56 protein-coding genes (2 of these 56 cut by a window edge) are annotated in these 57,671 nt (G+C 37.7%); 55 read left to right on the top strand and 1 reads right to left on the bottom strand.

The window, feature by feature from the left end:
* The 11 genes from priA to spoVM all read left to right on the top strand — a co-directional run.
* On the top strand, positions 1–1,519 hold the 3' portion of the coding sequence (gene priA, locus ACX9YW_RS09810) for a primosomal protein N' (protein ID WP_460345573.1). Its footprint begins 896 nt before the window's first position; 1,519 of the gene's 2,415 nt are visible here — the last part of the coding sequence; its start codon lies off the left edge, out of view; it ends in the stop codon at positions 1,517–1,519.
* Between the two features lie 66 nt (positions 1,520–1,585).
* Positions 1,586–2,068, top strand: coding sequence for a peptide deformylase (def, locus tag ACX9YW_RS09805; protein ID WP_460345570.1), 483 nt, complete (start codon positions 1,586–1,588; stop codon positions 2,066–2,068).
* Positions 2,068–3,006: a methionyl-tRNA formyltransferase gene (gene fmt / locus ACX9YW_RS09800; protein ID WP_460345567.1), complete on the top strand. Its 939-nt coding sequence runs from the start codon at positions 2,068–2,070 to the stop codon at positions 3,004–3,006. Before def ends, fmt begins: the two co-directional genes overlap by 1 nt.
* Positions 3,007–3,010: 4 nt before the next feature.
* Positions 3,011–4,360: a 16S rRNA (cytosine(967)-C(5))-methyltransferase RsmB gene (gene rsmB, locus ACX9YW_RS09795; protein WP_460345564.1), complete on the top strand. Its 1,350-nt coding sequence runs from the start codon at positions 3,011–3,013 to the stop codon at positions 4,358–4,360.
* 2 nt (positions 4,361–4,362) lie between these two features.
* Complete coding sequence (gene rlmN / locus ACX9YW_RS09790; RefSeq protein WP_460345561.1) at positions 4,363–5,448, top strand: dual-specificity RNA methyltransferase RlmN; 1,086 nt, start codon at positions 4,363–4,365, stop codon at positions 5,446–5,448.
* Positions 5,449–5,452: 4 nt separating this feature from the next.
* Complete coding sequence (locus tag ACX9YW_RS09785; RefSeq protein WP_460345558.1) at positions 5,453–6,214, top strand: Stp1/IreP family PP2C-type Ser/Thr phosphatase; 762 nt, start codon at positions 5,453–5,455, stop codon at positions 6,212–6,214.
* Positions 6,211–8,160 carry a Stk1 family PASTA domain-containing Ser/Thr kinase gene (gene pknB, locus ACX9YW_RS09780; RefSeq protein ID WP_460345555.1) on the top strand — a complete coding sequence of 650 codons (1,950 nt, stop codon included), beginning with the start codon at positions 6,211–6,213 and terminating at the stop codon, positions 8,158–8,160. Before ACX9YW_RS09785 ends, pknB begins: the two co-directional genes overlap by 4 nt.
* 18 nt (positions 8,161–8,178) lie before the next feature.
* The gene (rsgA, locus tag ACX9YW_RS09775; protein ID WP_460345552.1) at positions 8,179–9,060 is read left to right on the top strand and encodes a ribosome small subunit-dependent GTPase A; all 882 of its coding nucleotides are present in this window, start codon (positions 8,179–8,181) and stop codon (positions 9,058–9,060) included.
* Between the two features lie 3 nt (positions 9,061–9,063).
* Positions 9,064–9,708: a ribulose-phosphate 3-epimerase gene (rpe, locus tag ACX9YW_RS09770; RefSeq protein ID WP_460345549.1), complete on the top strand. Its 645-nt coding sequence runs from the start codon at positions 9,064–9,066 to the stop codon at positions 9,706–9,708.
* Positions 9,709–9,823: 115 nt separating this feature from the next.
* Entirely contained in the window at positions 9,824–10,471 is a 648-nt protein-coding gene (locus ACX9YW_RS09765; protein ID WP_460345546.1) for a thiamine diphosphokinase, read from the top strand.
* A 77-nt stretch (positions 10,472–10,548) separates the two neighbouring features.
* Complete coding sequence (spoVM, locus tag ACX9YW_RS09760) at positions 10,549–10,629, top strand: stage V sporulation protein SpoVM (RefSeq protein WP_230495796.1); 81 nt, start codon at positions 10,549–10,551, stop codon at positions 10,627–10,629.
* Between the two features lie 119 nt (positions 10,630–10,748).
* Here spoVM and rpmB read toward each other — a convergent pair whose 3' ends face one another.
* Positions 10,749–10,937, bottom strand: a complete 189-nt coding sequence (rpmB, locus tag ACX9YW_RS09755) for a 50S ribosomal protein L28 (protein ID WP_230495715.1) — start codon at positions 10,935–10,937, stop codon at positions 10,749–10,751.
* 269 nt (positions 10,938–11,206) lie between these two features.
* Here rpmB and ACX9YW_RS09750 point away from each other — a divergent pair, with 269 nt between their 5' ends.
* From ACX9YW_RS09750 to nusA, 44 genes are all read left to right on the top strand, one after another.
* Positions 11,207–11,569 carry an Asp23/Gls24 family envelope stress response protein gene (locus ACX9YW_RS09750; RefSeq protein WP_460345894.1) on the top strand — a complete coding sequence of 121 codons (363 nt, stop codon included), beginning with the start codon at positions 11,207–11,209 and terminating at the stop codon, positions 11,567–11,569.
* An 82-nt stretch (positions 11,570–11,651) separates the two neighbouring features.
* The gene (locus ACX9YW_RS09745) at positions 11,652–13,331 is read left to right on the top strand and encodes a DAK2 domain-containing protein (RefSeq protein ID WP_460345542.1); all 1,680 of its coding nucleotides are present in this window, start codon (positions 11,652–11,654) and stop codon (positions 13,329–13,331) included.
* 149 nt (positions 13,332–13,480) lie between these two features.
* A complete protein-coding gene (sdaAB, locus tag ACX9YW_RS09740) occupies positions 13,481–14,143 on the top strand; it encodes an L-serine ammonia-lyase, iron-sulfur-dependent subunit beta (protein WP_460345539.1) in 663 nt (220 codons plus the stop codon).
* Between the two features lie 41 nt (positions 14,144–14,184).
* Complete coding sequence (sdaAA, locus tag ACX9YW_RS09735; protein WP_460345536.1) at positions 14,185–15,069, top strand: L-serine ammonia-lyase, iron-sulfur-dependent, subunit alpha; 885 nt, start codon at positions 14,185–14,187, stop codon at positions 15,067–15,069.
* Positions 15,066–17,114 (top strand): ATP-dependent DNA helicase RecG, encoded by a 2,049-nt coding sequence (gene recG / locus ACX9YW_RS09730; RefSeq protein WP_460345533.1) that lies wholly within the window; start codon positions 15,066–15,068, stop codon positions 17,112–17,114. The genes sdaAA and recG overlap by 4 nt, the downstream gene beginning before the upstream one ends.
* A 106-nt stretch (positions 17,115–17,220) precedes the next feature.
* Positions 17,221–17,787: a transcription factor FapR gene (gene fapR / locus ACX9YW_RS09725; protein ID WP_460345530.1), complete on the top strand. Its 567-nt coding sequence runs from the start codon at positions 17,221–17,223 to the stop codon at positions 17,785–17,787.
* 20 nt (positions 17,788–17,807) lie between these two features.
* The gene (gene plsX / locus ACX9YW_RS09720; protein ID WP_460345527.1) at positions 17,808–18,803 is read left to right on the top strand and encodes a phosphate acyltransferase PlsX; all 996 of its coding nucleotides are present in this window, start codon (positions 17,808–17,810) and stop codon (positions 18,801–18,803) included.
* 16 nt (positions 18,804–18,819) lie between these two features.
* The gene (gene fabD, locus ACX9YW_RS09715) at positions 18,820–19,764 is read left to right on the top strand and encodes an ACP S-malonyltransferase (protein WP_460345524.1); all 945 of its coding nucleotides are present in this window, start codon (positions 18,820–18,822) and stop codon (positions 19,762–19,764) included.
* Positions 19,764–20,507: a 3-oxoacyl-[acyl-carrier-protein] reductase gene (fabG, locus tag ACX9YW_RS09710; RefSeq protein ID WP_460345521.1), complete on the top strand. Its 744-nt coding sequence runs from the start codon at positions 19,764–19,766 to the stop codon at positions 20,505–20,507. Before fabD ends, fabG begins: the two co-directional genes overlap by 1 nt.
* 81 nt (positions 20,508–20,588) lie before the next feature.
* Complete coding sequence (gene acpP, locus ACX9YW_RS09705; protein ID WP_460345518.1) at positions 20,589–20,822, top strand: acyl carrier protein; 234 nt, start codon at positions 20,589–20,591, stop codon at positions 20,820–20,822.
* Positions 20,823–20,958: 136 nt separating this feature from the next.
* Complete coding sequence (gene rnc, locus ACX9YW_RS09700; RefSeq protein ID WP_460345515.1) at positions 20,959–21,693, top strand: ribonuclease III; 735 nt, start codon at positions 20,959–20,961, stop codon at positions 21,691–21,693.
* Positions 21,694–21,724: 31 nt separating this feature from the next.
* The gene (gene smc, locus ACX9YW_RS09695) at positions 21,725–25,288 is read left to right on the top strand and encodes a chromosome segregation protein SMC (protein ID WP_460345512.1); all 3,564 of its coding nucleotides are present in this window, start codon (positions 21,725–21,727) and stop codon (positions 25,286–25,288) included.
* 20 nt (positions 25,289–25,308) lie between these two features.
* Positions 25,309–26,295, top strand: a complete 987-nt coding sequence (gene ftsY, locus ACX9YW_RS09690; RefSeq protein ID WP_460345509.1) for a signal recognition particle-docking protein FtsY — start codon at positions 25,309–25,311, stop codon at positions 26,293–26,295.
* Between the two features lie 86 nt (positions 26,296–26,381).
* Positions 26,382–26,714, top strand: a complete 333-nt coding sequence (locus ACX9YW_RS09685) for a putative DNA-binding protein (RefSeq protein ID WP_460345507.1) — start codon at positions 26,382–26,384, stop codon at positions 26,712–26,714.
* Positions 26,715–26,727: 13 nt separating this feature from the next.
* A complete protein-coding gene (gene ffh, locus ACX9YW_RS09680) occupies positions 26,728–28,080 on the top strand; it encodes a signal recognition particle protein (protein WP_460345504.1) in 1,353 nt (450 codons plus the stop codon).
* 99 nt (positions 28,081–28,179) lie between these two features.
* Positions 28,180–28,452, top strand: a complete 273-nt coding sequence (gene rpsP / locus ACX9YW_RS09675; protein ID WP_460345501.1) for a 30S ribosomal protein S16 — start codon at positions 28,180–28,182, stop codon at positions 28,450–28,452.
* Between the two features lie 21 nt (positions 28,453–28,473).
* The gene (locus ACX9YW_RS09670; RefSeq protein WP_460345498.1) at positions 28,474–28,704 is read left to right on the top strand and encodes a KH domain-containing protein; all 231 of its coding nucleotides are present in this window, start codon (positions 28,474–28,476) and stop codon (positions 28,702–28,704) included.
* A 67-nt stretch (positions 28,705–28,771) separates the two neighbouring features.
* The gene (locus ACX9YW_RS09665; RefSeq protein ID WP_460345495.1) at positions 28,772–29,158 is read left to right on the top strand and encodes a YlqD family protein; all 387 of its coding nucleotides are present in this window, start codon (positions 28,772–28,774) and stop codon (positions 29,156–29,158) included.
* Positions 29,159–29,170: 12 nt separating this feature from the next.
* Positions 29,171–29,689, top strand: a complete 519-nt coding sequence (gene rimM / locus ACX9YW_RS09660) for a ribosome maturation factor RimM (protein WP_460345492.1) — start codon at positions 29,171–29,173, stop codon at positions 29,687–29,689.
* A complete protein-coding gene (gene trmD, locus ACX9YW_RS09655; protein ID WP_460345892.1) occupies positions 29,689–30,417 on the top strand; it encodes a tRNA (guanosine(37)-N1)-methyltransferase TrmD in 729 nt (242 codons plus the stop codon). The genes rimM and trmD overlap by 1 nt, the downstream gene beginning before the upstream one ends.
* 138 nt (positions 30,418–30,555) lie before the next feature.
* A complete protein-coding gene (gene rplS / locus ACX9YW_RS09650) occupies positions 30,556–30,900 on the top strand; it encodes a 50S ribosomal protein L19 (protein WP_460345889.1) in 345 nt (114 codons plus the stop codon).
* 124 nt (positions 30,901–31,024) lie between these two features.
* Positions 31,025–31,576, top strand: a complete 552-nt coding sequence (gene lepB, locus ACX9YW_RS09645) for a signal peptidase I (protein ID WP_460345489.1) — start codon at positions 31,025–31,027, stop codon at positions 31,574–31,576.
* Between the two features lie 21 nt (positions 31,577–31,597).
* A complete protein-coding gene (gene ylqF / locus ACX9YW_RS09640; protein ID WP_460345487.1) occupies positions 31,598–32,467 on the top strand; it encodes a ribosome biogenesis GTPase YlqF in 870 nt (289 codons plus the stop codon).
* Positions 32,468–32,514: 47 nt separating this feature from the next.
* Positions 32,515–33,312: a ribonuclease HII gene (gene rnhB, locus ACX9YW_RS09635; protein ID WP_460345484.1), complete on the top strand. Its 798-nt coding sequence runs from the start codon at positions 32,515–32,517 to the stop codon at positions 33,310–33,312.
* Between the two features lie 87 nt (positions 33,313–33,399).
* Complete coding sequence (gene sucC, locus ACX9YW_RS09630) at positions 33,400–34,560, top strand: ADP-forming succinate--CoA ligase subunit beta (protein WP_460345481.1); 1,161 nt, start codon at positions 33,400–33,402, stop codon at positions 34,558–34,560.
* A 21-nt stretch (positions 34,561–34,581) separates the two neighbouring features.
* Positions 34,582–35,484 (top strand): succinate--CoA ligase subunit alpha, encoded by a 903-nt coding sequence (gene sucD / locus ACX9YW_RS09625; RefSeq protein WP_460345478.1) that lies wholly within the window; start codon positions 34,582–34,584, stop codon positions 35,482–35,484.
* 82 nt (positions 35,485–35,566) lie between these two features.
* Entirely contained in the window at positions 35,567–36,430 is an 864-nt protein-coding gene (gene dprA, locus ACX9YW_RS09620; protein ID WP_460345475.1) for a DNA-processing protein DprA, read from the top strand.
* 260 nt (positions 36,431–36,690) lie between these two features.
* On the top strand, positions 36,691–38,766 hold the full coding sequence (topA, locus tag ACX9YW_RS09615) for a type I DNA topoisomerase (protein WP_460345472.1): 2,076 nt from the start codon (positions 36,691–36,693) through the stop codon (positions 38,764–38,766).
* 137 nt (positions 38,767–38,903) lie between these two features.
* Complete coding sequence (trmFO, locus tag ACX9YW_RS09610) at positions 38,904–40,211, top strand: FADH(2)-oxidizing methylenetetrahydrofolate--tRNA-(uracil(54)-C(5))-methyltransferase TrmFO (RefSeq protein ID WP_460345469.1); 1,308 nt, start codon at positions 38,904–38,906, stop codon at positions 40,209–40,211.
* 63 nt (positions 40,212–40,274) lie between these two features.
* A complete protein-coding gene (gene xerC, locus ACX9YW_RS09605) occupies positions 40,275–41,174 on the top strand; it encodes a tyrosine recombinase XerC (protein ID WP_460345466.1) in 900 nt (299 codons plus the stop codon).
* Between the two features lie 72 nt (positions 41,175–41,246).
* Entirely contained in the window at positions 41,247–41,789 is a 543-nt protein-coding gene (gene hslV / locus ACX9YW_RS09600; protein ID WP_460345463.1) for an ATP-dependent protease subunit HslV, read from the top strand.
* Positions 41,790–41,810: 21 nt separating this feature from the next.
* On the top strand, positions 41,811–43,217 hold the full coding sequence (gene hslU / locus ACX9YW_RS09595; protein WP_460345460.1) for an ATP-dependent protease ATPase subunit HslU: 1,407 nt from the start codon (positions 41,811–41,813) through the stop codon (positions 43,215–43,217).
* 108 nt (positions 43,218–43,325) lie between these two features.
* Entirely contained in the window at positions 43,326–44,105 is a 780-nt protein-coding gene (gene codY, locus ACX9YW_RS09590) for a GTP-sensing pleiotropic transcriptional regulator CodY (protein ID WP_460345457.1), read from the top strand.
* Positions 44,106–44,304: 199 nt separating this feature from the next.
* Complete coding sequence (gene rpsB, locus ACX9YW_RS09585) at positions 44,305–45,015, top strand: 30S ribosomal protein S2 (protein ID WP_460345454.1); 711 nt, start codon at positions 44,305–44,307, stop codon at positions 45,013–45,015.
* Positions 45,016–45,186: 171 nt separating this feature from the next.
* Positions 45,187–46,068: a translation elongation factor Ts gene (tsf, locus tag ACX9YW_RS09580; protein WP_460345451.1), complete on the top strand. Its 882-nt coding sequence runs from the start codon at positions 45,187–45,189 to the stop codon at positions 46,066–46,068.
* 98 nt (positions 46,069–46,166) lie between these two features.
* The gene (gene pyrH, locus ACX9YW_RS09575; protein ID WP_460345448.1) at positions 46,167–46,889 is read left to right on the top strand and encodes a UMP kinase; all 723 of its coding nucleotides are present in this window, start codon (positions 46,167–46,169) and stop codon (positions 46,887–46,889) included.
* A 2-nt stretch (positions 46,890–46,891) separates the two neighbouring features.
* The gene (frr, locus tag ACX9YW_RS09570) at positions 46,892–47,449 is read left to right on the top strand and encodes a ribosome recycling factor (RefSeq protein ID WP_460345445.1); all 558 of its coding nucleotides are present in this window, start codon (positions 46,892–46,894) and stop codon (positions 47,447–47,449) included.
* 195 nt (positions 47,450–47,644) lie between these two features.
* Positions 47,645–48,421 (top strand): undecaprenyl pyrophosphate synthase, encoded by a 777-nt coding sequence (gene uppS / locus ACX9YW_RS09565; protein WP_460345441.1) that lies wholly within the window; start codon positions 47,645–47,647, stop codon positions 48,419–48,421.
* A 19-nt stretch (positions 48,422–48,440) separates the two neighbouring features.
* Positions 48,441–49,229: a phosphatidate cytidylyltransferase gene (locus ACX9YW_RS09560; protein WP_460345438.1), complete on the top strand. Its 789-nt coding sequence runs from the start codon at positions 48,441–48,443 to the stop codon at positions 49,227–49,229.
* 23 nt (positions 49,230–49,252) lie between these two features.
* Positions 49,253–50,395 (top strand): 1-deoxy-D-xylulose-5-phosphate reductoisomerase, encoded by a 1,143-nt coding sequence (locus tag ACX9YW_RS09555; protein ID WP_460345435.1) that lies wholly within the window; start codon positions 49,253–49,255, stop codon positions 50,393–50,395.
* Between the two features lie 35 nt (positions 50,396–50,430).
* Positions 50,431–51,693, top strand: a complete 1,263-nt coding sequence (rseP, locus tag ACX9YW_RS09550; RefSeq protein ID WP_460345432.1) for an RIP metalloprotease RseP — start codon at positions 50,431–50,433, stop codon at positions 51,691–51,693.
* A gap of 147 nt (positions 51,694–51,840) precedes the next feature.
* A complete protein-coding gene (locus ACX9YW_RS09545) occupies positions 51,841–56,163 on the top strand; it encodes a PolC-type DNA polymerase III (protein WP_460345429.1) in 4,323 nt (1,440 codons plus the stop codon).
* Positions 56,164–56,332: 169 nt separating this feature from the next.
* Entirely contained in the window at positions 56,333–56,800 is a 468-nt protein-coding gene (gene rimP, locus ACX9YW_RS09540; RefSeq protein ID WP_460345426.1) for a ribosome maturation factor RimP, read from the top strand.
* A gap of 24 nt (positions 56,801–56,824) precedes the next feature.
* Positions 56,825–57,671, top strand: the 5' portion of a protein-coding gene (nusA, locus tag ACX9YW_RS09535) for a transcription termination factor NusA (protein WP_460345423.1). It continues 278 nt past the right edge of the window; only the first 847 of its 1,125 coding nucleotides appear in the window; it begins with the start codon at positions 56,825–56,827; its stop codon lies beyond the right edge, outside the window.

Here is a 57,671-nt window from a genome sequence, read left to right as displayed (position 1 = left end):
AAAGACAGAAGTTTATCTTCAATCGATTCAAGCTGTGTTAGAAAAAGGGAAAGAAGCGATTGTTCTTGTTCCGGAAATCTCCTTAACTCCCCAAATGGTCAATCGTTTTAAAGGCCGTTTCGGTAATCAAGTAGCGGTTCTCCATAGTGGACTATCAGCAGGGGAGAAGTATGATGAGTGGCGGAAAATTCATCGTAAAGAAGTTTCCGTTGTGGTTGGTGCAAGATCGGCTATCTTTGCGCCATTTGAGAATATTGGTATTATTATTATTGATGAAGAGCATGAGACAAGCTATAAGCAAGAGGAATCGCCGAGATACCATGCTCGTGATGTTGCGATTAAAAGAGCTGAATATTTTTCTTGTCCTGTTATTTTGGGTAGTGCTACACCTTCGCTAGAGTCTTTTGCCCGGGCTAAAAAAGGAGTCTATCAATTATTAACGCTTGCATCGAGAATGAATAACCAGTCGTTACCGGCGGTTGATATTGTTGATATGAGAGAGGAATTACGAGATGGCAATCGCTCGATGTTTTCCAAATTACTTTTTGAAAAAATGAAAGACCGGCTCCAAAAGGGACAACAAATTGTTTTGTTTTTAAACAAACGAGGTCATTCGTCGTTTGTGATGTGTCGAGATTGCGGATATGTCGTTAACTGTCCTCATTGTGATATTTCGTTGACCTATCATCGTAGCCAACAAAGAATGAAATGCCATTATTGTGGACATGAAGATTATGTACCGAGAAATTGTCCGGAGTGCCAAAGTGAATATATTCGTTATTTTGGAACCGGGACCCAGAAGGTAGAAGAAGAGTTAGGTAAGGTTTTACCTGAAGCACGTGTGATTAGAATGGATGTTGATACGACTAGTCGAAAAGGAGCACATGAGAAATTATTAGATGCTTTTCAGAATCATAAGGCAGATATTTTACTTGGCACACAAATGATTGCCAAGGGACTAGATTTTCCTAATATCACTTTAGTTGGGGTATTAACTGCCGATACGATGCTGCATTTACCGGATTTTCGTTCCTCAGAAAAGACTTTTCAACTGCTTACGCAGGTAAGTGGACGCGCTGGTCGACATGAGTTGCCTGGGGAAGTAGTAATTCAAACATATTCACCCGAACACTATAGCATCGAATTATCGGGAAACCATAATTACGACCAATTCTATCAATATGAAATGATGGTTAGAAAAACCCATTCTTATCCACCATTTTATTATTTATCATTAGTAACTGTTACCCATGAAGATTTAATGAAGGTAGTATCGGTTACAGATAAGATTACCAGTTATTTAAAGAGGAAACTCTCCAAACAAGCCATTATTCTTGGTCCGGTAGCCTCACCGCTCGCTAGAATCAATAATAGATATCGCTATCAATGTTTGATAAAATATAAAAATGAACCAGAACTTTCCAATGCTTTAAGGGCCATATTAAATCAGTATCAACAGGAAATGACTTCAACAGGTCTACAGATTATCGTTGATTTAAATCCTTATATTTTAATGTAATGGTTATAATAAATTAGTTTATGTAAAAAATGAATTCAACTAGAAACGAGTTTTGGAGGAAATACTTTGGCTGTTCGAAAAATAGTACTGCACCCCAGTGAAATACTGGAAGTTAAGTGCAAAGAAGTCAAGACATTTGATAAGAAATTAGTGAAAATATTAAACGATATGTATGATACCATGATTGAATTTGATGGGGTTGGTCTTGCTGCTCCTCAAATTAATTTGGATTGGCAAATTGCCATCGTTGATATTGGGGATGAAACGGGAACAATAGAAATGATTAATCCGGAAATTATTGATTATTCAGGGGAGCAAACAGGACCTGAAGGCTGTTTAAGTTTTCCAGACCTATATGGAGAGGTAACAAGGCCCTATCGAGTTAAAATAAAAGCACAAGATCGCAAAGGGAAATTTTATACTCTCGAAGCTGAGGAATTCCTAGCACGAGCCATTCAGCATGAAATCGATCATCTGAACGGAATATTATTTACATCAAAAGTTTCACATTATCTAACAGAAGAAGAACTAGCAGGGAGTGAAGAGTAATGACAAAAATCATTTTTATGGGAACACCGGATTTTTCAGTTCCGATTCTAAGAAGGCTGATTACAGATGGCTATGACGTGATAGCTGTTGTTACTCAACCTGATCGCCCTGTAGGTCGAAAGAAAATATTGACAGCACCCCCTATTAAGGTTGAGGCAGTAGCAAACAAAATTCCTGTTCTTCAGCCTGAAAAAATCCGGCAACGGGAAGAACTGGACAAGATTCTCTCATTACAGCCAGATATGATTGTAACAGCTGCCTTTGGACAAATTTTGCCAAAAGAATTATTGGACGCTCCCCAATTTGGCTGTATTAATGTCCATGCAAGCCTTTTGCCTGAATTAAGAGGTGGAGCGCCGATTCATTATTCGATTATTCAAGGTAAAAAAGAAACAGGTATTACCATCATGTATATGGCGGAAAAATTAGATGCAGGTGATATATTAACGAGCGTTAGTGTTCCAATTGAGGAGAACGACCATGTTGGATCCCTCCATGACAAGCTTAGTGTAGCAGGAGCCAATCTTCTCTCTGAAACATTGCCAAAATTAATCAAAGGTCAGCTCTCGGGGATTCAACAAGATGAGAGTCTTGCAACTTTTGCCCCGAACATTAAACGGGAACAGGAAAAAATCAATTGGTCTAAATCTGGTGAGGACTTATACAATCAAATCCGAGGGTTACATCCGTGGCCAGTTGCCTATACCGAATTAGACGGCGATGTGATGAAAGTTTGGTGGGGCGAGAAATATTCAACTGAAATAATAGCTGAACCGGGGACAATTATCAGTCTTGAGGATGATGGGATTGTTGTCCAAACCGGCAATCAAACAGCGATAAAAATAACCGAACTACAACCCTCAGGGAAGAAGAAAATGTCGGCAGTACAATTTTTAAGAGGTAGTAATAATCAAATTTTAGGAAAAAGATTAAGTTAAGGCAATGGTAAACAAAATGAAAAATGTCCGTGAAACCGCGTTAGAATTACTAGAAACAATAGAAAAAAATCAATCCTACAGCAATTTGATTCTACATCATGCGATAGAAAAAAATCAGGTGCCCAAACGAGATGTTGGATTATTAACAGAGTTAGTATATGGTACATTGCAAAGGAAAATGACCCTTGACTATTATTTAGCTCCGTTTTTAAAAAATCCTAAAAAACTGGAAAAATGGGTTGTCCATTTATTAAGGCTAACGCTCTATCAAATTGAATTTTTAAATAAAGTACCCGACCATGCGGCCATTTATGAAGCGGTAGAAATTGCCAAAAAGCGTGGACATAAGGGGATATCCAGTTTGGTAAATGGAGTTCTTCGGTCCATCCAGCGAGAAGGATTGCCATCCATCAACGAAATTAATGATCCAATCGAGCGGATTGCTATTGAAACAAGCCACCCTTATTGGCTGGTGAATCGTTGGGTAGGACAATTCGGACCTATAAAAACGAAGGAAATGTGTGAATTAAATTTAACAGCACCAACACAAACAGCTCGCGTAAACCTTACGCGTATTGCCAGAGAAGAACTTTTAATTAGTTTAAGGGAAGAAGGATTTTCAGTAGAACCTAGTGCAATTATCCCAGAATCAGTCCACTGCTTACAGGGAAATCTTGCTTCCTCACAAGCTTTTAAGAACGGACTACTAACAATCCAGGATGAAAGTTCTATGTTGGTTGCCTATGCCCTTGGTTTAAAAGAAAATGAGATCATCCTCGATGCCTGCGCAGCACCGGGAGGAAAGTCGACCCATATTGCTGAGAAACTACATGGGACGGGTTCTGTTTTTTCTTTTGATCTCCATGAACATAAAGTAAAACTAATAAAGGATAATGCAAGTCGGTTAGGATTAGGAAATGTTACAGCACAGGCTTTAGATAGTCGGAAACTTGGAGAACATTTAGAGGATGTTGAATTCGATCGAATTTTATTAGATGCCCCATGTTCTGGATTAGGGGTCATGCGTCGGAAACCGGATATCAAATATACAAAAAGGGAAGAAGACTTAGCTAGACTCCAGTCCATTCAATTAGATTTATTACAAGCTGTTTCGCGTATTTTAAAAAAAGATGGTATTCTAATATATAGTACATGTACAGTCGATCAAGAGGAAAATGAAACAGTCATTCGAACTTTTTTAGAAAATAATCCAAATTTCGAAGGCGATCTAACCTGGAGAGATAGGATGCCTGCTGCGGTCCAACCTCTCATAGAAGGTTATGATTTGCAAATTTTCCCTCAGGATTTTGGGTCAGACGGATTTTATATTGCTTGTATACGAAAGAAGGTGTAACGATGGAAAAGACAACAGTGAATCAATCAACAGAGATTGTAGCAAAACCTTCCATCTATTCTCTACAATTAGACGAATTAAAAGCTTGGTTACAGGAGAATGGTGAAAAGCCATTTCGGGCTGAGCAGATTTTTGATTGGCTTTATAAAAAAAGAATTGTTTCCTATGAAGAGATGTCAAACCTATCGAAAGGTTTGAGAGATAAGCTTTCAAATTCCTATTCTTTAACGACATTAAAGACGATTATTCAACAAACTTCTACGGATGGCACCATCAAATTTTTATTTGAGTTACACGATGGGTATTCGATTGAAACAGTTTTAATGCGCCATGATTATGGTAATTCAGTATGTGTGACAACGCAGGTTGGCTGCCGGATTGGTTGTACCTTTTGTGCTTCTACACTTGGCGGTTTAAAACGTCATTTGGAATCTGGAGAGATTGTAGCCCAAGTGGTCAAAGTTCAACAAGCCCTTGATGAGACAAATGAACGGGTTAGCTCAGTAGTTATCATGGGGATTGGCGAACCGTTTGATAATTACGAGAATATGTTAAAGTTTTTGAAAACGATTAATCACGAAAAAGCATTGAACATTGGCGCTCGCCACATCACGGTTTCAACAAGTGGGATTGTACCGAAAATTTATCAGTTTGCTGATGAAAATACGCAAATTAATTTTGCCATTTCCCTTCATGCACCGAATACGGAGATAAGAACGCGATTGATGCCTATTAATAGAGCCTATAGTTTGCCAGAGCTTATGAAAGCTGTTCGCTATTATATTAATAAAACAGGACGCCGGGTCAGCTTTGAGTATGGTCTATTTGGCGGTGTGAACGACCAAGCAGAACATGCAGAAGAATTGGCTAATCTATTGAAGGGTATTAAATGCCATGTCAACTTGATCCCTGTTAATTATGTTCCGGAACGAAACTATGTACGAACACCGAGAAATCAAATATTTGAATTTGAAAAAATATTAAAAAAACATGGCGTTAATGTTACAATTAGACGCGAGCACGGTCATGATATAGATGCAGCATGTGGACAACTTCGTGCAAAGGAGCGGCAAGAGGAGACGAGGTGAAAGGATGAACACAATTTTTAAAACGGATCCGGGGAGAGTACGAATCCTTAACGAAGACGATGGGGGAATCTTCGAAAATCTGGATGGAATTTGCCTTGCTGTTGTAGCGGACGGTATGGGTGGTCATCGAGCAGGTGATGTTGCAAGTCATATGACCATTAACTTTCTTCAAAGGGAATGGCTGGAAACAAAAGATATTGAAACCGCAGAACAAGCGGAAAAATGGTTAAGACAAAAAATAACAGAAATTAATCAACTATTATATTCTTATTCAATTGAACATTCGGAATGTGAAGGAATGGGAACTACCATTATCGCTGCAATTTGTACCGAACAGTTCGTAAGTCTAGCTCATATAGGTGACAGTAGATGTTATCTTTTAAATGAGTCCGGATATAAACAACTAACGGAGGATCATTCATTGGTTTATGAGCTTGTTCGAACTGGTCAAATAACTAGGGAAGATGCCGAACACCATCCACGTAAAAATGTCATCTTAAGGGCACTAGGAACGGAACAAAATGTTGAGATGGATATTTTAACTGTTATTTTTGAACAGGGTGATTTTCTCCTTATTTGTACGGATGGCCTCTCAAATAAAGTCAGTGAACAGGAAATGGTTGACATTCTTTCAAAAACGGAAGATTTAGAAGCCCGTGCACATGAATTTATTCGCCTAGCCAATCTGTATGGTGGAGAAGACAATATTACCTTATGTATTGTTGAGCATACTTCCTCTCTGCAGGAGGGTGGTCATCGGCTATGATTAATGGAAAACGAATAAGCGGTCGATATAAAATCATTGATATGATTGGCGGAGGAGGCATGGCAAATGTCTACCTCGTTCATGATATGATTTTAGACCGTGATGCAGCTTTAAAGATGTTAAGAATGGATTTTGCCAACGATGAAGAATTTATTCGACGCTTTCATCGGGAAGCACAATCAGCAACAAGCTTGGCCCACCCAAATATCGTTAATATTTATGATGTTGGGGAAGAGGATGGTCTATATTATATTGTGATGGAATTCGTAGATGGGCAAACACTGAAACAATACATACAGCAAAATGCCCCGCTACGCGTGGATGAGGCCTTGGAAATTATGAAACAACTGACTTCGGCCATTTCTCATGCACATCAAAACCATATTGTCCATCGCGATATTAAACCACATAATATATTAGTCGATAAAAAAGGTAATGTTAAAATTACTGATTTTGGAATTGCAATGGCTCTAAGTGCTACAAGTATAACCCAAACCAATTCGGTGCTGGGTTCAGTGCATTATCTATCACCAGAACAAGCTAGAGGTGGGTCAGCTAATAAAAAATCAGATATCTATTCCTTAGGAATCGTTTTATTTGAGTTGTTAACTGGAAGACTACCTTTTTCTGGAGAGTCTGCCGTTTCGATTGCCTTAAAGCATCTACAATCGGAAACTCCATCTCCTAAACGATGGAATCCGACAATCCCGCAAAGTGTTGAAAATATAGTTTTAAAAGCTACAGCAAAGGATCCTTTTCACCGTTATAATAGTGTCGAGGAAATGGAAGAAGATTTATTCACTGCGCTAGACCCAGAGCGAATGAATGAACCAAAATTTACGATACCATTAGATGACGAGGCAACGAAAGCGATACCGATTATCACAGCGGAGCGACCTTTTAAAAATTTGGATGAAACAATTGTGGCTACCAAAACACCACCAGTTGAAAAGGTTGTAAACTCTAAACCTGAAAAGAAAAAACGGAAAAAATGGCCGTTTATTTTAGGTTCCGTTGTATTAGTGATTTTATTGGGTATCTTTTCGTTAACAGTGTTACCTTCTTTACTGGGTCCAGATGAAATTGAGGTGCCTGACTTAACGGGGAAAGAGCTAGAAAAGGCAAAATCTGAGCTTGAAAAATTGGGGTTCGAGATAGGCGAAGAAATGCAAATCAACGACGAAAATGTCCCTGAAGGAGCCATTATCAAAACAAACCCTGGGGCAGGGAAAACGGTAAAAGAGGGCTACACGATAGATCTTTATGTTAGTACCGGGAAAAAGACGTTTGAATTATCAGATTATGTTGGCAGGCAATATGATGATGTCTTTCGTTTGCTAGAAAATAAAAATTTTAAGGATATTGAGAATAAACCAGTATATGATTCTAGTGAACCGGGCACCATTTTAGAGCAAGTTCCGGCAGCAAATGAAGAAGTAGTTCCAGAAGAAACGATCATGAAGTTTACGGTAAGTAAAGGACCGGAGTTAATCAAATTAAAGGATTTAACTGGTTTTAATCAAAAAAGTGTCGAAGAATATCAAGCATCTTCTGGTTTAGTTATTGATATGACTCATTTGGAATACAGTGACACAGCTCCAGAGGGAACGGTCATTAATCAGTCACCACCTCCAAATTCAGAGCTAAAAAAAGGTGATACGGTTAAGGTAACCCTCTCTAAAGGAAAGGAAGAGATTCCGCCAAAAACTGTAAAGGTTCCTGTCTTCATCCCTTATGAACCAATGGTGGAAGGGAACCCACAAATGATTCGAATCTATATTGATGATATGAATCGCACGATGACTACTCCAGCTGAAACCTATGCCATTACGGAATCACAGGAGCGAAACATCGAATTATTAATTCCACATGGTAAAAAAGCAGGCTATAAGATTTTTAGGGACGATGTGGTTATTGAGGAAGAAGAAGTAGATTATCCGGATTAATAAGTAAGGAGCGTTGCTATGCCTGAAGGGAAGATTCTTAAAGCGTTAAGTGGGTTTTATTATGTGATCAATCAGGAAGAAATTATTCAATGTCGTGGCCGTGGAGTTTTTCGCAAAAATAAAGTGACTCCTCTTGTTGGAGATGAGGTTGTTTTCCAGGCTGAAAATGAGAGTGAAGGATATATTCTAGAAATTAAAGAGCGTAGAAATGAACTTGTCCGACCACCAATTGCGAATGTTGATCAAGCTCTACTTGTTTTTTCAGCTGTCGAACCCGCCTTCAGTGCATCATTGCTTAACCGATTTCTTGTTTTAGTTGAGTTTAATAATATCCGTCCATTAATCGTTATGACGAAAATGGATTTAACGAATGAGGAAGAAAGGGCTTTAATCGAAAAGTATGCACAGGATTATCGAGAGATCGGATATGAGGTATTGCTAACCTCTTCCGAAACAGAAGATGGATTAGCAGAGTTAAACCCTCATTTAGATGGGAAAATTTCCGTTTTTGCCGGTCAATCTGGTGTAGGCAAGTCATCGTTATTAAACGCTTTGAAACCTGATTTAGAGTTAAAGACAGATATCATTTCCTCTCATTTAGGCAGGGGAAAACATACAACCAGACATGTAGAACTGATTAAAGTGGCAGGTGGATTAGTAGCGGACACACCGGGTTTCAGTTCTTTGGAATTTCTTGAGATTGAACAAGAAGATTTAAATTACTGTTTCCCGGAGTTTTTACGGATGAGCGAAAATTGTAAGTTTAGAGGTTGTAAACATTTATCAGAACCTAAATGTGCGGTTAAAGCAGCGGTACTTGAAGGCAGCATTGCAGAGTATCGATACAATGATTATAAAGAATTTATTCAAGAAATTAAAGAGCGAAAGCCGAGGTACTAAAATATGGTTAAGATAGCACCTTCAATTCTTTCAGCCGATTTCGCTAGGCTTGGTGAAGAAATAAAAGATGTAGAAAAAGGCGGGGCTGATTACATTCATGTAGATGTGATGGATGGTCATTTTGTTCCAAATATTACAATTGGTCCTCTAATTGTTGAAGCAATAAGACCGATTACCAAATTACCTCTTGATGTACATTTAATGATTGAAAATCCAGACCAGTATATTGAAGTGTTTGCAAAAGCCGGGGCCGATTATCTAACCGTACATGTGGAAACATGCCGACATTTACATCGGACGATCCAGCTGATTAAATCATATGGAGTTAAAGCTGGAGTAGTTTTGAATCCCGCCACGCCTATTGATTCCATTAAGCATATTTTAGGTGACATTGATATGGTTCTACTCATGTCAGTTAATCCTGGATTTGGCGGGCAAGCATTTATCCCAGAAGTCATTTCGAAAATTAAACAGGTACGAAAGATGATTGAAGATAAAGGGTTGGATGTTGAAATTGAAATTGATGGTGGGGTAAATGAAGAAACAGCAAAACTCTGTATCGAAGCTGGAGCGACGGTATTAGTCGCAGGTTCCGCCATCTATAATCAATTGGATAGAAGTAAGGCCATCGCAAACTTAAGAGGATAATGACAAAAGCGAAAACGGATGCATAGCCACGTATGACTGGGCGGTGTAGCTTGACGTTAAGAAAGATTAAAAGACTAACCTCAAAAAGGTTAGTCTTTTTTCAGGAGGTATTTAAGTGATTATTAATATTTTGGCAGGAGGTCCGACAACCCAATTACCCGATTTACAAGGCTATAATAGTGAAAATGTTATTTGGGTAGGGGTCGATCGTGGCGTATTTACCCTTCTCTCACTTGGGATAAAACCAGACTATGCGTTTGGAGATTTTGACTCTGTTTCCCATGCAGAATTTCTCATCCTTGAAAAAGAATTACAACAAATAAATAAATTCTTACCCGAAAAGGACGAAACGGATTTGGAACTTGCCTTAGATTGGGCACTAACACAATCCCCAACTGAAATTAGAATTTTTGGTGCGACAGGTGGAAGGGTTGATCATTTTTTAGCTAATCTACAAATGTTATATAAAGGGCTATCGAGTGGATTAAATTGTGAAATCTCTATTATCGACTGTAAGAATATCGTCTTTCTAAAAAGTGCAGGAACATATCATCTATTAAAACATTCTGATAAACAGTATGTCTCCTTTTTGCCTTTTACACCTACTATCGAAAAATTAACCCTTCATGGATTTAAATATTCTTTAATAGAAAGGAATATTTCTTATGGCAGCACACTATGTATAAGTAACGAACTTATTTCTGATTATGGTACTTATTCTTTTTTGGACGGCATATTAATAGTGATAAGAAGTCATGATTGATTGCCCGTTTTTTTAGTACTAAATAAGTAAATGTGAATAAGATGATATGGGTGTAAAAGTTTGTGAGGAGGGACAGTATGAAGTTTTATACAATTAAACTGCCAAAATTTCTAGGCGGACTTGTCCGAGCGATGATTGGAGCCTTTAAAAAGGATTAACATGGTAGCTAAACAGCCTTTTAGAAATAAAAGTATCCTTAACAACAGAAGGATACTTTTATTTTTTCTTTAAAATGGTAAAAATAAAAAGACATCCTAAAAAAGGATGTCTTTAAAAATTATACACGCTCAACTTTTCCAGAGCGAAGTGCTCTAGTTGAAACCCAAACACGTTTAGGTTTTCCATCAACAAGAATACGTACCTTTTGTAGGTTTGCACCCCATGTACGCTTTGTAGCGTTCATTGCATGGGAACGAGCGTTTCCAGAACGAGTCTTTTTACCAGTTACTACACATTTACGTGGCATTAAATTTCCCTCCTTACAATCAAAAGCGTAAAATCTTGTACGCTTATTTTTATAAAATTTGGACAATCTGTTAATGAGAAAAACAAATGAAACTGTTTTTCTACCTCAAACATACTTTAATAATTTATCACACAACTTTAATGAATGCAATAGATGTAATCAAATGCTTTCAAGAATTTTTCCTTGACAATAAGAATTCCTTTTAAAATATGTGAGGTTATAGTAAAATGTCTGTAGTCAAGGAGCAATTTCCAAAGGGGGAACGACTCATGTCCATCGAAATGAAAACGAAATTTGGCCATATTGATATCTCTAATGAAGTAATTGCCACAATTGCAGGTGGAGCTGCCGTTGATTGTTATGGAATTATAGGAATGGCATCAAAGAATCAATTGAAGGATGGTTTAACCGATATTTTGCGAAGAGAAAATTTCACTCGCGGTGTGATCGTTCGTCAAGAAAATGAAGAGGTACATATCGATATGTATATTATCGTAAGCTATGGAACGAAAATTTCTGAAGTTGCTCATAACGTGCAATCCAAGGTGAAATACACGCTTGACAAAACAGTTGGCCTTGCTGTTGATTCAGTAAACATTTTCGTTCAAGGAGTTCGCGTATTGAACCCATAATATTCGTTGGTAAACGAACTTGTTCGTCTTAACGAACCATAGACTCGGCTTTGTGACGAGTACTTGTAAGGAGGAAGGATTTGTGTCAATAACCACATTAGATGGGAAACGTTTTAGTGAAATGGTCATTCAGGGGGCTAATCATTTAGCTGCCAATGCCAAATTGGTCGATGCGCTAAACGTTTTTCCAGTACCTGATGGTGATACTGGAACCAATATGAATTTGTCGATGTCTTCTGGGGCTAAGGAAGTTAAAAATAACGTCCAGGACCATATTGGCAAGGTTGGTATCGCTTTATCAAAAGGTTTACTGATGGGAGCTCGTGGAAATTCTGGGGTTATTTTATCACAGTTATTTCGCGGTTTTTCAAAAGCGATTGAGCAAAAAAATGTTATTAATGGAAAAGAATTTGCTCAAGCTTTGGAGGCTGGGGTCGAAACAGCTTATAAAGCTGTAATGAAACCGGTTGAAGGAACAATCTTAACCGTTGCTAAAGATTCCGCCAAAAAAGGGGTATTGGTTTCCAAAAAGGAGTCCGATATTATTGCGATTATGGAAGAAGTGCTGAAGGAAGCTCGTGCTTCATTAAATCGCACTCCAGACCTATTACCTGTATTAAAAGAAGTTGGAGTCGTCGATAGTGGTGGACAAGGATTAGTGTTTGTTTATGAGGGCTTTTTAGCTGTCCTAAAAGGGGAGAGCCTACCGGAAGTGACTAATCTTTTAACCAGCATGGATGACCTTGTTAGTGCAGAGCACCATAAAGCTGTTCAAGGTCATATCAATACCGAGGATATTGAATTTGGCTATTGCACGGAGTTTATGGTGAAATTTGAAGAGGATAAGCTATTAAACCATCCGTTCTCAGAAGAAAAGTTCCGTAATGATTTAAGCGATTTTGGTGACTCTTTATTAGTGATTTCCGATCAGGAAATTGTAAAGGTTCATATTCATTCAGAACAACCGGGTAATTGCTTAAGTTACGGTCAACAATACGGTAGCCTTATTAATATTAAAATTGAAAACATGCGCCAGCAGCATACGAACATTATTGGGGAAACAAATCATTCAGATGCTGTAAAGAATGTAAAAAAGACAGAGAAACAAGAGTATGGTATTGTTGCTGTTTCAATGGGAAGCGGTATAGCCAAGCTTTTCAAAAGTATTGGAGCGTCGGCTGTGATTGAAGGTGGTCAGACGATGAACCCTAGTACGGAGGATATCGTCAAAGCAATAAACGAAGTAAATGCCAAAAAAGTCATTATTTTACCAAATAATAAAAATATTATTATGGCAGCTGAACAAGCAGCCGAGGTTTCAGAACAAGAGGTTATTGTGATTCCTTCTAAGACGGTACCACAAGGAATGACCGCCCTTTTAGCTTTTAATCCTACAACGGATTTAGTGTCTAACAAGAATACAATGACTGAAGCATTGAATCACGTTAAAACTGGGCAAATTACCTTTGCTGTTAGAGATACAAGCATTGAAGGTCTTGAAATTGAAAAAGATGATTTTATGGGGCTAAATGAAGGTAAGATTGTCGTGAAAAATAAGAACAAGCTTGAAGCGGCTAAAGAGCTACTACGTCAAATGGTTGATGAAGATGTAGAGATTTTAACCATTCTTCAAGGTGAGGATACAACTGACGATGAAGTTGAAGAATTAGTTGGCTTTATTGAAGGTCTCAATGAAGACCTTGAGATCGAAGTCCATAATGGTGGGCAGCCACTTTATTCTTTTATATTTGCAATTGAATAATTTAACTATAAAATAGAAGGGGCTCCCTTCTATTTTTTTGGTGTAAAAATAAGGGATTTAATCAAATTTGGAGCCAAACTGTTAAGTTTCTAATATAATTATTATAGAGATGTTGTTTAAATCTGAGTTGATGGTAGGGGGAGAAACCTTTGAAGTATAAAAGTGTCTTTGATATTATTGGTCCAATCATGATTGGTCCTTCAAGCTCTCATACAGCAGGAGCTGCTAGGATTGGGCGAGTTGCCAGAAATTTATTTGGCCGTGAGCCTAAATGGGCATCCATTTCGTTATATGGGTCTTTTGCACAAACTTATAAGGGACATGGAACAGATGTTGCCCTTATTGGTGGAATACTAGATTTTGATACTGATGATGAACGAATTATACAAGCAATTGATATTGCAAAAGAGAAAGGCATGAAGATTAGTTTTATTGAAGAGGATGCGGTTACGGACCATCCCAATACTGCCCGAGTGTTTATCGGAGATGATCAAGGAGAACTCGAATTAGTCGGGATTTCCATTGGCGGTGGAAAAATTGAGATAACTGAGTTGAATGGATTCCAATTAAAGCTATCCGGACACCATCCAGCAATACTAGTTGTCCATAATGACCGTTTTGGTGCGATTGCGAACGTTGCCAGTGTACTTGCTAAACATGAAATAAATATCGGTCATATGGAGGTTTCACGTAAAGAAGTCGGAAAGCTTGCTTTAATGACGATTGAAGTTGATCATAATATTGAGGATCTGGTTATTCATGAGATTGAACAACTCCCCAATATTCTCAAAGTAACTAAAATTGTAGATTAATCTAGCAACACAGGCTAGATTTATTTTAGGGGGATATGATAATGTTTCGAAATGTTGCTGAATTAGTTGAATTAGCGGTAAGTCAAAATAAAAAAATTTCTGATATCATGATCGAGCAAGAGATGAAGGTACGCAGAACTACCCGAGAGGAAATTATGGGAATGATGGAGCGTAACCTTGTTGTAATGGAAGAAGCGGTAGAAAAAGGGATAAAAGGGGTTAAATCTCATTCAGGTTTAACAGGTGGGGATGCTGTCCTTTTACAAAAGTATATTGAAAAAGGAAACTTCCTCTCCGGACAAACGGTCTTAGAAGCTGTTAGTAAAGCTGTTGCCACTAATGAGGTAAATGCTGCGATGGGGACCATTTGTGCAACACCGACAGCTGGATCTGCAGGTGTAGTACCAGGTACATTATTTGCAGTGAAAAATAAATTAAAGCCAACAAGGGAAGAGATGGTTAGATTTCTTTTCACTTCGGGTGCATTCGGATTTGTAGTTGCCAACAACGCTTCTATTTCAGGTGCAGCAGGCGGCTGCCAAGCAGAGGTGGGTTCGGCGGCAGGGATGGCTGCAGCTGCCATTGTTGAAATGGCTGGTGGAACGCCACAGCAATGTTCAGAAGCAATGGCCATAACGTTAAAAAATATGCTTGGCTTAGTGTGTGATCCTGTTGCAGGACTCGTAGAAGTTCCTTGTGTGAAACGAAACGCTATGGGTGCAGCAAATGCAATGGTTGCCGCCGATATGGCACTAGCAGGCATTACAAGCCGGATACCATGTGATGAGGTTATTGAAGCCATGTTTAGAATTGGGCAATCAATGCCGACCGCTTTAAAAGAAACGGCCCAAGGAGGACTGGCGGCAACACCTACTGGTCGAGCTTTAGAAGCGAAAATCTTTGGTATTCCGCTCGACAAAAAGTGAGTCAAAACCTTTACCAACCCGTAACCGCCATTACAGGGATTGGGGAAGAAACAGCAAATGCATTAATAGAAATTAAAGTATTTACCATTAATGACTTATTGGAATACTTTCCTTATCGGTATGAGGATTATCGTTTAAAGGACCTTGCAGAAGTTCAGCATGAGGAAAGAGTAACCATTGAAGGGAAGGTTCATAGCGAGCCTTCTCTTATCTACTATGGTCGAAAAAAATCGAAATTAACGGTAAGAGTTCTAGTGGATCGCTATTTAATTAACGTTGTTTTTTTTAATCAACCATATATAAAAAGCAAATTAGAGGTTAATGCCCCCATTACTGTCACAGGAAAATGGGATAAATTTCGTCAAACGATTACTGCGAATGAAATGAAAAAAGCGGATAGCATACAAGCTAAAGATTTTGAGCCTGTCTACCATCTAAAAGGAAATTTGACAATGAAGGGAATTAGGCGTTTTGTTCAACTTGCTTTTTCACAGTTCGGCAATCAGGTTGAGGAAAACTTACCACAAAGCTTGTTACAGCAGTATCGACTTTTAAACCGGCGGGATGCATTAAAAGCTTTGCATTTTCCGACGTCAGAACAAGACGTTAAACAAGCACGAAGAAGATTTGTTTATGAGGAGTTTTTATTATTCCAAATAAAAATTCAAGCGCTCAGAAAATTTGAACGAGAGCATTCTGCCGGGTTATCACAAATCTACCAAAATGATAAATTAAAAAACTTCATTCAGTCACTTCCATTTCCGCTTACAGATGCCCAAAAAAGAGTTGTCAAGGAAATTCTATCGGATTTGAAGTCTCCTTATCGGATGAATCGGCTTTTACAAGGGGATGTAGGTTCTGGCAAAACCGTTGTAGCCGCAATTGGGTTATTTGCCTCTTTTTCAGCAGGATACCAAGGTGCCTTGATGGTCCCCACGGAAATCTTAGCGGAACAACATGCAGAATCTTTAAAGAATTTGTTGACACCTTGTAATATTAAATGTGAACTACTTACTAGTTCAATTAAAGGAAAGGAAAGAAAAAGAATTTTAGAGAGTTTAGAACTTGGGGAAACCAATATTCTGATAGGAACACATGCGCTAATCCAGGATGAGGTACGTTTTCAACGATTAGGTCTTGTCATTACAGATGAGCAGCACCGTTTTGGAGTGGAACAACGGAGAGTTCTGCGTGAAAAGGGTGAAAATCCAGATGTCTTGTTTATGACGGCAACACCCATTCCGAGAACATTGGCCATCACAGCATTTGGGGAAATGGATGTTTCAATCATTGATGAAATGCCTGCCGGAAGAAAAACAATTGAAACCTATTGGGCGAAACAGGATATGCTTCAAAGAGTATTAAACTTTATGGAAAAAGAATTAGTTAAAGGAAGACAAGCCTATGTCATATGCCCGTTAATTGAGGAATCAGAAAAACTGGATGTTCAAAACGCCATTGATGTTCACAGTATATTAAGTCACCATTTTCAGGATAGATATAAAATTGGACTAATGCATGGAAGATTACCAAGTGCTGAGAAAGAAGAAGTCATGAGGGCGTTTAGTATAAATGAAACCCAAGTCCTTGTTTCTACTACTGTCGTCGAGGTCGGAGTGAATGTACCTAATGCGACATTTATGCTTATCTATGATGCAGAGAGATTTGGCCTCTCTCAATTACACCAGTTGAGAGGGAGGGTCGGTCGAGGAAGTGAACAATCCTACTGTATTCTATTAGCAGACCCTAAAACCGATATCGGGAAAGAAAGAATGAAAATCATGACGGAAACGAACGATGGTTTTGTACTGAGTGAGAAGGATTTGGAATTAAGAGGTCCTGGTGATTTTTTTGGGAAGAAGCAAAGTGGACTACCGGAATTCAAAATTGCTGACATGGTGCATGATTATCGTGCTTTAGAAACAGCCAGAAATGATGCTGCTCAATTAATACAGTCACATGCATTCTGGAATTCTGAAGAATACCAGTATTTAAGGAAAAACCTACAGCAATCAGGTGTTCTTGATGGGGAAAAGTTAGATTAATTAAAAATGAGGATTGTAAGATGAAATGAATTTCTTGCAATCTTTTTTTTTTACTTTTATACTACTATTAGTACCTAGTCATAATATCTCGGATGGTGTGTAATGAATGAGGCTTAATAAAAAGGAACGTCAACAGATGTTGACTGATACAATAAAAGAAAATCCCTTTATTACGGATGAGGAATTAGCTGATAAATTTTCTGTTAGTGTACAAACCATTCGTCTAGATCGTTTAGAACTTTCGATACCGGAACTTCGCGAACGAATAAAAACTGTGGCAGAAAAGCGTTTTGATGATGAAGTAAGATCCTTACCCATCGATGAAGTAATTGGGGAAATCATAGATATACAACTGGATCACAGTGCTATTTCCATTTTTGATGTTAAAAAGGAACATGTTTTTAAGCGAAATAAAATTGCTAGAGGTCATCATTTATTTGCTCAAGCCAATTCATTGGCTGTTGCGGTCATTAATGATGAATTAGCCTTAACAGCAAAGTCCAATATACAATTTAAACGGCTAGTCAAGGAAAATGAACGAGTGATTGCTAAAGCTAAGGTTTTGAGGATTGATCAGGAAAATGGCAGAACTAGTGTAGAAGTAAATAGTTATGTTAATAATGAACTAGTATTTACTGGTGATTTTGATATGTTCCGTTCAAAACTAATTTGAATCTAAAAGGATGAGACAAGATGAAACTCGCCATTGATGCAATGGGTGGAGATAATGCACCAAAGGAAATCGTTTTAGGAGCAATGAAAGCTGTAGAGAATGATAAAAATATACATATTACACTTGTCGGGAATGAAACCGAAATTAATCACTACTTAACCAATAAAGAACGGATTGAAATCCTTCATACAGATGAGATTATCCTCGGTACCGATGAACCGGTTCGAGCTGTTAGGAGAAAGAAAAATGCTTCCATGGTATTGGCTGCCCAAATGGTTGCAGATAATAAGGCAGATGCTTGCATTTCAGCAGGAAATACTGGTGCTTTAATGGCTGCAGGTTTATTTGTTGTTGGTCGAATAGAAGGGATTGACCGCCCGGCACTAACACCAACTTTGCCAACGATTGGTGGGGAAGGGTTTTTACTGTTAGATGTGGGAGCCAATGTAGATGCAAAGCCCGACCATCTTCTTCAATACGCAATAATGGGATCGATTTATAGCGAGAAAGTAAGAGGGATTAAAACACCTCGTGTTGGTTTGTTAAATATTGGTACAGAAGAGAAAAAGGGAAATGAGCTCACGAAACAAACATTTGAAATATTAAAAACAGCCCCAATCCATTTTATTGGAAATGTAGAGGCGCGTGATTTATTAGAAGGGGTAGCTGATGTAGTGGTGACAGATGGTTTTACTGGAAATATGGTTCTTAAAACGATTGAAGGAACTGCCCTCTCTGTATTTAAAATGCTTAAGGGGGCATTAACATCAAGTCTTAAAGCAAAGTTGGCTGCAGCTGTCCTGAAGCCAGACTTATATCATCTAAAAAACAAAATGGATTATTCTGAGTATGGTGGTGCTGGATTATTTGGTTTAAAAGCACCTGTTATTAAAGCACACGGTTCATCAGATGCCCAAGCCATTTATAGTGCCATACGTCAAGCTAATTTGATGGTAAAAGAAGACGTAACACCATTAATCCAAAAAGCAATTGAAGAATATCAAATTAACAGTTAATAAAAGAGGTGTACATATGGGGAAAATAGCCTTTATCTTTCCTGGTCAAGGTTCGCAGACGGTAGGAATGGGAGAAGATTTTGCTAAGCATAATGAAAGATGTGCTGACCTATTTAAAAAGTGCGATGAAAAACTTCAGTTTTCATTATCTACCTTAATTTTTAATGGTCCTCAAGAAGAATTAACACAAACTTATAATGCTCAACCTGCACTTCTAACCACAAGTATGGTGGCACTGTCTTTTTTCAGTGAATTTGGAATAAAAGCTGATTATGTTGCCGGTCATAGTCTTGGCGAATATTCTGCACTGGTTGCTGCTGGTGCAATGGAGTTTGATGAAGCTGTGTATGCCGTCAGAAAACGTGGTGAACTTATGGAAGCGGCAGTACCAAACCGTGAAGGAACAATGGCAGCAATTCTAGGAATAGAGCGTGAAGCATTATTGGAGGTAACCAATTCCGTTACGGAAGAAGGAAATCCTGTTCAATTGGCTAATTTAAATTGCCCAGGACAAATTGTGATTTCGGGTACTAGACAAGGTGTTGAAATTGCTTGTGTAAGAGCAAAGGACGCAGGGGCAAAACGTGCTCTTCCTCTTGATGTAAGCGGACCATTCCACTCAGAATTGATGAAACCTGCTGCAGATAATTTTAAGGAAGTCTTAAGTGAAATGAATATTGCTCATGCAAATATTCCGGTAGTTGCCAATGTCCTGGCTGACTCTATTACTGACCGTAATACGATTAAAGAAAAATTAGTCGAACAACTTTATTCCCCAGTCCTTTGGGAGGATTCTGTCAGAAAAATGATCGAAATGGGTGTCGATACCTTTATTGAAATTGGGCCAGGAAAAGTTTTGTCTGGATTAGTAAAGAAAATTGATAAATCGGTGAAAACTTTCTCTGTCTCCGATATCGAAAGTGCACATTCCACAGTTGAAGCCTTGAAGGGGGAGAAATAATGAAATTAGCTGGCAAAGTTGCTCTTGTCACAGGAGCATCAAGGGGTATTGGTCGTGAAATAGCTATTGAGATGGCTAAGCACGGGGCAAATGTTGCCGTCAATTATTCTGGCAGTGAAGCGAAAGCAAATGAAGTAGTTGATTTAATAAAGGAAATGGGGCAGGATGCTTTTGCTGTCCAATGTGATGTATCAAATTCTGAAGCCGTTACTAATATGGTTAAAGAAACAGTTGACCGTTTTGGAAAATTGGATATTGTCATAAACAATGCTGGTATTACAAGAGATAATCTATTAATGAGAATGAAAGAAGACGAATGGGATGATGTCATCAACATCAACTTAAAGGGTGTATTTCTTGTAACGAAAGCTGTTACTCGGCAAATGATGAAACAACGTTATGGCAGAATCATTAATGTTGCCTCAATCGTCGGTGTTAGCGGAAATCCTGGACAAGCTAACTATGTTGCAGCCAAGGCTGGAGTAATTGGCTTAACAAAAACAAGTGCTAAGGAATTAGCAACGCGTAATATAACCGTTAATGCGATTGCGCCTGGATTCATTACAACAGATATGACAGATAAGCTTACGGAAGATGTAAAGACCGAAATGTTGAAAGTAATTCCACTTGCAAGATTTGGCGAGCCTAAAGACATTGCAAAAGTGGCCCTATTCCTCGCATCAGACGACAGCGCCTATATGACAGGGCAAACATTACATGTCGACGGCGGAATGGTTATGTAATATTGATTCCAATATTTAAAGGAATGAACTTTATTCTTTAAATAAAATCTACTATAATGGCTTGAGGGGAGGTGAATGAGCATGGCAGAAGTTCTAGAGCGCATTACGAAAGTAGTTATTGACCGTCTAGGAGTAAATGAATCTGAGGTGAAACTTGAAGCATCATTCAAGGAGGACCTTGGTGCAGATTCTCTTGATGTAGTTGAGCTTGTAATGGAATTAGAAGATGAGTTTGATATGGAAATCTCTGACGATGATGCTGCAAAAATTGCCACAGTTGGTGACGCAGTTAACTACATACAAAGTAAATTATAGTCATCAGATTTCAAAGAAAGCTCCGTTTTTTACGGGGCTTTATTTTATTTTTCGAAAACTAGTAGGTGCCATTGCCTTTTCTTATAAGATTTTTTAAAATTGGTAAGATGGAGATAGAAAGTAAGGTGGAAATGATATGCGCAAGAGCGAAAAAAGTTATCACCGCGCAAAGGATCAGCTTTTTAAACAATTTCAAGAAGATATTGGAATTCAATTTACTGATGAAAGATTATTAAGGCAAGCATTTACACATTCATCCTATGTGAATGAGCATCGAAAGAGACCCTTTGAAGATAATGAAAGGCTAGAGTTTTTAGGGGATGCCGTTCTAGAATTAACTGTTTCGCAATTTCTCTATAAAAAATACACAATGATGAGTGAAGGGGAATTAACGAAGCTACGGGCGGCCATTGTTTGTGAACCTTCTTTAGTTAATTTTGCAAATGAACTTTCTTTTGGTCGCTTAATCCTCCTTGGAAAAGGGGAGGAGATGACGGGGGGAAGAGAACGCCCAGCCCTTTTAGCTGATGTCTTCGAGGCATTTATCGGGGCACTTTATTTAGATAAAGGAATTGAAACAGTTATTGAATTTTTGGAAAAAAACGTCTATCCCAAAATTCATACCGGTGCTTTTTCTCATGTGATGGATTTTAAAAGTCAACTTCAGGAATTGGTTCAACGCGACAGTTTAGGAATACTGGAATATCGGATCCTTCAAGAAATAGGACCGGCCCATAATCGGGAGTTTAAATCTCAAGTATCATTAAACGGTGGGGACCTTGGAATTGGAATAGGCAAGTCAAAAAAAGAAGCTGAACAACATGCAGCACAAATGGCCCTGCAAAAACTTAAATTACAAAATCATCAATAGAATTCTCTCTTCGAAAGGAGGGGTTATGGGCATGTTTTTAAAACGACTTGAGGTAATAGGCTTTAAATCGTTTGCTGAACGAAGTGTGGTTGAATTTGTTCCTGGTGTTACCGCGGTTGTTGGACCAAATGGCAGTGGAAAAAGTAATATTACCGACGCCATTCGCTGGGTACTAGGGGAGCAATCTGCCAAATCACTTCGTGGTGGAAAGATGGAAGATATTATTTTTGCGGGTAGTGACTCAAGAAAGTCGCTAAATTATGCGGAGGTTACTTTAACCCTAAATAACGAGGACCACTTTTTACCTATTGATTACAGTGAGGTAAGTGTAACTAGAAGGGTATTTCGTTCAGGTGAAAGCGAATATCTGTTGAACAAACAATCTTGCCGCTTAAAAGATATTATTGATTTATTTATGGATTCTGGCCTAGGTAGGGAAGCGTTTTCAATTATTAGCCAGGGCAGGGTTGATGAAATCCTAAATAATAAAGCAGAGGAACGACGTACGATCTTTGAAGAAGCTGCTGGGGTGTTGAAATATAAAACGAGAAAGAAAAAGGCAGAAGGTAAATTAACTGAAACTCAAGAAAATTTAAATCGGGTAAACGATATTTTACATGAACTTGAGGTACAAGTTGAACCCTTAAAAATTCAGGCTTCAATGGCAAAGGATTTCTTGGAAAAAAAAGAAGAACTGGAAAAGTACGAAGTAGCCGTAACGGTCTATGAAATTGAAGAACTACATCAAAAATGGGAAAGTATGACAAAACTTTTTTCTCAGCATCAAGAGGAAGAAACCAAACTTTCAGATGAATTGTCGAGGAAGGAATCCTCAGTCAATGATATTCGTACTCATATACAGTTGTTAGATGAAAATATTTCCAATTTACAGTCTGTTTTATTACGTACAAGTGAAGATTTAGAAAAATTAGAGGGTAGAAAAGAAGTTTTAAAAGAGCGAAAAAAGAATGCTTCGCAAAATAGGGTACAACTTGAAAAGAATATCTTAGACCTTTCAGGAAAAATCGATTTATTGAACCAACAAAAAAGCGAACAAGAAAATATTGTCCTTAGCCTAGAAAAGGAAGCGGAAAATCTATTAGCTAGATTGACAGAAAAGCGCAATCAAATTAATCTGTTTAGCGAAAATATCGAAGAAAAGATTGAAGGTTTAAAAAGCGAGTATATTGATATTCTTAATGAGCAGGCGAGTTCAAAAAACGAATTAAAAAATATCATTGGTCAAATAGAACAGCAACAAGTAAGAATCTCAAGGCTCTCATCCGAGAATGAAAAACATTTGGCCGAACGGAAAATTATTGATGATAAAAAACACCTGTTGGAAGCTTCTATTTCTAATATCCAAACGGAAGTGGAGACAGGGGTAGTTTCTTTTCGGGAAGGGCAAAGAAAATTAGAAACACTGAAAAAAAACTATCAAAACCAAGAAAAGATGCTCTATCAAGCCTATCAATATTTAGGGCAGGCAAAATCCCGGAAGGAAATGCTTGAAGAAATGGAGGATGATTTTACTGGTTTCTTTCAGGGTGTCAAAGAGATACTGAAGGCAAGGGGAACTAAATTAAAGGGTATTGAGGGGGCAATTGCTGAGCTTATTCAAACCCCTAAACAATATGAACTAGCAATTGAAACAACTCTTGGAGGAGCAATGCAACATATTGTTGTTGAAAACGAAGAAAGTGCCCGTTATGCCATTCAGTTTCTAAAACAGCATTCTTATGGCCGAGCAACCTTTTTACCAATGAATATCATAAAAGGTAAAACCTTACAAGGTTATCAATTACAAATCATTCAGGGACATTCATCTTTTATTGGGATTGCAACCGATTTAATTCGTTATAACGATAAATATAATGAAATAATTTTGAATCTATTAGGGAACGTCATCGTTACGAAGGATTTGAAAGGGGCGAATGAAATTGCCAAGGCCCTTCAGCATCGCATGAGAATTGTAACTTTAGACGGAGATATCGTTAATCCAGGTGGTTCGATGACTGGAGGGGCTGTTAAACAAAAGTCAACCTCTTTATTGTCTCGTAAAGCTGAACTAGAAGACCTAAAGAAAAAGATTTTGGAAATGGACACCAAGACGACAAACATAGAACAACAGGTAAAAAATTTGAAACAAGAAGTTGAACTTGGGGAACAACGTCTGGAGGTTCAAAGGAAAAACGGTGAAAAGTTACGTCTAAAAGAACAAACCCTAAAGGGAGAGCTCAGGGAAATACAGGTTGAGGAAAGAAATATTAATGAGCGTTTAGCTTTATATGATCTTGAAATGAACCAATTTACAGAAGAAAAAGTATCTTTATTAGAGAAAAAAGAAAAATTAGAGAAAAAATTAGCGGATTATGAACGTGACATCCATTCTCTAGACGAGCAAATTCAACATCTCAACTTGCAACGAACTTCAGAAAAGAGCTCAAGGGAGTCGTTAGGGGAAGATATTAATGAATTGAAGGTCGCTTATGCCTCCATCTCTGAACAATTCTCCCATTCAAAAGAGAGATTAGAATTGATCGAATCCCAATTAAACGAAAATCATGAAAAATGGATGATTTTTAAGGAAGATTTAGAAATTCTAACATCAGAAATGACAAATAATAACTCAGGTGAAGAACAATTAGAAAATGCTGCAAAAATGAAGCTTCAAGATAAAAATGAAGTAGTAAAACAAATTGAGTCTTATAAGTCAGAACGAGATCAATTAAATACGATGGTAGCTGAATTGGAGCTGGCAGCAAAAGAACTTAAACGACTTCATCACGGTTTATTCGGAGCATTGAAAGATGAAGAGGTTAAAATTAATCGATTAGATGTATCGTTGGAGAATAAATTAGCCTATCTTAGAGAGGAATATCTGCTTTCTTTTGAAGCAGCTAAGGAGCAATATCCTTTGCAAGTTCCTATCGAAGATGCGCGAAAAAAGGTAAAATTAGTAAGCCTTGCTATCGAGGAATTAGGTACGGTAAACTTAGGGGCGATAGATGAATATGATCGTGTATCAGAGCGATATGAATTTCTTTTAGCCCAAAAAAACGACCTCCAAGAGGCAAAGGATACATTATTCCAAGTGATTGATGAAATGGACGAAGAAATGAAAAAGAGATTTTCCATTACTTTTGAGGGAATTCGGACACATTTTGAGCCTGTTTTCCAGAGCCTATTTGGTGGTGGTCGAGCTGATTTAAGACTAACAAGCCCTGAGGACCTTCTAAATACGGGCGTAGAAATAGTTGCACAGCCTCCTGGGAAAAAACTGCAAAATTTAGGTCTTTTATCAGGTGGGGAACGAGCACTTACGGCGATTGCCTTGTTATTTGCGATATTGAAAGTCCGTCCAGTTCCGTTTTGTGTACTCGATGAGGTAGAAGCGGCCTTGGACGAAGCGAATGTATTCCGCTTTAGCCAATATCTAAAAAGATATAGCCGAGAAAATCAATTTATAGTTATTACCCATCGAAAGGGAACGATGGAAGGTGCTGATGTCTTATATGGGGTAACCATGCAAGAATCGGGAGTTTCGAAGCTTGTGTCTGTCCGATTAGAAGAAACAGCCAAACTAGTAAAGTAATTCGAAAAGGAAGTGGAAAAATGAGTTTTTTTAAGAAACTAAAAGAAAAAATAACTCAGCAGACGGACGCAGTTACAGAAAAATTTAAAGAAGGCTTAACGAAGACCCGTGACAACTTTTCCAATAAAATGAATGATTTAGTTGCTCGTTATCGTAAGGTTGACGAGGAGTTTTTTGAAGAGCTCGAAGAAATTCTCATTGGAGCAGATGTTGGTTTTGATACCGTGATGAAACTGATTGAAGAGTTAAAAATGGAAGTGAAACGAAAAAACATTCAAGACTCTAGGGAAATTCAAAGTGTTATTTCTGAAAAATTAGTAGAAATATACCAAGAAGCTGATGAATCAAATCCAGAAATTAATATTCAGGAAAATGGGCTAACTGTTATCCTTTTTGTTGGAGTAAATGGCGTTGGGAAAACAACGACTATCGGAAAGCTTGCTCACAAATATAGAACAGAAGGAAAGAGCGTCCTCCTTGCTGCTGGTGATACCTTCAGGGCAGGTGCGATTGAACAATTAGAAGTTTGGGGAGAGCGTGTTGGTGTTGAAGTAATCAAGCAAGCTGAAGGATCCGACCCTGCTGCAGTTATGTATGATGCCATTCAATCGGCCAAGGCAAGAAAAGCTGATATTCTTATTTGCGACACCGCAGGAAGATTGCAAAACAAAGTTAACCTGATGAAAGAACTAGAAAAGGTTAAGCGAGTAATCGAAAGGGAAGTACCTGGAGCACCTCATGAAGTTCTACTCGTATTGGATGCAACGACTGGCCAAAACGCTTTAATTCAGGCGAAAACGTTTAAAGAGGCAACGAATGTCACAGGAATTGTGTTATCTAAACTTGATGGAACAGCAAAAGGTGGGATTGTAATAGCTATCCGGAATGAGTTGAAAATTCCTGTTAAGCTTGTGGGTCTAGGTGAAAAAATGGACGATCTGCAAGAATTCGATGCAGAAAAATATGTATATGGATTATTCTCTGAACTAATTGATACAGAGGAATAATCTGTAAACTTATTACCTTGACACTTATTTTGATGCTGGTGTAAACTAGCTTTGTAAAGGTATTTCACTTAACAAGGGGGATTAGCATGCTTGAAAAGACAACGCGTATGAATTATCTGTATGATTTTTATCAGTCGTTGTTAACAGAAAAACAGCAGAGCTATATGTCTCTCTACTATTTAGATGACTATTCTCTAGGCGAAATTGCTGAAGAATATGAGGTCAGCCGTCAGGCGGTATATGATAACATAAAACGTACCGAGACGATGTTAGAAGAATACGAAGCAAAGCTATTGCTTTTTTCTAAGTTTCTGGAGAGAAAGAAGCTGATTACTAGGTTAAAAGAGTTGTCAGAAGAAAAATCCCTCTCTCGCGAAGCTATTGCCGAGGCAATAGTAGAACTAGAGAAATTAGATTAGGAGGCTAACACGTATGGCATTTGAAGGATTAGCCGACCGACTGCAAAATACGATTAATAAAATCCGTGGCAAAGGAAAAGTAACGGAAGCAGATGTAAAGGAAATGATGAGAGAAGTTCGACTCGCCCTACTGGAAGCTGACGTGAATTTTAAGGTTGTCAAGGATTTCGTTAAAAAGGTTAGTGAAAGAGCGGTTGGACAAGAAGTATTAAAAAGTCTAACACCTGGTCAACAAATCATCAAAGTCGTTCAAGAAGAGTTAACTGAACTTATGGGTGGGGAAAATAGCAAAATTGCGGCAGCTAACCGGCCACCAACGGTTATCATGATGGTTGGACTTCAAGGTGCCGGGAAAACGACCACCACAGGAAAACTCGCAAACCTTCTTCGGAAAAAATATAACCGCAACCCATTATTGGTAGCCGGGGATATTTATCGTCCCGCTGCAATTAAGCAGTTAGAAACATTAGGGAAACAATTAAATATGCCAGTCTTTTCCCTTGGTGACCAAGTAAGCCCTGTCGAAATTGCAAAGCAAGCCATCTCAAAGGCAAAAGAAGATCACAATGATTACGTCCTTATCGATACAGCAGGTCGTCTTCATGTTGATGAACATTTAATGGATGAACTAAAAAACATTAAAGAATTAACAAAGCCTGATGAGATTTTCCTTGTTGTTGACGCGATGACAGGACAGGACGCTGTAAATGTCGCACAAAGCTTTAATGAGCAACTTGGACTTACCGGGGTTGTTTTAACCAAGCTTGATGGCGACACCCGTGGAGGAGCCGCATTATCTATTCGAGCTGTCACAAATACACCGATAAAATTTATTGGTCTTGGTGAAAAAATGGATGCCATCGAGCCTTTCCATCCTGAACGTATGGCATCACGTATTCTTGGTATGGGTGATGTTTTAACCCTGATTGAAAAAGCCCAGGCTTCTGTTGATGAGGAAAAAGCAAAAGAACTTGAGCAGAAAATGCGGACGATGTCCTTTACACTTGATGATTTCCTTGATCAATTAGGGCAGGTCCGAAAACTTGGTCCATTAGACGAAATTTTGAAAATGATGCCGGGTGCGAATAAGATTAAAGGGTTAAACAATATACAAGTGGATGAAAAACAAATTGCCCATGTCGAGGCTATTATTCGTTCCATGACAAAGGCAGAAAAGACTCAACCTGAAATCATCAATGGTAGCCGTAAAAAAAGAATTGCTAAGGGCAGTGGACGGTCAGTTACGGAAATCAATCGCCTTCTCAAGCAATTTGAAGACATGAAAAAAATGATGAAACAAATGACCAACATGCAACAAAAAGGCAAGAAAAAAGGTGGATTTAAACTGCCTTTTAAGCCATTTTGATGATAAAATTTTATATGTAAAGAAAAAACACTTTACAAGCAATAATCAATCTGATATTATTCTATCTTGTGTGAAACTTATTTGGAGGTGCTTATTAAAATGGCAGTTAAAATTCGTTTAAAGCGTATGGGAGCTAAAAAATCTCCTTTCTATCGTATTGTTGTAGCAGATTCTCGTTCTCCTCGTGATGGACGTTTCATCGAAACAGTTGGAACTTACAATCCAGTGAATCAACCAGCTGCAATCGAAATCAACGAAGAATTAGCATTAAAATGGCTTTCAAATGGTGCGAAACCATCTGATACAGTACGTAATCTTTTCTCGCAACAAGGCATTATGGAAAAATTCCACAATGCAAAAGTCTCTAAGTAATTGAAAGATGGCCAAAAGACTATGAAACAGTTAATTGAGACGATTGTTAAGCCCCTTGTAGATTATCCAGAAGATGTTCAAGTGAATGTCGTAGAAGAGGATCATCGCGTAACCTACCAGCTTTCTGTCAACAAGAATGACATGGGAAAAGTAATTGGAAAGCAAGGGCGTGTTGCAAAAGCGATTCGAACTGTGGTCTATGCGGCAGGAACTTCAGCACAAAAGAAAATATTCTTAGAGATCAACGAGTAGAAACAACTATGAAAGGAGGGGCAACCCTCCTTTTTTACATATAAAAAATAAGATTGGAGTCATTTTTATGAAAATTCTTCAGTCGGTTGTCGTAAAACAAGTATTAACGGAGAAAAGTAAAAAAGAACTCCTCCATCATTTTGAAAAGAATTTGTTTCAATTAAAAAAAGAAATTGAACAACTTCAATTTGAACAAAAAAGATTTGAAAAAACAAGTAAATTGTCAACAAATGAAATTCAACATCATTTTGACCTTGAACTGAAAAAACGCAAAGATAAAATGAAAATGACTACCTTTCAAATTGAACAATTAGACTCACTCCCATTGGGTAGTGAACTCAAAGAGAAAGAAGTACAGGCCATTGTTGATATTCAGATCGGGGATAGATGGGATAAAAAAATGGACCAAGCGGAAATCATTATTAAAGATGGGATAGTCCAAGAAATTCGCTAGAGGTGATCATGAATGGTAAATTGGTTTAATGTTGGAAAAATTGTAAACACCCATGGTATCAGAGGAGAGGTTCGGGTCATTTCCCGGACTGATTTTGCCAATGAACGCTATAAAGTAGGAAATACCCTATATTTATTTTTAGATGAAAAAAATGATCCACTGGAATTAAAGGTAGCTAGCCATCGAAATCATAAAAATTTCGATTTATTAACATTTGAAGGTCATGAAAATATTAATCACGTTGAGAAATTCAAAGGTGGAATTTTAAGAATTCCGGAAAGTCAACTTTCCACTTTAGAGGAAAATGAATTTTATTTTCACGAAATTATTGGCTGTGAAGTATTCACTTTAGAAGGTGAAGAAATCGGTAAGATTAAAGAAATTTTAACTCCTGGTGCTAATGATGTTTGGGTAATTAAAAATAAATCGGGAAAAGAAATATTAATCCCGTACATTGAACAGGTAGTAAAAGAAATAGATGTAAAAAACAAAAAGGTTTTGATTGATCCGATGGAAGGATTATTGTCATGATGAGGATTGATGTTTTAACTCTATTTCCAGAGATGTTTTCAGGTGTATTTGGTTCATCCATATTAAAAAAAGCAGCAGACAAAAATGCGGTTCAATATCAATTAATCAATTTTCGTAACCATTCAGATAACAAACATCAAACGGTCGACGATTATCCATATGGCGGTGGTGCAGGTATGGTATTAAAGCCACAGCCTATCTTTGACGCTGTTGAGGCGTTGAATGCCCCAAATGCCAAGGCGAGAATTATCTTACTCTGCCCACAAGGAGAACGGTTCAATCAAAAAAAGGCTGAGGAATTAGCTAAAGAAGAACATCTCATTTTTATTTGTGGTCACTACGAAGGCTATGATGAAAGAATTCGTGAGTATCTCATTACCGATGAAATTTCAATTGGTGATTATGTTCTGACTGGTGGAGAATTAGGAGCCATGGTTGTAATCGATAGTGTTGTAAGGTTGTTACCTGAGGTTCTAGGAAATGAAGAATCCCATCAAAAGGACTCCTTCAGTACGGGATTGCTTGAACACCCTCATTATACCCGTCCAGCGGATTTTCGTGGGATGAAAGTACCTGATATACTATTATCAGGAAATCATAAAAATATTGAAGAATGGCGAGTGAGAGAATCATTGCGTCGCACTTTTACGAGAAGACCTGATTTATTGGAGCAAATGGAGCTTTCGGATGAACAACAAAAATGGTTGAATGAAATGAAAAAGCATTAAAAATATTATTGAAATGCATTGTCCTTTATGGTATGATACTACTTGTGACTTGGGCTTATTACTAGTTTGGTCACTTATTTAGATGTTCCGCTGCATGCAAGAATTTGTATGAGCATCTGTTGGAAGGAGTTGAAAACGATGCAAAAATTGATTGAAGATATCACAAAAGAACAACTTCGCACTGATTTACCAGCTTTCCGTCCTGGAGACACTGTACGTGTACACGTTAAGGTTGTCGAGGGTACTCGTGAGCGTATTCAGTTGTTTGAAGGTGTAGTGATTAAGCGTCGTGGTGGTGGCATTAGCGAAACTTTCACAGTACGTAAAGTTTCTTACGGTGTAGGCGTTGAGCGTACATTCCCTGTTCACACACCAAAAATCGCGAAGTTAGAAGTTATCCGTCGTGGTAAAGTTCGCCGTGCGAAGCTATACTACCTACGTAACCTTCGTGGTAAAAAAGCTCGTATTAAAGAAATTCGATAATTGTAAAAAAAGGGCTTGTCATACAAGCCCTTTTTTTAATATTAAAAAACTTAGATACTAAAATAACTCGTCCTATGGCAAAATAAATATTGATGAAATTTTACCAATGAATGGTGGGGATATAATGACGAAGAAAAAGAGTGAATTATGGGAGTGGATTAAGGCACTAGTTATTGCTGTTGGACTTGCCGCACTAATCAGATACTTCTTTTTCGCTCCTATTGTCGTAGATGGCTTATCGATGATGCCTACACTACATGATCAGGACCGAATGATTGTTAATAAACTTACATACAAGATCGGAGAGCCTAAACGTTTTGATATCATCGTTTTCCATGCACCTGAAAATAAGGATTATATCAAAAGAATCATCGGTTTACCCGGTGACCATATTGAATATAGAGATGATACTCTTTACGTGAATGGAAAACCGTATGAAGAGCCATATTTGGCTGAATACAAAAAGCAAGTCATTGATGGTCCATTAACAGATCCATTTACCCTTGAGGAAAAAATTGGTGAAACCACTGTTCCGGAAGGATATTTATTTGTTATGGGGGATAATCGCCGTTTTAGTAAGGATAGTCGCCATATTGGGGCGGTATCGATGGATAAAGTATTAGGTAAAACAAGTATTGTATATTGGCCTCCAGAAGATTTCCATATTGTTAAATAGTTTATTAGGAGGTGATGAATCTTGACGATACAATGGTTTCCCGGCCATATGGCCAAGGCTCGTAGAGAGGTCACAGAAAAGCTTAAACTTGTTGATATCATATTCGAACTACTGGATGCCCGTATCCCTCTGTCGTCTCGAAATCCGATGATAGATGAAATCATTCAGCATAAACCAAGAGTAGTATTATTAAATAAAGCTGATATGGCAGATAGCAAAATTACAAATGATTGGGTAGCTTATTTTGCCGAAAAAGGTGTAAAAGCAATTCCAATAAATTCCCATGCTGGAGAAGGCATGCATTTAATTGTTTCGACAGCAAAGGAGCTTTTAAAAGAAAAATTTGATAAAATGCGTGCGAAGGGTGTTATTAAACCAAGGGCTATCCGTGCCATGATCGTCGGCATCCCTAATGTTGGAAAATCAACATTAATTAATCGTCTGGCAAAACGGAATATCGCTAAAACGGGGAATACGCCTGGCGTCACGAAGTCACAACAATGGATTAAAGTGGGAAGTGAGCTGGAACTACTGGATACACCCGGGATATTATGGCCAAAATTTGAAGATCAAGAAGTAGGTCTCAAACTAGCTGTTACTGGAGCTATTAAAGATACCATTCTAAATTTAGAGGAGCTAGCTGTTTATGCTTTAAGGGTTCTTGAGCGAAGATATCCTAACCGTCTAGAAGAAAGGTATAAATTAACGAAAATACCGGAAGACCTAGTCGAATTATATGACCATATCGGTCACTTACGTGGGTGTTTAGCTGCTGGCGGACAAGTGGACTATGATAAAGTGTCAGAATTGGTCATCAGAGAAATGCGCTCAGAAAAATTTGGCAGAGTGTCATTAGAAAGTCCAAATGATATACTTATAATGGAAGATTAAATAAAGCCCTCGTCATCCGAGGGCTTTTGTTTATAGGGGTGTATTTCATGGGAAATCGAACGATTCAGGAGATAGAAAATATACTTAATGAACTCGATGATTTATCACATCCATTGATCAGTGATTTGAAGATGGATTCACGGAAAGGGGTAATCCACTTATTAAGCCGTTGGGAGAAAAAAATGGAGTTACAGCGAAATGCTGAGGCTAGATTTTGGAAGATGACCGAATTTGAAAAAAAATATCGTGATAGGGGTATTAAATGGATTGCTGGTGTAGACGAGGTTGGGAGAGGGCCATTAGCGGGACCTGTCGTCGCGGCTTCTGTTATTTTACCTGCTGATTTTTTCTTAATCGGAATTGATGATTCAAAAAAGCTGACTGAAAAAAGACGAGAAGAATATTTTCATATTATTCAGGAAAAAGCGGTTGCGATTGGGGTCGGTATCGTTGAGCCGGAAATGATAGATAAGATTAATATATATGAGGCAACCAAAAAAGCGATGAATCATGCTATCCATTCCCTATCACAAGAACCTGAAGTTGTTTTAATAGATGCGATGAAACTATCAACCCCATATATTGAGGAATCTATTATTAAAGGAGATGCGAGAAGCATTTCTATTGCCGCTGCTTCAATAGTTGCAAAAGTGACTAGAGATAAGCTGATGGAAAATTACGATACTCAATATCCTGGATATCATTTCGGAAAACACATGGGCTATGGAACGAAGGAGCATCTTGAAGCTATCGAAAAATATGGTGTGACTCCCATTCACCGTAAAAGCTTTTCGCCGATAAAAGAATTGGTTTCGGTTGATTTGTTTGCTTTTTTAGAAAAATAATTATGCTTTAAGGTAGACAATGTAGTTTTGTTTATATAAAATGAAATCGCAGTAATTTTTTGAACAGTTTATTTAGGAGGATGGGAAATGAATATCCATGAGTATCAAGGGAAAGAAATCCTCAAGAGCTATGGGGTTTTAGTTCCAAACGGTAAAGTGGCATTTACAGTTGATGAAGCTGTAGAAGCTGCAAAAGAACTTGGCACACAAATCTGTGTCGTTAAGGCGCAAATTCACGCTGGTGGTCGGGGGAAAGCCGGTGGAGTAAAGGTTGCCAAAAACCTTGATGATGTCCGTACATATGCTACTGATATTTTAGGTAAAACACTTGTTACACATCAAACAGGTCCTGAAGGTAAGGAAGTAAAACGCTTACTTATCGAAGAAGGCTGCGATATTAAAAAAGAATATTATGTAGGTTTAGTTCTTGATCGTGCTACTTCTCGTGTAGTTCTAATGGCTTCTGAAGAAGGTGGAACTGAAATTGAAGAAGTTGCTGAAGCGACTCCAGAGAAAATTTTCAAAGAAGTTGTTGACCCAGTTGTTGGGTTAACTGCTTTCCAAGCTAGACGTATTGCTTTTAATATAAATATCCCAAAAGAACTTGTCGGACAAGCTGTTAAATTTATGATGGGTTTATATACGGCATTTGTTGAGAAAGATTGCTCTATTGCTGAAATTAATCCACTTGTTGTAACAGGTGACGGAAAAGTAATGGCATTAGATGCAAAGCTAAACTTTGATTCAAACGCATTATACCGTCATAAGGATATTTTAGCTCTGCGTGACCTTGATGAAGAAGATGCAAAAGAAATTGAAGCTTCAAAGTATGACTTAAGCTATATTTCATTAGACGGAAATATCGGTTGTATGGTCAACGGTGCTGGTCTTGCAATGGCTACGATGGATATCGTAAAACATTACGGAGGAGACCCTGCTAACTTCCTAGATGTTGGAGGCGGCGCTACAGCTGAAAAAGTAACTGAAGCATTTAAAATCATCCTTTCTGATCCAAACGTAAAAGGTATTTTTGTTAATATCTTTGGTGGAATTATGAAATGTGACGTCATTGCTACAGGTGTTGTTGAGGCTGCGAAACAAGTTGGTTTATCTGTGCCTTTAGTTGTGCGTTTAGAAGGAACTAACGTTGATTTAGGTAAGGCAATTCTTAATGAATCTGGCCTTAATATTATCGCAGCAGAATCAATGGCAGACGGAGCACAAAAAATCGTTTCATTAGTGAAATAGGATTTTGAAAGGAGAATAAACGTGAGCGTATTTATTAATAAAGATACAAAGGTAATTGTGCAAGGTATCACGGGTTCAACAGCCCTTTTCCATACAAAACAAATGCTAGAGTATGGCACCCAAATCGTTGGTGGTGTTACTCCTGGTAAAGGCGGGACAGAGGTAGAAGGAGTACCGGTTTTTAACACGCTTGAAGAAGCAGTTAAAGCTACTGGTGCCAATGCTTCAGTCATTTATGTTCCTGCACCATTTGCTGCCGACGCGATTTTAGAAGCAGTGGACGCAGAATTAGACTTAGCTATTTGTATTACCGAACATATCCCTGTTTTAGATATGGTAAAAGTGAAACGTTATATGGAAGGTAAAAAGACACGTCTTGTTGGTCCAAACTGCCCGGGTGTTATTACTCCTGGTGAGTGTAAAATTGGTATTATGCCAGGATACATTCATACAAAAGGACATGTTGGAGTTGTATCACGCTCTGGTACTTTAACGTATGAAGCGGTTCATCAATTATCACAAGCAGGAATCGGTCAAACGACTGCTGTAGGTATTGGTGGGGACCCAGTTAACGGAACAGACTTCATTGATGTATTAAAAGCATTCAATGAAGATCCTGAAACATATGCTGTTATCATGATTGGTGAAATTGGTGGAACGGCAGAAGAAGAAGCAGCACAATGGGTTAAAGCAAACATGACTAAACCAGTTGTCGGCTTCATCGGCGGACGTACAGCACCTCCAGGAAAGCGTATGGGCCATGCTGGTGCGATTATTTCAGGTGGTAAGGGTACAGCTGACGAAAAGATCCGCGTGATGAACGAATGTGGAATTAAAGTGGCAGATACTCCATCAGTAATGGGAGAAACTTTAATCAGTGTTCTAAAAGAGCAAGGTTTATACGATAAGTGTAAGACACACTAAATTGTCATGAACATCTAAGAAATACATAGTCCCTCTTATAAAGAGGGACTATTTTTATTAATATATAGGAGGCCAGATTGAAATGGAATCTTTTCGGAATCGACTGATATATTTATGTCATTTACCGGGAATTACTTGGACGCAAATTTATAAAACGTTAAAAAGCGACCCAGAACTCATAGCTTTTAACTACCCTTCTCCAAAACAATTAAGTTTTTTACCACCAGTAAATAATGATTCTTCACAAAAGTTCTTTCCAAATTTTCTACAGGATACTATCCGCCAATACACTTCTAACGGTATCGAGGTCATAACCTATTTTGATGAAGTATATCCATCCGAATTAAAAGAAATATATCAGCCTCCCTGGTGTTTATTTTTAAAAGGTGATTTAAGCATCCTAGCTAAAACACGTAAATTAGCAGTAGTTGGTGCGCGTGAGTCCTCATCCTACGGTAAAAATGTCATATTACATTTGCTCCCTCCTTTACTTGAAAAAGACTTTGTGATTGTAAGTGGCCTGGCTAAGGGAATAGATACGTTGGCACATCAATCCACAATAGAGCTAAATGGAAAAACAATTGCCGTGATTGCAGGCGGATTTTCCTATATCTATCCAAGTGAAAACCAGGGACTTGCTAAGGAGATCGAGAAAGAACATTTGATTTTATCAGAATATCCCCCTTATACTAGACCTGCAAGGTGGCATTTTCCAACACGGAATCGGATTATCAGTGGTTTATGTGAAGGGACGATAGTAATTGAAGCGCGTCGAAAAAGCGGCTCTCTTATTACGGCGAATCTTGCCCTACAAGAAGGCAGGGAGGTATTTAGTGTTCCGGGCAGTATTTTCAGCTCATCATCTGTAGGTACGAATGAATTAATTGGCCAAGGTGCTAAGCTAATTATGTCAGGTGAAGACATTTTAGCAGAATTAAGAACATAACCATTTTGATTAAAGGTATCATTATTTTAGTCATCGATAGATTAAATACTAAAAATAAATCAAAAAAGAAGTGATTTTTGAAAAAAAGTACTGGAAAAGGTTGAAATTATTTCCGTTATGGTTTACATTTTGCAAGATGGGAAAGTAGAAATGAATTTGATTTGTACGTTATCTCTCATATATCAACAAGATAGGTTGACAATGATAAATATTATCGTTAATAATAATGGATATTTTAATCCCTCTAAGGAGGATAAGTGATGTCGGAGTTTTTAGTAATCGTGGAGTCGCCTGCTAAAGCGAAAACGATTGAAAGATATTTAGGTAAAAAATATAAGGTGAAAGCTTCCATGGGGCATTTGATCGACTTACCCAAAAGTCAGACAGGTGTTGATGTGAATAGTGATTATAAGCCCAAATATATTACTATTCGTGGTAAAGGACCTATACTGAAGGATTTAAAGACGGCTGCTAAAAAAGCAAAAAAAGTATTTCTAGCGGCTGACCCTGATCGCGAAGGTGAAGCAATTGCTTGGCATTTAGCTCAAAGTCTTGCAATTGATATAAAATCAGATTGTCGCGTTGTCTTTAATGAAATTACGAAAGATGCGATTAAGGAATCGTTTAAAAGTCCTCGCCCAATTAATATGGACCTGGTGGATGCCCAACAAGCACGGCGGGTTTTAGACAGATTAGTAGGCTACAATATTAGCCCATTGCTATGGAAAAAGGTTAAAAAAGGCTTAAGTGCAGGTCGAGTTCAATCAGTTGCTGTTCGATTAATCATCGATCGTGAAAAAGAGATTAAAGAATTCAATCCAGAGGAATACTGGTCAATTGATGGGGAATTTTTGAAAGGTAAAGAAACTTTTGAAGCTAGTTTCTTTGGCATCAATGGTAAAAAAGTCGAGTTACACTCCGAAGAGGAAGTAAACAATATCCTCTCTAATTTGAAAGGAAATAAGTTTATTGTTGACACAGTATCAAAAAAGGAACGAAAACGTAATCCTGCACCTCCTTTCACTACATCATCACTGCAGCAGGAAGCGGCACGGAAATTAAATTTCCGAGCCAAAAAGACGATGATGCTTGCACAACAGCTTTATGAAGGAATTGAGCTAGGTAAGGATGGAACAATTGGATTAATTACTTATATGAGAACCGATTCAACAAGAGTATCTGAAGTTGCTCAATTGGAAGCGAATCAATACATTGAAACGAACTTTGGCAAAGAGTATCTACTAGAAAACGCACGAAAAGAAAAGAAACAAAGCAATGCTCAGGACGCGCATGAGGCAGTTAGACCAACTAGTATTCTCCGTGACCCTAGCAGCCTAAAGGATTACTTATCTAGGGATCAATTAAGACTTTACAAGCTTATTTGGGAGAGGTTTGTAGCGAGTCAGATGGCTTCAGCTATAATGGATACGATGACGGTTGACTTAAAAAACGGTCCCGTGGTATTTAGAGCAAACGGTTCCAAGGTAAAGTTTCCCGGATTTATGAAGGTCTATGTAGAAGGTACTGACGATCAAACAGAAGATCGTGATAAAATGCTTCCAACCTTCTCTGAGGGGGATGAGGTACTTAAAAAGGAAATCGAACCGAAACAGCATTTTACACAACCGCCTCCTCGCTATACAGAAGCAAGGTTGGTAAAGACACTCGAAGAACTTGGAATTGGCAGACCTTCTACATTTGCTCCAACATTAGATACTATTCAAAAACGTGGATATGTTGCCCTTGATAATAAACGATTTATACCAACGGAGCTTGGTGAGATTGTGCACCAGCTTATCCTAGAGTTTTTCCCTGAAATTATCAATGTTGAATTTACTGCTAAAATGGAACAGAACCTAGACGATATTGAAGACGGAAAGATTAATTGGGTAAGGATTATTGATGATTTTTATCGAGATTTTGAAATTCGCTTAGAAAAAGCAGAAAAAGAAATGGCTGAAGTAGAAATTAAGGATGAACCAGCGGGTGAAGATTGCGAGGTATGTCAAAATCCGATGGTCTATAAAATGGGACGCTATGGGAAGTTTATGGCCTGCAGTAATTTTCCTGAATGCCGTAATACTAAACCAATTGTTAAAGACATTGGAATTAAATGTCCAAAATGTAAAGACGGAAACATTGTTGAGCGTAAAAGTAAAAAACGAAGAGTTTTTTATGGATGTGATCAATTTCCTGAATGCGATTTTTTATCTTGGGATAAACCAGTTTCCAGACCCTGTCCAAAATGTGAGGGTTTGTTAGTTGAAAAGAAACTAAAAAAAGGCATACAGGTACAGTGTATCAATTGTGATTACAAAGAAGAACCGCAAAGCTAAGAGTGAGGATCCTCTCACTCTTTTTGTTTGTTTTTGATTCTTTTAACTTTTTTATTTATGTGCAGTATTGTACAATGCAATTTGGACAATAGATAAAAATAAGAATTATGATGGTTAGATTACTAGGAGGATTATATATGAGTGAAGTAATAGTAAATGTTATCGGTGCTGGACTGGCGGGAAGTGAAGCCGCATGGCAAATCGCTAAAAGAGGGATTAAAGTAAAATTGTTTGAAATGCGTCCCGTAAAACAAACTCCTGCTCATCATACAGATAAATTTGCCGAATTGGTTTGTAGTAACTCGTTAAGGGCAAATACGTTAACAAATGCTGTCGGGGTCTTAAAAGAAGAAATGAGAAAGCTTGATTCGGTAATCATTCGGGGGGCTGATGCATGTGCCGTCCCGGCGGGAGGTGCTTTAGCGGTAGACCGCCATGAATTTGCTGGCTATGTAACGGAAGCGGTAAAAAATCATCCAAATGTAACCGTTGTTCACGGTGAAGTAACTGAAATTCCCGCAGGACCGACGATAATAGCGACTGGACCGTTAACAAGTAAAGCCCTATCTGAGGCATTATTAAAATTAACTGGTGAGGACTATTTATATTTTTATGATGCCGCTGCACCAATCATTGAAAAAGACAGTATTGATATGGACAAAGTCTACCTTAAATCGAGATACGACAAGGGAGAAGCAGCTTATTTAAATTGTCCTATGACGGAAGAAGAATTTAATCGGTTCTATGACGCATTGATTTCAGCTGAAACGGTTCCTTTAAAAGAATTTGAAAAGGAAATTTTCTTTGAAGGCTGTATGCCAATTGAAGTAATGGCACAAAGAGGAAGAAAAACAATGCTGTTTGGACCGATGAAGCCTGTAGGTTTAGAAGATCCACGAACAGGGAAAAGACCATTTGCCGTTGTGCAGCTTAGACAAGATGATGCTGCTGGAACACTTTATAATATAGTCGGATTTCAAACTCATTTAAAATGGGGTCCTCAAAAAGAAGTGATTCAACTCATTCCTGGATTAGAAAACGCGGAGATTGTTCGCTATGGGGTGATGCATCGGAATACATTTATTAATTCGCCGTTAGTTTTAAATGCTACTTACCAATTTAGAAATCGTCCAGATTTATTTTTTGCAGGTCAAATGACTGGGGTTGAGGGATATGTTGAATCTGCAGCGAGTGGCCTAATTGCCGGAATTAACGCAGCCCGTTTAGTCAGTGGGAAGGAAACAGTCGAGTTTCCGCACGAAACAGCAATTGGTAGTATGGCGCGATATATTACTACTGCAAATCCTAAAAACTTTCAACCAATGAATGCAAACTTTGGCCTATTTCCAGAATTACCTGAAAAAATTAGAGGAAAAAAGGAAAGAAACGAAGGGCACGCAAATAGAGCATTAGAAACAATTCAGAACTTTGTGAAAAATTTGTAAAATCAATTGCAATGGCTATTAATGTATGATAATATTTAATAGCCTTTGTGAGGTGAGGAATTATTGGAAAATGTGAACGTTTCATTAAGATTGTTTATTGAATATTTACAAATAGAAAAAAATTATTCACAATTAACTATTGAGCATTATCAACATGATATTAGTGAATTTCTTTTGTTCATGTCTGAACAAGCTATTTTAACGCTTGCAGATGTCCAATATTCAGATGCCAGACTTTATCTGACTAAGCTTTTTGAAAAGAAATTAGCGCGAAAAACAATTGCCCGGAGAATATCCAGTTTAAGAAGTTTTTTTAAATTTTTGTTTAGAGAAGGTTTCATACAGGATAATCCATTTTCATTGGTTTCGATTCCAAAGATAGAGAAAAGACTTCCTGAGTTCTTTTATGAAGAGGAATTAGAAGTTCTATTTAATACTTGTGAAACTGTGACAGCTATCGGTCAAAGAGATAAAGCATTGCTCGAATTATTGTATGCGACTGGGATAAGAGTAAGCGAATGTTGTCAACTTAACTTAAATGACCTTGATTTTTCAATTTCGACTATATTAGTTCATGGAAAAGGAAGTAAGGATAGATATGTCCCGTTCGGCCAAAAAGCTAGTGAAGCATTAAAACAATATATTGAAGATGGTAGAGGAAAGTTAATCGGTAATCAACCACCCCATAATAGAGTGTTTGTAAATTATCGGGGAGGTGCCTTAACGGTAAGAGGTGTTCGAACCGTATTAGATTCAATCTTTAAACGGTCTGCGTTACACGGGAAAATTCATCCGCATATGCTCAGACATTCCTTTGCAACCCATTTATTAAATAATGGTGCAGATATGAGGTCAGTACAAGAACTATTAGGTCATGCACAACTTTCGTCAACGCAAGTCTATACACATGTAAGCAATGAGTATTTAAAAAAGACATATTTGAAACATCATCCTCGTGCTTAACGAGCAAATTGATACATATGTTCGGGAAGAAGATTAAATACTTGAACCGATTAGATAAAGGAGGTACAAAAAATGGCTTTATTCCATGCTACAACAATATTTGGGATTCAACATAATGGTAAATGTGCTATGGCAGGTGACGGTCAGGTGACTTTTGGAAATGCCGTTGTGATGAAGCACACAGCTAGAAAAGTGCGTAAATTATTTAATGGTAAAGTTTTAGCTGGTTTTGCAGGATCCGTTGCAGATGCCTTTACATTATTCGAAATGTTTGAAGGCAAAATCCAAGAATATAATGGAAATCTTCAACGAGCTGCTGTGGAATTAGCAAAAGAATGGCGCAGTGATAAAGTTTTAAGAAAATTGGAAGCGATGTTAATCGTCATGAATCAGGAACACATGCTACTAATTTCAGGTACTGGTGAAGTCATCGAACCTGATGATGGGATATTAGCAATCGGCTCCGGCGGGAATTATGCTTTAGCAGCTGGGCGAAGTTTGAAAAAATATAGCGGCGAACATTTGACAGCCAAAGAAATTGCAAAGGCAGCTTTAGAGGTTGCTGCTGAAATCTGTGTTTATACAAATGAAAATATCATTGTAGAAGAGCTGTAACTTCGAAAAGGAGGAAGGTTCATGGTAAAGGTAACCAATTTAACCCCGCGACAAATTGTTGAAAAACTTGATCAGTATATTGTCGGTCAAAAGGATGCGAAAAAAGCAGTAGCCGTTGCATTAAGAAACCGCTATCGGAGAAGCTTACTAGATGAGAAAATAAGAGAAGAAATCATTCCGAAAAATATATTAATGATTGGTCCTACAGGGGTAGGTAAAACGGAAATTGCTAGACGTATGGCAAAGCTTGTTGGTGCACCATTTGTTAAAGTTGAGGCAACTAAATTTACAGAAGTAGGGTACGTTGGCCGAGATGTCGAATCTATGGTTCGTGATTTAGTTGAAACTTCCGTTCGCCTAGTAAAAGAAGATAAAATGCTAAGCGTTAAAGATCGGGCAGAGCGTAATGCCAATGAACGGATTGTCGAGCTGTTAGCACCGTCTGCAAAAAAAGCAACAAATTTTAAAAACCCACTTGAATTAATTTTTGGTGGTGGAAATAGCGGAAACGAACAAGAAACAAATCCGAATGAAGAGTTTTCCTTAAACGAAAAGCGAAGAATGCTAAAGGAAAAGTTAGCGCTTGGCGAGTTAGAGAATGAATTAATTACGATAGAGGTTGAAGAACAAACTCCTTCCATGTTTGACATGCTTCAAGGATCAGGGATGGAGCAAATGGGAATGAACATGCAAGATGCCTTCTCTAGTCTTATTCCTAAAAAACGGAAAAAACGCAAATTGACAGTAAAGGAAGCACGTATAGTTTTAACAAATGAGGAAGCAAGCAAATTAATCGACATGGATGAGGTTATTCAAGAAGCAATTATTCGTGCTGAACAAACAGGAATTATTTTTATTGATGAAATCGATAAAATTGCTAGTCGAAATGGTAATAGTTCTAGTGCAGATGTCTCTAGAGAAGGTGTCCAAAGAGACATTCTTCCTGTTGTTGAAGGTTCAACGATTGTTACCAAATATGGTTCAGTCAAAACCGATTTTATACTTTTTGTTGCTGCAGGCGCTTTCCATATGGCGAAGCCGTCTGATCTAATTCCAGAATTACAAGGTCGTTTTCCAATCCGTGTGGAACTAACGAAACTAACAGTGGATGATTTTTATCGCATTCTTGTTGAACCAGATAATGCTCTAGTAAAGCAATATGCGGCCCTTTTGGAGACGGAAGGTATACAAATTGAATTTTCTGACGAAGCTATTCGTAAGTTAGCCGAAGTAGCTTACGAAGTGAACCAAAATACGGATAATATTGGTGCTAGACGTCTTCATACTATATTGGAAAAACTTCTTGAAGACCTTTCATTTGAAGCACCTGATATTTCGATGGAGAAAATTACGATTACTCCAAATTATGTCGAGGAAAAACTCGGGGTTATTTCAAAGAATAAAGATTTAAGTCAGTTTATTTTGTAGTGATATGAGCTTTTTCAATAAAGACCCATTTACTCCTTTATTTTGAAATTGTAAAGGTCGCAGAAAAAATTTTAGAATGAATTGTTGAAATCATTAGGAGGAAGTACGATGAATTTATTAGCAAAAACTAGAAAAATTAATGCACTCTTGCAAAAGGCTGCTGGAAAGCCAGTTAACTTTAAAGAAATGTCTGACACGTTAAGTGATGTAATTGAGGCAAACATTTTTGTTGTTAGCCGCCGTGGGAAATTATTAGGCTTTTCTATACACCATAATATTGAAAATGAACGCATGAAGAAAATGCTTGAAGATCGTCAATTCCCAGAAGAATATACAAACAATCTTTTTAATATTAATGAAACTTCATCAAATCTTGATGTTGAAAGTGAATATACTGCTTTCCCAGTTGAAAACAGAGATTTATTCCGTAGTGGTTTAACGACTATTGTTCCAATCATTGGTGGAGGCGAACGCCTTGGTACATTAATTCTTGCAAGACTCGAGCAAAAGTTTGATGATGACGATTTAATTCTTGGAGAATACGGTGCAACGGTTGTTGGTATGGAGATTTTACGTGAAAAATCTGAAGAAATTGAAGAAGAAGCGCGTAGTAAAGCTGTTGTTCAAATGGCGATTAGTTCGTTGTCTTATAGTGAACTTGAAGCAATTGAGCATATTTTTGAAGAATTAGATGGTAATGAAGGCTTATTAGTTGCGTCAAAAATAGCTGATCGTGTTGGTATTACTCGTTCCGTCATTGTAAATGCATTACGAAAATTGGAAAGTGCCGGGGTAATAGAATCTCGTTCGCTTGGAATGAAGGGTACCTATATTAAAGTACTAAATGATAAATTTTTATTTGAATTAGAAAAGTTGAAATCAAACTAAATTCTCTTATCTACTGGATGGCTCGGTAAGCCTTCCAGTTTTTTTTACACTTATTCCTTGATTGTCTGAGTAATTTATGCTATATTATTTTTTGGTGTTAATACACACGCTCTCGGATTTAAATGATAGGTGCTGTTGTTATACAGTTTTCATTTAAAAATGATTAGAGCGGAGGAAACTAAACCTAGGAGGAAAAACCATGTCAGTAATTTCTATGAAACAATTGCTTGAAGCTGGTGTGCATTTCGGACACCAAACTCGCCGTTGGAATCCAAAAATGAAGAAATATATCTTCACTGAGCGTAACGGCATTTATATTATCGACCTTCAAAAAACAGTTAAGAAGGTTGAAGAAGCTTATAATTTCGTTAAAGAGCTTAGCGATAACGGCGGAAAAATGCTTTTCGTTGGTACGAAGAAGCAAGCTCAAGATTCAGTGAAAGAAGAAGCTGAACGTTCAGGAATGTACTATGTTAACCAACGTTGGATAGGTGGTACATTAACAAACTTTGAAACAATCCAAAAACGTATTTCTCGTTTAAAAGACATTGAAAGAATGTCTGAAGATGGAACTTTCGATGTTCTTCCTAAAAAAGAAGTTGTCGGCTTAAAGAAAGAACTTGAGCGCTTAGAAAAATTCCTTGGTGGAATTAAAGATATGAAAGAGCTTCCTGATTGCTTATTCATTATCGACCCACGTAAAGAGCGTATTGCTGTTGCTGAAGCACATAAATTAAACATCCCTATCGTAGGTATTGTTGATACAAACTGTGATCCAGATGAAATTGATTATGTCATTCCAGCAAACGACGATGCTATTCGTGCGGTTAAGCTTTTAACAGCTAAAATTGCTGACGCTATTTTAGAGTCAAAGCAAGGCGAAGAATTAACTGAAACTGTTGAAGCGTAATTTTTGCACTCTACCGTGTGAAGTTAAAAGGTGATAAGAGGGAGCACCCTTTATCACCTTTTTTTGAGACTATTCATTTGGTTATCTTTGTGTTGAATGGAAACAATATGGATATGTTACATAATTTTTATCAAAATTTTGAAAAGCATTTTTAAAGGAGGATATACTTAAATGACTGTTACTGCACAAATGGTTAAAGAACTACGTGAAAAAACAGGTGCTGGTATGCTAGATTGCAAAAAGGCACTTACTGAAACAAATGGTGATATGGAAAAAGCAATTGATTTCTTACGTGAAAAAGGAATTGCTTCTGCTGCGAAAAAAGCGGACCGCATTGCTGCTGAAGGAACAACTTACATCTTAACTGAAGGTAACGATGCTGTAATTTTAGAAGTTAACTCTGAAACAGACTTTGTTGCTAAAAACGAAGGGTTCCAAATTCTTGTAAAGGAATTAGCCCAACACTTACTAAAAAATAAGCCTGCTACTGTAGAAGAAGCAGCTGCTCAAACAATGGAAAATGGTGCAACATTAGCAGACCATATTAATGCGGCTATCGCAAAAATTGGTGAAAAAATTAACCTGCGTCGCTTTACAGTATTATCCAAAACGGATAATGATGCTTTTGGTGCTTACTTACACATGGGCGGACGCATTGCTGTATTAACAGTATTAGAAGGAACAACAGATGCTGAGGTTGCAAAAGATGTTTCTATGCATGCAGCTGCTCTTCACCCATTATATGTTTCTCGTGATGAAGTATCACAAGAAGAAGTTGAACGTGAGCGTCAAGTATTAACAACTCAAGCATTAAATGAAGGTAAGCCAGAAAATATCGTTGCAAAAATGGTTGAAGGCCGCCTAGGTAAATATTTTGAAGATGTTTGTTTACTAGATCAAACATTTGTTAAAAATCCTGATCAAAAGGTTCGTCAATTTGTTCAGTCAAAAGGTGCTACTGTTCGTGAATTTGTTCGTTATGCAGTAGGCGAAGGACTTGAAAAGCGCGAAGATAATTTCGCAGAAGAAGTTATGAGCCAAATTAAAAAATAATAGTACTTTTACAACATCAAAATGTAGGGAACACTTGAGAAACGTGTTCCCTATTTTTAAAGATTTTATTTTGCTTTAAACTATATTTGGAGGTTCTTATGAGTAGCCCTAAATACAAACGTGTCGTATTAAAATTAAGTGGTGAAGCGTTAGCTGGAGATGTGGGTTTTGGAATTAATCCTTCAGTGATTAAATCTATTGCGAATCAAGTAAAAGAAATTGCAGAAATGAATGTCGAAGTGGCCGTTGTAGTTGGGGGCGGGAACATATGGCGTGGGAAAATTGGCAGTGAAATGGGAATGGATCGTGCCAATGCAGATTATATGGGCATGCTAGCGACAGTTATGAACTCTTTGGCCCTACAAGATAGCCTCGAACAATTAGGAATCGAGACACGTGTTCAATCCTCAATTGAAATGCGCCAAGTGGCTGAACCTTATATCCGTCGTCGTGCAATTCGCCATCTAGAAAAGAAACGTGTAGTTATTTTTGCTGCGGGAACTGGGAATCCTTATTTCTCTACAGATACAACCGCCTCTTTACGTGCTGCCGAGATTGAAGCAGAAGTCATCTTAATGGCCAAAAATAACGTGGATGGTGTATATTCTGCTGATCCGCGCATCGATAAAAATGCAAAAAAATATGATCAGATTACCTTCTTAGATGTCTTAAAAGAAGGGCTAGAAGTGATGGATACCACCGCTTCTTCATTATGTATGGATAATAATATTCCATTAATTGTCTTTTCTATTATGGAGCCAGGAAATATTAAACGAGTGATTTTGGGTGAAACAATTGGAACGATAGTGAGGGGGAAATAATTATGCCAAAAACAGTTATTGCAAGTATAAAGGATCGCATGACAAAGGCGATTCAGGCCTATACAAGAGAACTTGCAAGTATCCGTGCAGGAAGAGCAAGTGCCAGTCTTTTAGACCGAATTACTGTTGATTATTATGGTGCGCCAACTCCGGTAAATCAACTTGCTGGTATTAGTGTACCAGAAGCAAGATTATTAGTCATTCAGCCATATGATAAATCGATTTTAGGAGAAATTGAAAAGGCGATTCTTAAATCTGATTTAGGCTTAAATCCTTCAAATGATGGCTCATTAATTCGTATTGCTATTCCACAGTTAACGGAAGAACGTCGTAAGGAATTAGTAAAGGTTGTTAAAAAGGAAAGTGAAGAGGCAAAAATTGCGATTCGAAATATTCGTCGCGATGGTAATGATGACCTGAAAAAGCTTGAAAAGGCTGGAGATATTACCGAAGACGATCAACGTGGGTATTCTGACGATATTCAGAAATTAACGGATGAGCATATTGCTAAAATCGATCAAATTACAAAAGATAAAGAAAAAGAGATTCTTGAAGTGTAAGTAAAATATGAAACCCTCTATATAGGGGGTTTTTATTTTTTAAATAAATATTATTTTACCGTCTTCTTTTATTCTGTATTACAATTCTTGTACATAAGTTTTTTATAGAGATATCTTTTCATTTTTTTGGTATGATAAAAAAAGATATCTACTCATAATCGGAGGAAGATTACTTTATTTGGAGGAGCTAAGTATATGTTAAATAAAATCAATCTATGGAAGAAAGGTTCAAATTCTTCCACTCTCCGAGAAAGAATCATGAATACGAAGCAGCAACAAATTCCAGCACATATTGCAATCATTATGGACGGAAATGGAAGATGGGCCAAGAAACGTGCATTACCTAGAGTTGCTGGTCATCATGAAGGAATGAAAGTCGTTCGAAAAATCACAAAGTTGGCCAATGAACTTGACGTAAAGGTTCTTACTCTATATGCTTTTTCAACTGAAAATTGGAAAAGACCAAAATCTGAAGTCGATTACTTAATGAAATTACCAGAAGAATTTTTAGGAACCTTTTTACCAGAGCTAGTCAAGGAAAATGTTCAAGTTAAAATGATAGGGAATAAAAGCCAACTTCCTACCTATACTTTAAATGCTATAGAAAAAGCAAAGGAAGACACAAAGGATAATACTGGACTTATTCTTAATTTTGCTTTGAATTACGGTAGTAGAATCGAAATTATCGATGCTGTAAAAAATGTCTTAGATGATTGTGAAAGTGGCATAATAAATAAAGATGGATTAACAGAAGAAGTTTTTTCTTCCTATTTAATGACCTCCAAATTAAGTGATCCTGACCTGTTAATCCGGACTAGTGGAGAAATACGCTTAAGTAATTTTATGTTATGGCAATTGGCATATAGCGAGTTTTGGTTTACCGAGACGCTTTGGCCGGACTTTAAAGAAGAAGATCTTCTTGATGCTATTGAAGCTTTTCAAAGCAGGCAAAGACGATTTGGAGGAGTATAATAAAGGTGTTGAAACATAAATGAAACAAAGAATCATAACAGCAGTTGTAGCAGCAGCTATCTTCCTCCCTTTTGTAATAATTGGTGGAAAACCACTTATCTTTTTAACTTATTTAATGGCTTCCGTTGGACTGTATGAGTTGTTAAAAATGAAAAACATTCGTCTTTTTTCTATTCCTGGTTTGTTTTCTTTATTATTACTTTGGCTATTTTTATTACCAAAGGAATTTCTAAAGATACCAATGTATTTTGACTATACAAAAGCAGAACTATCCTTTTTAATCCTGTTATTATTTTTAACTTACACTGTGCTGACTAAAAATAGCTTTACATTTGAAGATGTAGCTTTTTCTATATTGGGTACTCTCTATGTTGGGATCGGATTTTATTATTTTATCGAAACCCGAACGGAGGGACTCCCATACATTTTTTATTCTTTATTTATTATTTGGGCAACAGATTCCGGAGCTTATTTTATTGGTAAGTCATTCGGAAAACGCAAGCTATGGCCAGAAATTAGTCCCAATAAAACCGTGGAAGGGTCAATTGGCGGTGTCGTTTGTGCGTTAATAGTTGGGATTCTTTTTAGTTTATTTTCAAATATTGATGCAACCTTCCTTCAACTATTATTCATAACAGCCATTCTTTCAATCTTTGGACAAATTGGTGATCTAGTTGAATCCGGTCTAAAACGACATTTTCATGTTAAAGACTCTGGAAATATTTTACCAGGACATGGTGGGATATTAGATCGTTTTGATAGCCTGTTATTTGTTTGGCCGCTACTTAGTTTTTTACTTTTATTCTAGGAATTTTTTGGAGTTGAGAATGGTTGAAATGGATTAGTTTATTAGGAGCAACGGGATCGATCGGTCAACAAACATTAGATGTAATTAGCCAACATTCAAGCGAATTTAAATTAGCGGCGATGTCGGTGGGAAGAAATATCTCATTGGCGAGAAAATTGATCGCTGAATATCATCCTGAATTAGTTGCTACCCTTGAAAAAGAAGGCTATGAAACCTTAAAAGCAGAATTTCCTCATACCCGTTTTACCTACGGTGAGGATGGGTTAACCGAAGTTGCTGTTTACGAAAAATCAAGTATTTTAGTTAATGCTGTTTTAGGAAGTGTTGGTCTTTTTCCAACTCTTCAAGCGATTGAAGCCAAAAAGACCATTGCAATTGCCAATAAAGAGACACTAGTAACAGCAGGACATATTGTTATGGAAGCGGCGCAAAGAAATAACGTCCAAATCTTACCTGTTGATAGCGAGCATTCAGCCATTTTTCAGGCGTTACAAGGGGAATATTCCAAAAATATTGAACGTTTAATTCTAACTGCATCTGGTGGAAGTTTTCGCGATAAGACGAGATCTGAACTTGAACATGTCACATTGAAGGAAGCACTAAACCACCCGAATTGGTCGATGGGAGCAAAAATTACGATTGATTCAGCAACGATGATGAATAAAGGATTAGAAGTCATAGAAGCGCACTGGTTATTTTCTATTGACTACGAAAGAATATCTGTCTTATTACATAAAGAGAGCATTATACACTCAATGATTGAGTTTCATGATAGTAGCATTATGGCTCAATTAGGCACGCCTGACATGCGGGTCCCCATCCAATATGCCTTAACCTATCCGGACCGATTACCTTTACATACCTCTAAACGCCTAAATTTAGCAGAAATCGGAACATTACATTTTAGGGAGATGGATTTTAATCGATTCCGTTGTTTATCATATGCTTATGAGGCTGGAAAAAAAGGCGGCACGTTACCTGCTGTTTTAAATGCAGCAAATGAAATCGCTGTTGGTGGATTTTTAGAAGGGAAAATAAAATTCCTAGAAATAGAGGAGCTTATAGAAAAAGCCCTTTTAAACCATGATGTTGTATCAGACCCTAGTCTTTCGATAATTCAAGAAGTGGATAAGGAGACAAGAAAGTTCGTTCGTTCTCTTTTATAGTTTTCCTCTCCACTTTCAAAAAGGTGGTAGTATTATTGAGTACAGTCATAGCCTTTATCGTTATTTTTGGTGCATTAGTATTTTTTCATGAATTAGGTCACTTTGTGTTTGCAAAAAGAGCAGGAATCTTATGTCGTGAATTTGCAATTGGAATGGGTCCAAAAGTCCTTGCCTTTAAAAAAGGTGAAACAGTCTATACCATTCGTTTATTACCGATTGGTGGATATGTAAGAATGGCTGGGGAGGACCCTGAATCCGTTGAATTAAAACCAGGTTACCGTATCGGGTTAGTTGAAAATAATGGCGTTGTTGAAAAAATTATTTTAAACAATAAAGAAAAATATCCTAATGCCAGAATACTTGAAGTGGAAAATGCAGATCTAATCCATGATTTGAAAATTTCTGGTTTTGCTGAGGATGATGAAAAGGAAGAATTAACCACTTTTCAGGTTAGTCCTACTGCTGTAACAGTTGAAGATGGAGTTGAAACACAAATTGCTCCTTATAATCGTCAATTTGCCGCAAAAACACTTGGACAAAGAACGATGGCTATTTTTGCTGGCCCAATGATGAATTTCATTTTAGCGATATTTATCTTTTTGGTAATTGCTTTACTACAAGGCGTTCCTGCAAATGACCCTAAGCTAGGAAGTTTAACTCCAGATGGTGCTGCTAAGGAAGCAGGCCTAAAACAAGGGGATGTAGTTCAGGCAATCGATGGAGCAGAAATATCAACCTGGTCCGATGTAGTCGAAGTGATTCGACAAAACCCAAACAAAGAATTAATCTTTTCTATTGTTCGTAATGGTAAACCTATAGAAATTCCCGTTACTCCTAAAGCAGTAAAGTCGGAGAATCAGTCAATTGGGATAATAGGCGTATATAGTCCAGTGGAAAAATCTCCACTAAGAGCCCTGACTTATGGTTTCGAACAAACCTATTTGTGGACAAAGGAAATTTTTATTCAACTAGGAAAATTAATTACCGGACAATTTTCAATTGACATGCTTTCAGGTCCGGTAGGTATATATGTTTCCACGGATACCGTTGCCAAATCAGGTATTTATAACCTCATGCGGTGGGCTGCCATTTTAAGCATTAACTTAGGAATTATGAATTTGTTGCCACTCCCGGCTCTAGATGGAGGAAGATTAATTTTCTTCGGGGTGGAAGCGTTAAGAGGTAAACCGATTGACAGACAAAAAGAAGGGATTGTCCATTTTATCGGCTTTGCATTATTAATGTTGTTAATGCTCATAGTGACTTGGAACGATATTCAAAAGTTTTTCCTTAAATAATTGTTAAGTACCTATCGACCTGAATCGGTAGGTACTTATCTTTTTTAGAAGCAAAATATTGTGAAAAGATGTTTATCATCTGTAGAGAAATTTGTATGATATAATACTCGTGACGATTTTTGAATAGTACGAGGGGAGAGTGGAATTTTGAGTGATCTTACCTCTAAGAAAAAAGAGAGCTTTCAGATATTATTACAACAGCTGAAATTAACAGATGATGTCTATGTTCCCTATTTTCAAAATGCACAAATTGATAGGGTTTTAGTTGAAAAACAAAGGCAATCCTGGCATTTTCAATTTATCTTTGATCAAATACTACCTTTTAATGTTTATTTAAGATTTACTAGCCAACTACAAACTGCCTTTGCACATATCGTAAAAGTATCTTATGGGATACATGTAGCGCGCCCCGAGGTAACAAGTGAATTAATTGCTGATTATTGGAAGTACTGTATTCAAGAGATGGATGGCATCTCACCACCAATGTTAAAGCTTCTAAATGAGCAGCTCCCAACAGTTAAAGGATTAAAACTAATTCTTTCAGTAACGAATGAAACAGAAGGCTTACAGTTGAAAAGGAAATATTCTGAAACGATTTCAGAAATATATCAATCATTAGGATTCCCTCAATTGGTTGTAGACACAGAAATCAATAGTGAGGGGGCAACAGAACAGTACCAACAATTTATCGAGGCTAAACAAAAAGAAGATCAGGAAAAGGCTTTAATGGCGATGGTCGAAATGCAAAAGAAGGAATCATCTGATGGATCTGCCTCACCGGAAACCGAAGGTCCACTGTCAATTGGGCTAATGATTAAGGATGATTCAGAATTAAAACGTTTAAATGAAATTGTCGATGAAGAACGCCGTGTTGTCATAGAAGGCTTTGTTTTCGATGCGGAAACAAAAGAACTTCGAAGTGGTCGAACATTATTAACCTTTAAAATAACTGATTATACAAGCTCGATAATGGTTAAAATGTTCTCCCGTGATAAAGAAGATGCAGCGATCTTCTCTCGTGTGAAAAAAGGAATGTGGCTAAAGGTTCGTGGAAGTATCCAAAATGACACATTTGTCCGGGACTTAATTATGATGGGGAATGATATCCAAGAAATTAAGGGTCCGCAAAGACTAGATACTGCCCCGAATGATCAAAAGCGTGTGGAACTTCATTTGCATACACCGATGAGTCAGATGGATGCAGTGACATCAGTTAGTACTTTAATTTCTCAAGCAAAAAAATGGGGTCATAAAGCAATAGCCGTAACGGACCATGCAGTAGTTCAATCCTTTCCTGAAGCATATGGTGCCGGAAAAAAAAATGATATTAAAATTCTTTATGGGGTAGAAGCAAATCTGATTGATGACGGTGTTCCAATTGCCTATAATGATGCACCTCGCCTTTTGGCAACGGATACTTACGTTGTATTTGATGTTGAGACAACAGGGCTGTCAGCTGTTTACGATAAAATTATCGAATTGGCCGCGGTGAAGATTCGTGAAGGGGAAATTATTGATCGTTTCGAATCGTTTGCCAATCCGCATCATCGTCTTTCGGCAACAACAATTAACTTAACCGGAATAACCGATGATATGGTGGAAAATGCACCAGAAATTGAAGATGTGCTTAAAAGATTTAATGAGTGGACTGGTGACTCCGTCTTTGTTGCTCATAATGCCTCATTTGACATGGGCTTTTTAAATGTTGGTTACAAACGTTTGGGAATGGAAAAAGTAAAGAATCCTGTCATTGATACACTAGAACTGGCACGTTATTTATATCCAGAAATGAAAAATCATCGTTTAAATACACTGGCCAAAAAATTCGATGTCGAATTAACCCAGCATCACCGTGCGATATACGATGCGGAGGCAACTGGCTATTTACTATTGAAGATGTTAAAGGATGCTCTAGAAAAAGGGATCGAGTATCATAATCAATTAAATGATAATATGGGGCAAGGCACCGCGTATCAACGTGCAAGACCTTTTCATTGCACGCTATTAGCCCAAAACGAGGTCGGTTTAAAAAATCTTTTTAAACTAGTATCTATCTCGCAAATACAATACTTTTATCGAGTCCCAAGAATTCCACGATCAGTCTTGCAAAAACATCGGGAGGGAATACTTGTTGGTTCTGCCTGTGATAAAGGTGAAGTATTCGAAGGGATGATGCAAAAAGGCCCTGAAGAAGTAGAGGAAATAGCCCGTTTTTATGATTACTTGGAAGTACAGCCAAAGCCAATCTATTCTCATTTAATCGAGATGGAATTAGTTCGTGATAACCGCGCCCTTGAGGATATCATTAAAAACATTGTTAAGCTAGGGGAAAAACTTGAAATCCCCGTTGTTGCAACAGGAAACGTTCATTACTTGAATGAAACTGATAAAATTCACCGTAAAATCTTGGTGAGTTCACAAGGGGGAGCCAACCCGCTAAATCGCCATAAATTGCCGAATGTTCATTTCCGAACTACCAATGAGATGCTTGATGAATTTTCTTTTTTAGGACTTGAAAAGGCAAAAGAAATTGTCATTACCAATACCAATAAAATTGCCGATATGATCGATGTTATTAAGCCGATTAAGGATGATCTTTATACACCAAGAATCGAAGGTGCTGACGAAGAAGTTCGGCAAATGAGTTATGCGCGAGCTAAAAGTATTTATGGAGATCCATTACCTGAAATTGTCGAGGCTAGATTAGAAAAAGAATTAAAAAGTATTATTGGCCATGGCTTTGCCGTCATCTATTTAATTTCTCATAAACTAGTAAAAAAATCTCTAGATGATGGATACTTAGTCGGTTCGCGTGGGTCAGTCGGATCTTCCTTAGTAGCGACGATGCAGGAAATTACCGAGGTCAATCCATTACCTCCACATTATATTTGCCCAACTTGTAAACACTCAGAATTTTTTAATGATGGCTCGGTTGGATCAGGGTTTGACCTCCCTGACAAAGACTGTCCAAATTGTGGAGAGCATTACAAAAAAGACGGTCATGATATCCCTTTTGAAACTTTCCTTGGTTTCAAAGGAGATAAGGTGCCCGATATCGATTTGAATTTTTCCGGAGAGTATCAACCTAGGGCTCATAATTATACGAAGGTTTTGTTTGGGGAGGATAATGTTTTCCGTGCTGGAACAATTGGTACGGTGGCTGATAAAACAGCGTTTGGGTATGTTAAAGCCTACCAGCAGGAAAATAATTTGCATTTACGAGGTGCAGAAATTGACCGACTTGCCTCAGGGTGTACTGGGGTAAAAAGAACTACAGGACAACATCCGGGTGGAATTATTGTTGTTCCTGATTACATGGATATTTATGATTTTTCACCGATTCAATATCCTGCGGACGATAAAACTTCCGAATGGAAAACAACTCATTTTGACTTTCATTCAATCCATGATAACTTATTGAAACTCGATATCCTCGGTCACGATGATCCAACGGTCATTCGAATGCTTCAGGACTTAAGCGGTATCGATCCTAAAACGATTCCGACAGATGATCCAGAAGTGATGAAAATTTTTAGCGGAACGGAATCATTAGGAGTGACCGAGGAACAAATTATGTGTAAAACAGGTACACTTGGAATCCCAGAATTCGGTACCCGTTTCGTTAGGCAAATGTTAGAAGATACAAAACCAACCACCTTCTCAGAACTTGTTCAGATTTCTGGGCTATCCCATGGTACTGATGTATGGTTAGGAAATGCTCAAGAGCTGATTCATAATAAAACTTGTACATTAAGCGAAGTAATTGGTTGCCGTGACGATATTATGGTTTATTTAATTTATCAGGGGCTAGAACCTGCCTTTGCCTTCAAGATTATGGAGTCTGTTCGTAAAGGGAAAGGTCTTACAGATGAAATGGAAGAAGAAATGCGCAAAAATAACGTACCAGAATGGTACATCGACTCCTGTAAGAAGATTAAATATATGTTTCCAAAGGCCCACGCTGCTGCTTATGTCCTGATGGCGGTACGGATTGCTTATTTTAAGGTTCATCATGCGCTCCTTTATTACGCTGCGTATTTTACAGTACGTGCCGAAGATTTTGATATTGATGCAATGGTTAAAGGCTCACATTCGATACGAGCCAAAATTGAGGAAATAAATGCTAAAGGGTTAGATGCATCTAATAAGGAGAAAAACTTATTAACAGTATTAGAATTAGCTTTAGAAATGAATGAACGAGGTTACTCATTTAAAAAGGTTGATCTTTATAAATCCAGTGCCGATCAATTCATCATTGAAGGGGATTCGTTGATTCCACCATTCAATTCGATTCCTGGTTTAGGAACTAATGCTGCGTATAATATCGTAAAGGCTCGAGAAGAAGGAGAATTCCTTTCTAAAGAGGACCTTCAACAGCGAGGTAAAGTTTCTAAAACAATCCTAGAGTATTTAGATAATCATGGATGCCTAGAATCATTGCCTGAACAAAATCAACTTTCATTATTCTAAAGTCAGTTACTAGTAACTTTCACCATATTTGCATAAAAATTTCGGTTATGTTATAGTTTTATTGGAAATACTACGTATAAACTCTCTAGACACATCAAGAGTGGGGCAACCCACTCTTTCGTGTTGTGTACATGTATTTTTTGGTGTCGGGTCCAAAAGGAGGTAAAAAATGAGCAAAGTTACGGAAATAGTTGCGGATTTGGTTTCGCCAATTGTAACGGATGCAGGGCTTGAATTAGTCGATATCGAATATGTTAAAGAAGGAAAAGATTGGTTCCTTCGTATTTTTATCGATAAAGATTCAGGGGTGGATATAGAGGAATGTGGATTAATAAGTGAAAAATTGAGCGAAAAATTAGACGCTCTTGATCCTATTCCGCATAACTACTTTCTTGAAGTATCATCACCTGGAGCAGAGCGGCCCCTCAAAAAAGAAAAGGATTTTAAAAACGCAATTGGTAAAAATGTGTTTATTAAAACATATGAAAGCATTGACGGTGAAAAAACCTTTGAAGGTACATTGGTAGAATTTAGTACCGAAATTATTAAGGTAGAAATAAAAATTAAAACACGAAAGAAAATAGTCGAAATTCCATTTGACAAGGTTGCCACTGCACGGCTAGCAGTTATTTTTTAAAGATTAAAGGGGGATACAAGTCTCATGAGCAGTGAATTATTAGATGCTCTATTGATATTAGAAAAGGAGAAAGGAATTTCTCGTAATATTTTAATTGAAGCGATTGAAGCAGCCTTGGTATCTGCATATAAAAGAAACTTTAATTCAGCACAAAATGTTCGGATTGATATGAATCTTGGGACTGGTTCTATGCGTGTTTTTGCTAGAAAAGAAGTTGTTGATGTAGTTTATGATCCACGATTAGAAATATCCATTGAGGATGCACAACGAATTAATCCAAACTATCAGGTGGAAGATGTTGTTGAATTAGAAGTGACGCCAAAGGATTTTGGGCGAATTGCAGCCCAAACCGCTAAACAAGTAGTTACCCAGAGGGTAAGAGAAGCAGAGCGCGGTATTATCTATTCCGAATTTATCGATCGTGAAGAAGATATCATGACCGGAATTGTACAAAGGCTAGATTCCAAATTTATTTATGTGAGTTTAGGGAAAATTGAAGCCTTACTTCCAGTAAATGAGCAAATGCCAAACGAACGTTATCGACCACATGAACGGATTAAGGTTTTTATTACTAAGGTTGAGAAAACGACAAAAGGCCCACAAATATACGTGTCTAGAACTCATCCTGGCCTTTTAAAGCGTTTATTTGAAATTGAAGTACCTGAAATTTATGATGGTACAGTGGAAATTAAATCTGTAGCAAGAGAAGCGGGTGACCGCTCAAAAATTTCTGTTTTCTCAGGAAATGATGAAATCGATCCAGTTGGTGCGTGTGTCGGTCCTAAGGGTGCCAGAGTGCAAGCCATCGTTAATGAACTAAAAGGTGAAAAAATTGATATCGTTAAATGGTCTGAAGACCCGGTTGTCTTTG

This window comes from Pseudoneobacillus rhizolycopersici (assembly GCF_054786815.1).
Note: the sequence above shows the minus strand (reverse complement) of the source record. Positions and strands in the feature narration are given on the sequence as shown.

Coding starts and splice junctions, on each gene's coding strand:
- smc (WP_460345512.1), top strand. CDS start 21,725: ATGTTTTTAAAACGACTTGAGGTAATAGGCTTTAAATCGTTTGCTGAA.
- pyrH (WP_460345448.1), top strand. CDS start 46,167: ATGAGTAGCCCTAAATACAAACGTGTCGTATTAAAATTAAGTGGTGAA.
- lepB (WP_460345489.1), top strand. CDS start 31,025: ATGACGAAGAAAAAGAGTGAATTATGGGAGTGGATTAAGGCACTAGTT.
- ffh (WP_460345504.1), top strand. CDS start 26,728: ATGGCATTTGAAGGATTAGCCGACCGACTGCAAAATACGATTAATAAA.
- ACX9YW_RS09750 (WP_460345894.1), top strand. CDS start 11,207: ATGTCCATCGAAATGAAAACGAAATTTGGCCATATTGATATCTCTAAT.
- rsmB (WP_460345564.1), top strand. CDS start 3,011: ATGGTAAACAAAATGAAAAATGTCCGTGAAACCGCGTTAGAATTACTA.
- ACX9YW_RS09670 (WP_460345498.1), top strand. CDS start 28,474: ATGAAACAGTTAATTGAGACGATTGTTAAGCCCCTTGTAGATTATCCA.
- rpe (WP_460345549.1), top strand. CDS start 9,064: ATGGTTAAGATAGCACCTTCAATTCTTTCAGCCGATTTCGCTAGGCTT.
- ACX9YW_RS09785 (WP_460345558.1), top strand. CDS start 5,453: ATGAACACAATTTTTAAAACGGATCCGGGGAGAGTACGAATCCTTAAC.
- ACX9YW_RS09685 (WP_460345507.1), top strand. CDS start 26,382: ATGCTTGAAAAGACAACGCGTATGAATTATCTGTATGATTTTTATCAG.
- codY (WP_460345457.1), top strand. CDS start 43,326: ATGAATTTATTAGCAAAAACTAGAAAAATTAATGCACTCTTGCAAAAG.
- hslV (WP_460345463.1), top strand. CDS start 41,247: ATGGCTTTATTCCATGCTACAACAATATTTGGGATTCAACATAATGGT.
- rlmN (WP_460345561.1), top strand. CDS start 4,363: ATGGAAAAGACAACAGTGAATCAATCAACAGAGATTGTAGCAAAACCT.
- ftsY (WP_460345509.1), top strand. CDS start 25,309: ATGAGTTTTTTTAAGAAACTAAAAGAAAAAATAACTCAGCAGACGGAC.
- trmFO (WP_460345469.1), top strand. CDS start 38,904: ATGAGTGAAGTAATAGTAAATGTTATCGGTGCTGGACTGGCGGGAAGT.
- ACX9YW_RS09665 (WP_460345495.1), top strand. CDS start 28,772: ATGAAAATTCTTCAGTCGGTTGTCGTAAAACAAGTATTAACGGAGAAA.
- dprA (WP_460345475.1), top strand. CDS start 35,567: ATGGAATCTTTTCGGAATCGACTGATATATTTATGTCATTTACCGGGA.
- rnhB (WP_460345484.1), top strand. CDS start 32,515: ATGGGAAATCGAACGATTCAGGAGATAGAAAATATACTTAATGAACTC.
- rplS (WP_460345889.1), top strand. CDS start 30,556: ATGCAAAAATTGATTGAAGATATCACAAAAGAACAACTTCGCACTGAT.
- fabG (WP_460345521.1), top strand. CDS start 19,764: ATGAAATTAGCTGGCAAAGTTGCTCTTGTCACAGGAGCATCAAGGGGT.
- fmt (WP_460345567.1), top strand. CDS start 2,068: ATGACAAAAATCATTTTTATGGGAACACCGGATTTTTCAGTTCCGATT.
- acpP (WP_460345518.1), top strand. CDS start 20,589: ATGGCAGAAGTTCTAGAGCGCATTACGAAAGTAGTTATTGACCGTCTA.
- sucC (WP_460345481.1), top strand. CDS start 33,400: ATGAATATCCATGAGTATCAAGGGAAAGAAATCCTCAAGAGCTATGGG.
- uppS (WP_460345441.1), top strand. CDS start 47,645: ATGTTAAATAAAATCAATCTATGGAAGAAAGGTTCAAATTCTTCCACT.
- topA (WP_460345472.1), top strand. CDS start 36,691: ATGTCGGAGTTTTTAGTAATCGTGGAGTCGCCTGCTAAAGCGAAAACG.
- rpsP (WP_460345501.1), top strand. CDS start 28,180: ATGGCAGTTAAAATTCGTTTAAAGCGTATGGGAGCTAAAAAATCTCCT.
- tsf (WP_460345451.1), top strand. CDS start 45,187: ATGACTGTTACTGCACAAATGGTTAAAGAACTACGTGAAAAAACAGGT.
- hslU (WP_460345460.1), top strand. CDS start 41,811: ATGGTAAAGGTAACCAATTTAACCCCGCGACAAATTGTTGAAAAACTT.
- fabD (WP_460345524.1), top strand. CDS start 18,820: ATGGGGAAAATAGCCTTTATCTTTCCTGGTCAAGGTTCGCAGACGGTA.
- rpmB (WP_230495715.1), bottom strand. CDS start 10,937: ATGCCACGTAAATGTGTAGTAACTGGTAAAAAGACTCGTTCTGGAAAC.
- rimM (WP_460345492.1), top strand. CDS start 29,171: ATGGTAAATTGGTTTAATGTTGGAAAAATTGTAAACACCCATGGTATC.
- rsgA (WP_460345552.1), top strand. CDS start 8,179: ATGCCTGAAGGGAAGATTCTTAAAGCGTTAAGTGGGTTTTATTATGTG.
- fapR (WP_460345530.1), top strand. CDS start 17,221: ATGAGGCTTAATAAAAAGGAACGTCAACAGATGTTGACTGATACAATA.
- pknB (WP_460345555.1), top strand. CDS start 6,211: ATGATTAATGGAAAACGAATAAGCGGTCGATATAAAATCATTGATATG.
- ACX9YW_RS09560 (WP_460345438.1), top strand. CDS start 48,441: ATGAAACAAAGAATCATAACAGCAGTTGTAGCAGCAGCTATCTTCCTC.
- sdaAA (WP_460345536.1), top strand. CDS start 14,185: ATGTTTCGAAATGTTGCTGAATTAGTTGAATTAGCGGTAAGTCAAAAT.
- plsX (WP_460345527.1), top strand. CDS start 17,808: ATGAAACTCGCCATTGATGCAATGGGTGGAGATAATGCACCAAAGGAA.
- trmD (WP_460345892.1), top strand. CDS start 29,689: ATGAGGATTGATGTTTTAACTCTATTTCCAGAGATGTTTTCAGGTGTA.
- rnc (WP_460345515.1), top strand. CDS start 20,959: ATGCGCAAGAGCGAAAAAAGTTATCACCGCGCAAAGGATCAGCTTTTT.
- frr (WP_460345445.1), top strand. CDS start 46,892: ATGCCAAAAACAGTTATTGCAAGTATAAAGGATCGCATGACAAAGGCG.
- rimP (WP_460345426.1), top strand. CDS start 56,333: ATGAGCAAAGTTACGGAAATAGTTGCGGATTTGGTTTCGCCAATTGTA.
- spoVM (WP_230495796.1), top strand. CDS start 10,549: ATGAAGTTTTATACAATTAAACTGCCAAAATTTCTAGGCGGACTTGTC.
- rpsB (WP_460345454.1), top strand. CDS start 44,305: ATGTCAGTAATTTCTATGAAACAATTGCTTGAAGCTGGTGTGCATTTC.